This window comes from Vitreimonas sp., from assembly GCF_035627415.1.
Classification (GTDB): Bacteria; Pseudomonadota; Alphaproteobacteria; order Caulobacterales; family Aquidulcibacteraceae; genus Vitreimonas.
The window spans coordinates 1-56,123 of record NZ_DASPLU010000029.1; the positions used below are offsets into that span (position 1 = coordinate 1).

The window sequence follows — 56,123 nt, forward strand, 5'->3', positions numbered from 1 at the left end:
GATGGAACGGACAGCAAGCCCAGAAGTCGCCCGCGGACGGGCGGCTCTTCTGCTTGTGCCAGGACAAGCGCTTGCCGGCATAATCCGCAATCGAAACCCGATCGCGCACCTGTCGGAGCAAGGTGTCGGAAAAACGCATCAATACCTGAAGGAAGCCGCCTCTCGCTATTATACAGCGATTCGGCGAAACGATTCGGCCCCACGGCCGCTAATGCGCGCCCGGATGCACAGCGGGCGGATCGCTGGCGGGAAAAGATTCATCTGAGGCCTGATCGACTTCGTCCCACCTTTTGGGCGGGTTCTCCATCGCTTCGGGACCCGCGTCCCGAACATCGCGCATGGGCGCTAGGTGATCCGCCGGCTGCGTCATGCGACTCATCTGGCCCCGCCGGCGGACCCCTGCAAGGTCAGTAGGTCGAGGGCGCGTCGCTGGCCGGAAAGCTCTCGTCGGAGCGCTCATCGGTGCGCGACCAGCGCTTCGGCGCCGAAGACATGTTCTCCGCGCCGGCGTCGCGCACGTTCGGCATCGGGTGCGCCTGAAGCTGTTCGCCTTCGCTGTTCTGCTTGCGTTTCTTCATGGCCCGATAGGCCAGGACGCCTGCGCCCACCAGGGCGGCTGCGCCGACTACTCGTCCGATTTGCATGGGACACCTCTTCGTTGCTCGAGGGGAAACGCGGCGCCGGCGCATCAGTTCGGCCTCACGATCACGCGAACTGCGTGAAAACAGCGCCGCTTGCCGTAAAATCGCCGCGCCTATCCGGCGGTTCATGAGGAGAGGGCAACGGAGTGAATGACATGCGATTGATCAAGGCGGCGGCTGCGTTCGCCGTAATGGCGACGTTCGCGGCGCCGCAAATGGCGGCCGCGCAGCAAGTCGAGACGCAGACGCCCGCGGTGCAAGGCACGCTGCTCAGCGTGAGCGCCGAGGGCAAGTCCGAGGCGCGCCCGGACATGGCGACGATCAATCTCGGCGTCACCACCGAGGGGCAGACGGCGCAAGCGGCGCTCACGGAGAATGCGCGGCGCATGCAGGCGCTGACACAGGCGCTGCGGCGCGCGGGCATTGCCGAACGCGACATCCAGACCTCGAACGTCTCGGTGCATCCACAGCAGCAATACCGCGAGAACCAGCCGCCGCTGATCACCGGCTATCAGGCCAACAACACGGTGACGGCGAAGATCCGCAACGTGAACAACGTCGGCCGCGTGATCGACGCGGCAGTGGCCGCGGGCGGCAACACCATCCACGGCGTTTTCTTCTCGCACGCTGATCCGGACGCGCAGCTCGACATCGCCCGTCGCGACGCCATCGCCGAAGCGCGCCGGCGCGCGGAGCTCTACGCCAGTACGCTGGGCATGCGCGTTCACCGCATCGTCGCCGTGCAGGAAGGCGGCGGCTTTTCGCCGCCCGTGCCGATGCCGATGGCGGTGCGGATGGAAGCGGCGCAGGACGCCTCGACGCCGATCTCGCCCGGCGAGATCGAGACGCGCGTCAGCGTCAGCGTCACGTTCGAACTGCGCTAAACGTTATCGGAAAGGCGAAGGGCGGCGGAGCGATCCGCCGCCCTTTCTGTTTGCGCGTGAGCCGCAGTTTACGGCGTGGTCGGTTCCGGCGCGGTTTCGGCCGGCGCCGGCTCGGCGCTCGGCGGCACGGTTGGCGCGGGCGGCGGTTCCGGCAGATCGATGTCCGGAGGATTGATGTTGGTGTCCGGCAGATCCACTTCGAGTTCGGCGGTGCGCTGCTGCTGGAATCCGCCTGAATAGGCGACGATGCCGAACGCGATCACCGCCACGAGCACAATCCCCGCCAAGAACGCGAGCCACGGCGACGAGCCGCCGCCTTCTCTGTCTGCCATGTTCCAATCTCCATCCATGCCCCCGCACTTCAAGCCGATAGGCGCGGGGATGGTTCCGGCGCGCATCGCTGATCGGAACTCACGACCGCGCGGGCCGTTGGATTCGCATGGGTTACGAACTTTTATACGGTATCGGCGCGCTCTTGCTGGCCCTCGCGTTCGGCTACGGCATCTGGCGCAACATAACGCGCGACAAGAGCAAGGACGCGATCACCGAAGCGGCGACGAAGGAATCGTATGAGCACCCCGAGCGCTATCAGAAGCGTTCGCAAAAAATCTACGAGGACGCCGCCAAGGATTGAGCGACCGATTCTCGTTCTCGAAGGTGCGTTCGTTCGATGAACTCCGCCATCAGCGTGCCCCCGTTCGGCGTGCGTTTCGAGCAGGAAATGGCCGCCGTCGAGGATGTGCGCCTCCATGCGCGGGAGGTCCTGCATCCATGACAGCGTCTCGGCGATGTCGAAGAAGGCGTCGTGGCGACCCCAGAGCATCAGCGCCGGCGGTTGCCGCTGCTTGAGATAAGCGCCGATCTCGTCGAAGCGGGCGACGTATTTGCCGTAGTCGGCGAGCAGGATGCGCTGCATTTCCATGCGGCCGGGCAGGTGCAAGATGCGCCAATCTTCGACCCAGGGCTCGCCTTTGATCTTGGCGACGACGTCTTCTGGCACGCCGCGCGTGTACTGGCCGCGCGTGTCTTCGAAGGTGAGAAACGAGGTGGCTTTCGCCTTGTTTTCTTCGCTTGGCTCGTTCCAGTATTTGAACGTGTCTTCCCATTGCGGCGCAAACCCGGTGCGATGCGCGTTGGCGTTCTGAATGACGAGGCCCGCGACCTGCTCGGGCGCCTGCATGGCGATATTCAATCCGACCGGCGCGCCCCAATCGTGCAGGTAGATGAAGCGCCGCCCGACCTTGAGATGGCTGAGCAGCTCTGTGACGGCGTCGCTGAAGGCGGCGAACGAGGGTGTGGGAAGCGGGTCGGATTCGCCGTAGCCGGGCAGGTCGGGCGCGATCACGTAGGCGACGCGCGACAGCGCCGGGATCACATCGCGGAATGTGGCCGATGAGCTGGCGTAGCCGTGCAGCAGCAACAGCGCCGGCTTCGACGCATCGCCCGCTGCGGCGAACGCAAGTTGGGTCCCGCCGGATAAACGCAGCCGCTCGCGTGCGACGGAACTCATGGCGCGCTCCTTCCGCGCTCTGAGCTAGAGCGCGGAGGTTAGCTGGCCAGCGGCGTGAGCAGCGGTTCGCCGGCGTGGAAGCGGCGGAGGTTTTCCAGCACGTTCTGCGAGCCCTCCCACAGCGCTTCGCGCGTGCCGCCGCCGAGGTGCGGCGTGAGGGTGGTGTTCGGCACATCGGCCCAGCGCGAAACGGGCGTCGGCTCTTCGACGAACACGTCGAGCCCGGCGCCGCCGAGCGCGCCGGATTTGAGCGCGGCGATCAACGCGTCTTCGTCGATGACGCTGCCGCGGGAGATGTTGACGATGATGCCGTCCGAGCCGACGGCGTTGATGATTTCGGCATTGATGATGCCTTCGGTGCTCTTGTCACCGCGTGCGGCGATGGCGAGCACGTCGCACCAGTGCGCCAGTCGCAGCAGGTCGGGTTCGCAGGCGTAGGCGACATGCGGCTTGGCGCGCGGGCCATACCACTTGATCTCCAAGCCGAACGCCTTGGCGCGCTCGGCGACGGCTTGGCCGATCGCGCCCATGCCGACGATGCCAAGCTTGCGGCCGCGCAGGCGCTTCTGCGGCGGCACGGCGAGCGGCGGCGTCCATTTGCCCTCGCGCAGCACGCGCTCGCCTTCGGTGAAGAGCCGGAGGCGCGCGATCATGAGGCCGATGGCGACGTCGGCGACGTCTTCGTGGTTGATCTCGCGGCCGTGCGTGATCACGACGCCGCGCTGTCTGGCGTGGGCGAGGTCTAGCCCATCGACGCCGACGCCGAAGCAGACGATGCAGGCGAGCTCCGGCAGCGCGTCGATCATGGCGTTGGAGAGGCCGACATGGCCGATGGTGACCGCGGCTTTGATGTCTTTGCGATCGGCGGGCCAGTGGACGACGTCGTAGTCGGTGAGGCGCAGTTCGAACAAGCCGAGCGGCGGATGCACGAGGAGGGCGGGTTTGGAGTTCATGGCGCTGGCTTAGCGCGTTCCCCTCGCCCCGCGAAGCGGGGGAGGGGCTAGGGGAGGGGGAAACACACTGTCCCCCTCCCTGCGGCTTCGCCGCTGTCCCTCCCCCGCTTCGCGGGGCGAGGGACGATTATGCGGCGACGCGCTCTGGCTCGCTTTCGAACAGCGCGCACAATTCGTCGTGCACGCGCTGCGGGTCTTCGAGCATGCAGATCGCTTTACGCCGTTCGCGCGCGCTGGGGCCTAGGACGGCGTCGATGGTCCAGGCGATGTGCTTGCGCGCGATGCGGAGGCCGAGCGCTTGCGGGTAGAAAGCGAGCGAGTCTGCGTAGAGGGCGAGCAGCGAGGCGAGCAGGCGTTCGCGCGCGGGCGGGGCTGCCTCGCCGCCGTGGATGAGCGCGTGTTCGATGGCGCCGGGGAGCCAGGGTTTGCCTTGCGCGGCGCGGCCGATCATCACGCCGGCAGCGCCGGAGAGGTGGAGCGCGCGGCGTGCGTCGGCGGCGCTGGTGATGTCGCCGTTGGCGACGACGGGGACCTTCACCGCCTGCACAACGGGCGCGATCGCGGCCCAATCGGCTTGGCCGGTGTAGAATTGGTTTCGGGTGCGGCCGTGGATGGTGATCATGCGCACGCCGGCGGCTTCGGCGGCGCGGGCGATGTCGGGCGCGTTGAGGCTGGCGTGATCCCAGCCGAGGCGCATCTTCAGCGTGACGGGGAGTGTGGTGGCGGCGACGGTCGCTTCGATGAGACGCAGCGCCATGTCGGGATCGCGCATCAGCGCCGAGCCGCAGAGGCCGGAGGTGACGCTCTTTGACGGACAGCCCATGTTGATGTCGATGATATCGGCGCCGGCGTCCTCGGCGATGCGCGCGCCCTCGGCCATCCAATGCGCTTCGCGGCCTGCGAGCTGAATGACAAGCGGGGTTATGACGCCCGCGCCAGCGGCGCGGCGCACCATATCGATGCGCTCGCGCGCCAGCTGCTCGGACGCCACCATCTCCGACACGCAATAGCGCCCGCCGAAGGCTTTCACCTGGCGGCGGAACGGGATGTCGGTCACGCCGGCCATGGGGGCGAGGGAAACGAGGGGTGTGGTTAAGTGGCGCATTCTGCTTAGATCAGTCGACCCCACAGCAAGGGGCTGCGCAACTCAACTTCTTGTCCGCCAATTTCGACCTGCACGAGCAAGGGAGGGAGACCCTGGTGCAGATAGACCGGGAGGTCGAGGCAGACGTTCTGGTCCTCCCAATTGTTTTGCCCCTCCCAATACGGCGTGGAGTCGTGCCCGAAGAAATCGCAAATCACCACGTGGCGACCGTCGGCAGAGCGATAAGTGATGTGGCTCTGCCAATTGTTGTTGGTGACGCCCATCGAGAGCGGATGCAGTCTGACCTTTGGCGCGAGGTAGAAGCCGGTTGCCAATAGCGCGACGACGATGCCAATCGCCCTGATCACTTGCTCTTCTTCTTCATCAGCTTCGCAAAGCGCTCGAATAGATAATGACTATCCTGCGGCCCCGGTGACGCTTCCGGGTGGTACTGCACCGAGAACACCGGCTTGCCTTCGAGTTCGATGCCGCAATTGCTGCCGTCGAACAGCGAGACGTGGGTTTCTTTGACGCCTTTGGGCAGCGTCGCGGTGTCGATGGCGAAGCCGTGGTTCATGGAGACGATCTCGACCTTGCCGGTCGATTGATCCTTCACCGGGTGGTTCGCGCCGTGATGGCCTTGGCCCATTTTCATTGTTTTCGCGCCGAGCGCGAGGCCGAGCATCTGGTGACCGAGGCAGACGCCCATCACCGGCTTGCCGCTGTCGACCAGCTTCTTGATCTCAGGCGCAGCGTAGACGCCGGTCGCGGCCGGATCGCCGGGGCCGTTTGAAAGCAGGATGCCGTCCGGCTTGTGCGCGAGCGCTTCTTCGGCGGTCGCGGTGGCGGGCAGCACGATGGTGCGGGCGCCGATCTCGCCGAGCGCGCGCAGGATGTTGCGCTTTACGCCGTAGTCCATGACGACGACGGTGAACTTGGGCTCGTTCACTTCCGGCACGCCGAGCGGCCATTGCCAGAGACCTTCGTTGACGACGTAGCTCTGCGCCGTCGTCACTTCCTTCGCGAGGTCGAGCCCGTCGAGCCCGTGCCAGGCCTTCGCGCGCGCGTGCAACTTTTCCAGATCGAACTTGCCGTCGGGCGCATGGGCGATGACGGCGTTCGGCATGCCGTGTTCGCGGATGCGGCGCGTCAGCGCGCGCGTGTCGAGGCCGGCCAGGGCGATGACGTTGCGCTTCTTCAGCCAGCTGTCGAGATCGTCCTCGGCGCGCCAGTTGGAGGGCAGGGTCGGCCGTGCGCGGAAGACGGCGCCGCGCGCGGCTGCTGAAGCGGCTGGGGAGGAGCTTTCGATGTCCTCGTTATTGGCGCCGACATTGCCGATGTGGGGGAACGTGAAGGCGACAATCTGGGCGGCGTAGGAGGGGTCGGTGAGGATCTCCTGGTAGCCGGTCATCGAGGTGTTGAAGCACACTTCGCCGTCAGCTGCGCCGACCGCGCCGAGGCCTTCGCCCAGGAAGACGGTTCCATCGGCGAGTACGAGCGCGCCTGTTGGAACGCCATTTGAGGCGGCGGAGGATTGAGTCGATTTGGCCAAAGCGGCAGTGGGATAGAGTGAGCCGTGCGGGGTGTCAAAACGTCCCGGCTGGGGCGGAACAGCGCGCTCGCCAAACCCCTGCCGTAAAGGTGAACTCCATGTCAGCCATGCGCGTTGGCCGGTGGATGACGGACCTGTAAGGTTTTGGTGTGGGCACGAGGACGCCGACATATTGGGCCGGGGCGGTCGCCTTTTGGCTAGCGGCTGTAGTGGCCGGGTGCGGCCAGCAGGCCGTACGGCCGACTGCGCCCGCGGCCGACCAGCCCCAGCTGATCGCCCGCGCCGACCTGTTCGGTGACCCGGCGCGTCACGGCGGCCAGCTGTCGCCGCGCGGGGACCGCGTCGCGTTCCTTGCGCCGCGGGACGGGGTGCAAAACCTCTGGGTGCTGTCGGTCGAGGCGATGGAGGAGGCGCGGCCGGTGACGGACGATCGCGTCCGCGGCATCCGCCATTTTCAATGGGCGCAAGACAACGCGACGCTGCTTTATTTGCAGGACGAGCAGGGCGACGAGACCTGGCGGCTCTACGCCGTCGATGTCAGCCGCGGGCTGCCGCGAGCGCTGACGCCGGGCGGCGTGCGCGCCGAGGTGCTGGGCTCGAGCCCGAACGATCCGAACGGCGTGATCGTCAGCCTCTACCAGCGCGACCGCGAATGGCCGGACGTGTATCGCGTCGACATTCAAAGCGGCGAGCGCACGCTGCTGGTGCGCAATCCGCCGTCGCGCGGGTTTTCGCGCTTCATCGTCGATCGCGAGAACCGGGTGCGTCTTGGCGCGCGGCCTTTGCCGGACGGCGGCTACGAATTGGCTTCGCGCGATGCGCGCGGGCGCTGGCGGACGCTGCTCACGATCCCGTTCGAGGACGCGCAATCTTCCCGCGTCATCGCCTTCGAGACGGATGGGCGTTCGTTCCTGATGCTGGATTCCACCGGCCGGCAGAATTCCGCGCTCGTGCGGGTGGACGCCGAGACCGGCGCAAAGACACCGCTCGGAGAAAATGAACGCGCGGACGTCGTCGATGTCTGGCTCGATCCGGCGACCAATGCGCCGGAAGCGTTTGCGACCGAGTATCTGCGCCGCGAATGGCGCGCGCTCGATCCGGAGACGCAGGCCGATCTCGACTTTCTCGACAGCCGGCTGACCGGCGACTTCACCGTCGTCTCGCGCAGCGCCGATAATGCGCGCTGGATCGTCGTCGAGGAGGGGCCGGCGCTCGCGTCGCGCTCGCATCTTTACGATCGCGCCGACCGCGAAGGGCGGCGGCTCTCCTCTCTGTTCCGGCATCGGCCTGCGCTTGACGACGCGCCGCTGCAGCCGATGACGCCGGTGGAAATCGCCACGCGCGACGGCCTGACTTTGGTTTCCTATCTGACGCTGCCGATTGGCGCGGACGCCAATGGCGATGCGCGCCCGGAATCGCCCGTGCCGCTGGTGATCGTGCCGCACGATGGGCCGTGGGCGCGCGACAGCTACGGCTTCGATCCGTTGCATCAATGGCTCGCCAACCGCGGCTATGCGGTGCTGAGCGTGAATTTCCGCGGCTCCGCCGGGCTCGGCAAGACGTTCCTCAACGCCGGCAATCGCGAATGGGGCGGGCGCATGCGCGACGATCTCGTGGATGCGAAAAGATGGGCGGCCGCCAACGGTGTCGCGCCGCCGGACAGAGTCGCGATCATCGGCTCGGGCTTCGGCGGTTACGCGGCGCTTGCGGCGCTCGCCTTCTCGGCGGACGAGTATCGATGCGGCGCGAGCTACAATGCGCCGGGCAATCTGTTCGCGTGGCTCGACACTTCGCCCTTGAGCGCGCGCGCGGAGCTCTATCCGCGGATCGGCGATGCGCGCCTGCCGGGGGAGCGCGACATCCTCCGTCAGCATTCGCCGATGTTCTACGCCACACAGATCCGCGCGCCGCTGCTGCTTGGCGTTGGCGTACGGCAAGGGCGGGGATTGCGCGGCGAAGCGGATCAGATCGCGCAGGCGGTGCGCGCGCGGCGCGGCAATCTCACCTATTTGGTCTTTCCGGACGAAGGCCGCGAACTGGTGCGGCCGGCGAACCGGCTGTCCTATCTTGCCGTGCTCGAACATTTCCTCGGCGATTGCCTTGGCGGGCACGTCGAGCCGGTAGGCGCCTCGTTCGAAGGCGCGGCAATCCAAGTGTACGACGGAGCGATGAACGTGCCGGGCTTGAGCGCATTCGCGCGCCGGCCGGCGGCGATGCGGGTCGATCCGCCTCCGCCGCCCCCGCCGGCGGAGGGTGGCGAGGAAAGCGAGGACGAACTCGAAGAGATCGCGCCGGCGCCCGAGGACTTGGACGCCGCCGCACCCTAGGCCAGCGGGTAGATCGAGCGGACGCGGCTCTTGCGCTTGGTGAAGCTGTCCCAGACGAGCGTTTCAACGTGCGCTTGGCCCGCTTCGAAATGCACGCCCTGGAACATCGATCCGTGCGTCACGCCCGAGGCCGCGAACACGACGTCGCCCGGGACCATGTCGTCGAGCGTCAGCTTGGCGTGCACGTCGCAACCCATGCGGCGCGCGCGCTCTTCCTCTTGCTCGTTCTCCGGCAGCAGGCGCGCCTGCATCTGGCCGCCGGCGCAGCGGATCGCCGCCGCCGCGAGCACGCCCTCGGGCGCGCCGCCGGAGCCGAAATAGATGTCGATGCCCGATCGCGCGGTCTCAGTGGTCCAGAACACGCCGGCGACATCGCCGTCCGGAATGAGGCGAATGCCGGCGCCAATGCTGCGCAGTTCAGCGATGATCTTCTCGTGCCGCGGCCGGTCGAGCAGGCAGGCGCGGATTTCGCTCACCGGAACGCCCTTGGCTTCGGCGAGCCGCTTCACGTTTTCGCTGGGCGAGAGATCGAGGTCGATCAGGCCGGCCGGATAGCCGGGGCCGATCGCCAGCTTGTCCATGTACATATCCGGCGCGTGCAGGAGGCCGCCTTCAGGCGCAAGCGCGACGACCGTCATCGCGTTCGGCGCATCGGAGGCGCAGAGTTTGGTGCCTTCGAGCGGATCGACGGCGATGTCGGTGCGGACGCCGCCGGCGCCGAGCTCCTCGCCGATATAGAGCATCGGCGCTTCATCGATCTCGCCTTCGCCGATCACGACCTTGCCGGAGAAAGGCGCGGTCTGGAACGAGCGGCGCATGGCGTCGACGGCGGCCTGGTCAGCGTCGTTCTTGCGGCCGAAGCCGCGCAGCTTGGCGCTAGCGATCGCCGCGACTTCCGTCGCGTTCTGCGCGATTTGCGAAAGGATTAGTCCGGTGGTGACGTCCGACACGTGCGCCTCTTTGATTTGAAGGCGCTGTCATAGTGCGCGGTGCTGGCTGGGCCAAGCCGGATAGACCCGTTTTTGCTTGCCGGCGCGGACCAAGGCCTTGGCGCGCTTCTAATCTACCGTCAGCAGATCGGCGCAAATGGCTTCAAGGCCCGCCTGGTCGTCGGCGTCGAAAGCGTCGAACCGAGTGGAGTCGACGTCGAGCACGGCGGCCAGCGCGCCGGATCTGTCGAACACCGGCACGACGATCTCGGAATTGGAGCGGCTGTCGCAGGCGATGTGGCCGGGGAAGGCGTGCACGTCGGGCACGAGGAAGGTTCGGCGCTCCTGTGCGGCCGCGCCGCAAACGCCCTTGCCGAATGCGATGCGCAGGCAGCCGAGCGTGCCTTGGTAGGGCCCGACCACGAGTTCGTCGCGCTTGGCTTCGTCCACCAGGTAGAAGCCGGTCCAGAAGAAGCGGTCCGGAAACGCCTCCGCCAGCAGTGAGGCGGCGGTGGCGTAGCGCGCCGTGCGGTTCGGCTCGCCGGCGAGCACCGCGGCGACTTCGGCGCGCAGGGCCGCATACCGTTCGGCTTTGCCCTCGGGCAGCGGCGCGCGCGCAGCCTCGGCCATTAGCGGTTCGACTTCCGATGCTTCAGCGCGCCCGAGGCCTTGAGCGCCTGCATCTTCTCGGCGCGCGAACGCGGCTCGGCGCGCGGCGCCGACAAAGCCTTGCCCACCAGCACAGAGGCGCCGACCACCACTAGAACGGTGATCAGAATCCCGATCCAAAACCCCGCGTCCATCATTCGTCTCCTCGGGGCATAGATAGCGGCGCGTTGTGTCGTCGGCAATCTGCGACTATCCCAAACGGCATAGAGGCCTGCGCGCCGCGTACGAAAGCCACTGTCAAACGGCGACCTCGCATCTCACGCAAGGCCTAAGCCGCTCGGCCTAGAGCGAGAAGCCTATCGCTGAGTTCGGTTTCCTCAATGCCGCATTTACGCTCAGCGCGGATTTTGTCTCCCATTCGGGGGAGAACAGATGCTGGGTCGCACGCGCGTCGCGCACGCATGGTCGCTGCTCGCAGTCGGCGCTTGTCTCGCGCAAGCCGGAGAGGCGGCTGCGGGCCCGGTCGAGGCGACGCTTGAATACACCGCTGACTACATTGCGCCGATCTCGGGCGCGGATGATGCGGACGGCGTTTTTCTCGACAATCTCGACCTGGGCGTGACCTTTGACATGGGCCGCATCGCGGGTTGGCGCGACGTCAGCGTGTACGCACATGTGCTCAACAATTCCGGCGAGGCGCCGAACGACGACCTCGGCACACTGCAGGGCGTGGACAACATCGAAGTGGCCCGTCAGCGCGCGCGGCTCTACGAATTATGGATCGAAGCAGGCGTGGGCCGCGCCAACCTGCGCGCCGGCCTCTACGATCTCAACAGCGAGTTCTACGCCAACGACTCCGCCGGATTGTTGATCGCGCCGGCTTTCGGCATTGGATCGGAGCTGGCGGCGACCGGCCCCAACGGGCCCTCAATCTTTCCATCGACCGCGCTCGCGCTGCGGATCGCTCACCCGGTCACAGATGACTCGCTCATTCGCGTCGCCGCGCTGAACGCCACGGCGAGTGTGCTCGGCGATCCCGACGGCGTCGACACCTCGTTCGATGATGGCGCATTGCTGATCGGCGAGTGGAGCCGGGGAGGCGGCACCCGTCTCGCCCTCGGCGGCTGGGCGTACACGGACAAACACGACGACATCCGAGACGTCGATAGCGGCGGCGCGCCGCTACAGCGGCGTTCGGCGGGCGCTTATCTCACGATCGAGCGCGAGCTTCAGCCGGACCTCACCGGCTTCGCGCGTCTCGGCGTCTCCGATGGCGACACCACACCGTACGTCGGCGGCTGGCAGGCGGGTGTTCTGCTGGATGGCGTATTTGAGGCGCGCCCTGAAAGCCAATTGTCGTTCGGCGTTTATCAGGGACGGCTCTCGGCCAAGCATCGCGCGAATGAACGTGATGCTGGAGTCGACGTCGCCGCCGACGAGACCGGATTCGAACTCACCTATTCCGACCAGCTGACGCCGTGGCTGCGCGTGCAGCCGGACCTTCAGTTGGTGCTGAACCCCGGAGGCGATCGCGGGCGCGATCACTTGTGGGTTGCGGGACTGCGCTTTGCGGTGACGCCCTTCGGGGATGCCGGCGGTTGACCGTGTTTTTCTGGATACCCGCTGTGACAAGGAGCTGTGCGCGATGGCGTCGATAAATAGCGCGGCCACGGCCGCAAGCGTTGCTCTTTTCGGTTTGGTTGCGCTCTGCGGCGGGGCGGGATTGTGGGCTGAACTTCGTCTCGACTCGGCCCTCGAAGACTCGAACCGAAGCGCCAGCCTGCTGCGCAGCCACCTGACCGCCGACATGATGCACGACGCGGTGCGTTCAGACGTGCTCGCCGCTCTGATGTCACGCAACCCCGCGTCGGGGATCGAATTCGCGGCCGTCCGGGCCGACTTCGCCGAGCACATCCAGGAATTCCGCGCCATGATCCAGGCGGAAGGCGCTCTCGCACAAACCGAGGCGGAGCGCGAAGCCGTCGACAGCGTCGCCGCACCGCTCGAAGCTTACATCAGCAGCGCCGAGCAGGTGATCGCGCTGGCCGAGCGCGATCCCGACGCCGCCCTGGCCGCGTTGCCTGGCTTCTTCGAGCAATTCCGCACGCTCGAAGATTCGATGGAAGTGATCACCGGTGTCATCAGCGCAAGCGCGGCTGAGACAACCGCGAGCGCCGAGCGCGACACGCAGCTCTCCTTTTGGCTCGTGATCGCCGCGCTGGCCATATCCGCCGCCGCCGTAATTGCTCTTGCGCTGCTCACGCGACGCAAGCTTGTTGCGCCGTTGATGAATCTCACCGGCGCAATGACGCGGGTCGCCGGCGGCGACAACAGCGTCGATCCGCCGGAAGCGAAGCGGGAAGATGAAATCGGCGCCATGGGCAAGGCGCTCATCAGCTTCCGCGAGGCCGCGCTGAAGCGGCTCGAGGCGGAACGGCGCGAAGCGGAAGCGCGCAAGGAGGCGGCGGCCGCCCAGGAACGCGCGCGCGAGGAAGCCAAAGCGGCGGCCGAAGCGCTGGTGACGGATTCGTTCGGCGAGGGCATGGCCAAGCTCGCGACGGGCGATCTGACTTATCGTCTCGTCCGCGAGGTGCCGCCGGCGTACGAGCAGCTGCGCGCGAATTTCAATACGGCGGTGGAGCAGCTTCAGGACGCAATGCGCAGCGTGGTGACGAACGCCAACGGCATCCGCACGGGCGCCAACGAGATCAGCCAAGCCGCGGACGATCTGTCTCGCCGCACCGAGCAGCAGGCCGCGAGCCTGGAGGAAACGGCGGCGGCATTGGATGAAGTGACCGCGACCGTACGCAAGACCGCCGAGGGGACGACGCAAGCGAGTTCAGTCGTCAGCACCACGAGCGATGATGCGGCGGCAAGCGGCAAAATCGTGCGCGACACGGTGGCGGCGATGTCCGAGATCGAGCGGTCAGCCAACCAAATTTCGCAGATCATCGGTGTTATCGACGAGATCGCCTTCCAGACCAACTTGCTCGCGCTCAATGCCGGCGTCGAAGCGGCGCGCGCCGGTGAAGCGGGGCGGGGCTTCGCCGTCGTGGCTTCGGAGGTGCGGGCGCTGGCGCAGCGTTCGTCCGACGCGGCCAAGGAGATCAAGAGTCTCATCTCAGCGAGCTCGCGCCATGTCGGCGCCGGCGTCGAGTTGGTCGGCGAGGCCGGCAAGGCGCTGCAGCAAATCGCCGGGCGTGTGACCGAGATGAGCGCGCTCGTCAACGAGATCGCCGCCTCGGCGCAAGAGCAGTCGACGGCGCTGGCGCAGGTGAACACCGCCGTCAATCAGATGGATCAGGTGACACAACAGAACGCGGCGATGGTCGAGCAATCGACGGCGGCGAGCCATTCGCTGCGGCAGGAAGCCGACAACCTGATGATGCTGATCTCGCGCTTCAAAACCGGCGAACCGGTGGCGATGCCGGCGGCCAAGCCGCATCCGCCGAAGAAGTCCGCAAAGGCTCAGCCGCAAGTCAAGGCGCCGCCGAAGGCGGCGCAGCGTCAACGGGCGGCGTCGTTCTCGACGGCGGGTAGCGCCGCGCTCGCGAGGGCGGAGGACGATTGGGAGGAGTTTTGAGGCGGCGCGGGAGTCGCATACCGCAGCCGGGAGGTGCGCCGTGGCCGTAGCCGGAACGGCCTATCTCCTGCGGCGTAGCAGCGAATGCAGTTTGCTCAACGCGTCGTTTACTGCCGCGGCTGCTCTTAGTCCGTGCGCGCTGATGCAAGGTTTCGGGGGCGGTGATGACTTCTACTAGGCTGCGCGAGCGGCTGGACTTCGTGCAGATCGGGGACGCGGCGCGCAGCGCGATGCAGAAATCGCGTGCGGTGATCGACCGCGGCGTCGCCGAGGGGCTCGAGCAGCTCTACGCCCGCATCCGCGCGACTTCGGAAATCAGCCGGTTTTTTTCGGGCGAGAGCCAGATCAACGCCGCCAAAGACGGGCAAAAGCGCCATTGGGGACGCGTCGCCGCCGGCGATTTCAGCGACGATTATTGGGAAAGCGTCCGCCGCATCGGCGAGACGCATGCGCGCATCGGCCTCAAGCCGCAATGGCACATCGGCGGCTACGCCCTCATCCTCGACAAGCTGATCCGTGTCGTGGTCGCCGAGAAGACCAAGGCCAAGGGCGTGTTCGGCCGCGTCGACAGCGACGATCTTGCCGAGACGCTGGCGAGCCTCGTGAAGGCGGCCATGATCGATATGGATCTCGCCATATCGGTCTATTTGGAGGCGTCCGAACGCGCGCAGGCGGAGTTGGACGCGCAGGCGAAAGCGGCGGCGGCGGAGCAGCAGGCCGCGATGACGGCGCTGACCCAGGCGCTTTCCGCCTTGTCGGAGGGCAATCTCACCCACCGCATCGAGGAGCGCTTTCCGGCGGCGTATGAACAGCAGCGGGTGCTCTTCAACGCCACCATGGAAAGGCTTCAGGACGCGATGCGCGGCATCGCCGCCAATGTCGGCGGCGTGCGCACCGGCGCCGGCGAGATTGGCCAGGCGGCCGACGATCTGTCGCGCCGGACGGAGCAGCAGGCGGCGAGCCTCGAAGAGACCGCCGCGGCGCTCGACGAGGTGACCGCCACGGTTCGCAAGACAGCCGAGGGCGCGAACCTCACCAACAACGTGGTCGCTTCGACTCGCGCCGACGCCGAAGCGAGCGGCAAGGTCGTTGCTGACACCGTGGCGGCGATGTCGGAGATCGAACGCTCGGCGAAGCAGATTTCGCAGATCATCGGCGTCATCGACGAGATCGCGTTCCAGACCAACTTGCTGGCGCTGAACGCCGGAGTCGAGGCCGCGCGCGCGGGCGAGGCGGGCCGCGGCTTCGCCGTCGTCGCTTCGGAGGTTCGCGCACTGGCGCAGCGCTCTTCCGATGCGGCCAAGGAGATCAAAGCGCTGATCTCAGCCAGTTCGCAGCACGTCGAGACGGGCGTCGGCCTGGTCGGCGAGGCCGGCAAGGCGCTGCGTCTCATTGCCGATCGCGTCGGCGAGATCAGCGGCCTGGTCGGCGAGATCGCCGCTTCGGCTCAGGAGCAGGCGACGGCGCTGTCGCAAGTAAACACCGCGATCAACCAGATGGACCAGGTCACGCAGCAGAACGCCGCGATGGTGGAGCAGTCGACCGCTGCCAGCCATTCGCTGACGCAAGAGGCGAACGATCTGATGGCGCTCATCGCCCGCTTCAAGACGGGCGAGCCCATCGTCATGCCAGCGCCGGCAAGCCGGCCGGTCAGGCCGCAGCCCATCGCAGTGCAGCAGAAGCGGATCGCGACGTTCGCCTCGAGGCAAGCAGCAGCGCCCGCCACGCGTACGGATGAAGATTGGGAGGAGTTCTGAGCATGTCGGACACCGCATGCCTGCGCTTGACGAGCGTTCTCGATTTCCGCGCGGCGCAGCCGTTGAAAGCGAGCCTGCTCGAGCACCGAGGCAAGCCGCTCGAACTTGACGCATCCGATGTCGAACGCTTCGGCGGGCTTTGCCTGCAGGTGCTCGCCGCAGCGCGCGCGAGCTGGGCCGCCGAGGGCCACGCGTTCGCCATCGCTAATCCGTCAGAGGCTTTTTCGTCTGCGCTTACGCTCATGGGCGGCGCCGAGCACTTGGGAGTGAACCCGTGAGCAAGACCATTCTCACTGTCGACGACAGCCGTATGATGCGCGAGATGCTGCTCAAGGTGCTGCGCGACGCCGGATTCGACGTGGTGCAGGCCGAGGACGGCGTCGCCGGGCTGGAAGCGCTTTCGGCCTGCGAGCCCGACGTCATCATCACCGACATCAACATGCCGCGGATGGACGGCTACGGCTTCATCAACGGCGTGCGCAGTGAAGGCCGCCATCGGGCGACGCCGATTCTCGTGCTCTCGACCGAGAGTGCGCCCGAGAAGAAACAGCGCGCCAGGGAGGCGGGCGCGACGGGCTGGATCGTGAAGCCGTTCAAAGCCGAGAGCCTGATCGAAGCGATCCGGCGCGTGTCGGCCTGAGGAGCGGGACGATGGATGCGATGGACGCCATCAAGGTCACCTACTTCCAGGAATGCGACGAGCTGTTGCAGGATCTGGAGCAGGGCCTGCTTGCGCTGGAAGCCGGCGAGGGCGACGGCGAGACGATCAACGCCGTGTTCCGCGCCGTTCATTCGGTGAAAGGCGGCGCCGGCGCGTTCGGCTTCGAGGCGCTGGTGGCGTTTGCGCACGTTTTCGAAACGGCGCTGGACGCGATGCGCTCCGGCAAGCTCGAGCCCGATGCGGATGCGATCAAGCTGATGCTGCGCGCGTCCGACGTGCTGTCTGATCTGGTGCAGGCGGCGAAGAACGACACTTCCGTCGACGAAGCGCGCAGCGCGGCGATGGCTGCCGAACTCGAGGCGCTCACCAACGGCGAGGCAGAGACCGCGCCTGACCTTGCGCCCGTCGCGAACGCGGACGAGCCGGCCGCCGACGAATGGGGTTTCCGTCCGGTTCGCATGGAGGTCGATGCGCCCGCGTGCCCCGCGCCGCTCGCCGGTTGGCGGCTTGTCATGCGGCCAACGGCGGCGATGTACGCCAAGGGTCACGACGCGGCGGTGCTGTTGCGCGAACTGGCGCGGCTTGCGCCGCTCGAGACCAAGTGCGACGCGGCCGCGCTGCCCGGTTTCGACGAACTCGATCCCGAAGCGGCGTATCTCGTCTGGGACGTGCGGATTCCGGCCCACGTCGAGGAAGCCGCCATCCGCGACGTATTCGACTTCGTCGGCGACGATTGCCCGATCGAATTGTCGCGCGAAGAATGGACGATCGAGGCGCCGGCGCCGGCCGCAGGCGTCGAGCCGGAGATCGACATCGGCACGCTGTTGGCGCGCGTCATCGATCCGCCCGCGCCACCGAACGCCGCGAGCACGGTCGGCGACGATCAGCAGGCTGCCAACGCGAAAGCCGCCAAAGGCGACGCTGCGGCGACGATTCGCGTCAATCTCGAGCGCGTCGATCGCCTGATCGACCTGGTCGGCGAACTGGTGATCAATCAAGCCATGCTTTCGCAGCGCGTCGCCGAAAGCGGCCTTGCGCGCTCGTCGAACGTTGCCATCGGCCTTGACGAACTCGAGCAGCTCACCCGCGAGATCCAGGACAGCGTCATGGCGATCCGGGCGCAGCCGGTGAAGTCGGTGTTCCAGCGCATGCCGCGTCTCGTGCGTGAGATCGCCGGCTCGACTGGCAAGCAGGTGCGCTTGGTGACCGAAGGCGAGAACACCGAAGTCGACAAGACGGTGATCGAACGGCTCTCCGATCCGATCACGCACATGCTGCGCAACGCCATCGATCACGGCCTTGAGGCGCCGGAGGACCGCATCGCCGCCGGCAAGGGCGCCGAGGGGACGGTCCGCTTGGCGGCGCTGCACCGCTCCGGCCGCATCGTCATCGAAGTCTCGGACGACGGGCGCGGCATCAATCGTCCGCGCGTGCGGGAGATTGCCGTCAACAAGGGACTCATTCCCGCCGACGCACAGTTCACCGACGACGAGATTGACAACCTGATCTTCCTGCCGGGCTTCTCCACTGCCGCGACGGTCTCGAATATCTCCGGCCGTGGCGTCGGCATGGATGTGGTCAAGCGTTCGATCCAAGCGCTGGGCGGGCGCATCTCGATCAGCTCGCAGCCGGGCAGGGGCTCGACGTTCACGCTGTCGCTGCCGCTGACGCTCGCCGTGCTCGACGGCATGGTGGTGACAGTCGGCGAGCACACGTTCGTTGCCCCGCTGTCGGCGATCGTCGAGACGCTGCAGCCGAAGCGGGACGAGGTCCGCATGCTCGGTCCGCGCAGCGCCGTCTTGGCCGCGCGCGGCTCGCATCTGCCGCTGATCGATATCGGCGTCGCGCTGGGATGGCGCACGCAGCCGATCGATCCGGCCGATGGCGTGGCGCTGCTGGTTGAAGCTGAAGGCGGCGCGCGCGCGGCCGTCGTCGTCGACGCGATCCAGGGCCAACGCCAGGTCGTGATCAAGAGTCTGGAAGCGAACTATCAGCGCGTCGATGCGGTCGCCGCGGCCACCATTCTCGGCGACGGCCGCGTCGCGCTCATCCTCGATATCGACGCGCTGGTCGACAGCCGACGCGCCGATCGTTTCGAAACTCCTCTTGCACAAGCGAGCTGACCCATGGATGCCGAACGCCACAGTGAAAGCCTCGAGCTGATTTCGTTCCTGATCGACGATCAGGAATTTTGCCTCGACATCATGGCCGTGCGTGAAATCCGCGGCTGGACAGCGGCGACCCCGTTGCCGCATTCGCCGCCCTTTGTGCGCGGCGTGATCAACCTGCGCGGCGCGGTGCTGCCCATCCTCGACCTGAAGGCGCGACTTGGCCTGGGCGAAGCGCAGCCCAACGCGCGCAGCGCCATCATCGTTGTGCATATCGGCCGGCGCCTCGTCGGACTTCTGGTCGACGGCGTTTCCGAAATTCTCGCTGCCGACCCCGCCACCGTGCAGCCGACGCCCAACGTCGGGTGCGAGGTGGTCAGCCGGTTCGTACGCGGGATCATCGCGCTCGAAGGGCGGATGATCTCCTGGGTCGCGCTCGACGATATCCTGCCGCCGGAAGAGGCCGCCGAGGCCGCATGAGCGCAGCCGCCGCCCTCCGCAAGAGCGAAGAGCGGTTGGTCGAAGGCGAGTTCGCCTTCACCGCCGGGGACTTCCGCCGCATCGCATCCTTGATGCGAGAGCAGACCGGCATCTATCTGCCGGAGGCGAAGGCGACGCTCGTCTATTCGCGCTTGGCCAAACGGCTGCGGCAGCTGGGGCTCGCGACCTTCGACGCCTATTGTGCGCTGATCGCCTCGCCCGACGGCGCCGCCGAGCGCAATTCGATGGTTGCGGCGCTGACGACGAACGTCACGCGCTTCTTTCGCGAGCCGCACCATTTCGATCACCTGCGCGAGAAGGTCCTGCCGCCATTGCTGGAGAAAGCGCGAAACGGCGGGCGCGTGCGGCTATGGTCGTCCGCGTGCTCTACCGGCGAGGAGCCGTATTCGATCGCGCTCACCATTCTCTCGCTGATGCCGGAAGCGGCGCGGCACGACGTGCGCATTCTCGCGACGGATATCGATCCCAATGTCGTCGCCACGGGCAAAGCCGGCGTCTACAGCGCCCAGGCCGTCGAGCCTATCTCGTCTTCGCTGCGCGACCGCTGGATGACGCGCGAAAGCAGGGCCGACGGCGGCTGGCGCGCCGGCGACGAGATGCGCGCTCTGGTGCGATTCAATACGCTGAACTTGATCGGCGAGTGGCCGATGAGGGGCCGCTTCGACGCGATCTTCTGCAGGAACGTCGTGATCTATTTCGAGCAGGACACGCAGGACCTGATCTGGGGCCGCTTCCGCGACCTGCTGACGCCTCAGGGGCGGCTCTATGTTGGCCACTCCGAACGAGTCGAGGCCCCTGGCTACGCCAGCGACGGGCTCACCATCTATCGTTTGACGGGGTCTGCTCAATGAGCGTGCGCGTTCTCATTGTCGACGATTCGGCGACCATTCGCAGTCTGCTCAAGGCGGAGTTGTCGCGCGATCCAGAGATAGAGGTCGTCGGCGTGGCCGGCGATCCGTTCGAGGCGCGCGAGGCCATCAAGGCGCTTAGTCCCGACGTCATCACGCTCGATGTCGAGATGCCGAAGATGACCGGTCTCGAATTTCTCGAGAAGATCATGCGCCTACGGCCGATGCCGGTGGTGATGGTGTCGACGCTGACCCAGGCCGGCGCGGCCATCACGCTCGAAGCGCTCGAGATCGGCGCGGTGGATTGTGTCGGCAAGCCTGACTTCGACGGCCTGGCCGAAAAGGTGAAGATGGCGGCCCGCGCGCGCGTGCGCCCGCTGGTGCAACGAACGGCGCTGCGGGTGGATCATGCGCCGTACCGGCCGAGCGACAAGGTGCTGGCGATCGGCTCGTCGACCGGCGGCGTCGAGGCGTTGATCACGATGCTGTCGGTATTTCCCGAGAATTGCCCGCCAACCCTGGTCACGCAGCACATGCCGGCGACCTTCACGTCGAGCTTCGCGGCGCGTCTCGACCGCACCTGCAAACCACACGTCGAAGAAGCCCGCGACGGCGCGCCGTTGCGGACGGGCTGCATCTATATCGCGCCGGGCGGAGCAACGCATCTGCGTGTCGCCGGCGGAACGCAGCGCGTCTGCCGCCTCGATGAATCGGATCTGGTGAACGGACACCGTCCCTCGGTGGACGTACTGTTCACTTCCGTTGCGCAGGAGATCGGCGCCCGCGCCGTCGGCGTCATCCTGACGGGCATGGGCAAGGACGGCGCCCTTGGACTGAAAGCGATGCGCGAGGCAGGCGCACGCACGCTCGGCCAGGATGAATCGACCTGCGTGGTCTACGGCATGCCGCGGGCCGCCTTCGAGATCGGCGCGGTCGAACGCCAGGCGCCGCTCGGAAGTCTGGGCCGCGCCGCTCTGGATTTGTGTTCTGTTGAAATGCGAGGAGCCGCCTAATATGCCCGCCGCTTCCGCCATCAAAGTGCTCGTCGTCGACGATCAGCTGACGATGCGCGCTCTGATCCGCTCCGCGCTGCAGGAGATCGGCTTCAAGGATATCACCGACGCCGGCGACGGCGAGGAGGGCTTGAAGGCGCTCGTCGCCGCGCCTGCGCATCTCGTGATCTCCGATTTCAACATGCCGAAGCTGGACGGTTTGAGCTTCCTGCGCGCGATCCGTTCGCACGAGCCGATCCGCAAGACGGCGTTCATCATGCTGACCGGCCGCGCCGACAAGGAGCTGGTGCAGCGGGCGATGCAATATGGGGTCAACAACTACGTCACCAAGCCGTTCTCGCCGGCGGTCCTGCGCGGCAAGATCGAGGAAGTGTTCGGCCCGCTGACATGATCCGCGATACCGTCCCCGCCAGCAGCTCTCCGTCCGAGCGCATCGTCCACGTCGTTCAGGGCGAACAAGCGATCGTCGGCGAGGACGGCATCGTGCTGTCGACGATCCTGGGCTCGTGCGTGGCGACGTGCCTGCACGATCCGATCGCGCGTGTGGGCGGCATGAACCACTTTCTGCTTCCGGGCGACACCAGCGCGAACGCCGCGGACGACATGAAGTACGGCGTCAATGCGATGGAGCTGCTGATCAACGGACTGCTGCAACGTGGCGCCTCACGCGCGCGGCTGGAGGCGAAGCTGTTCGGCGGCGCGCATGTGGTCGGCGGGCTCTCCGATATCGGCGCGCAGAACGGCGCCTTCGCCCGCCGCTTCCTGCAGACCGAAGGAATTCAGATTGTCGGCGCGAGCCTCGGGGGCGATCGCGCCCGGCGTGTGCGGTACTGGCCTTGCTCCGGCCGCGCCTCGCAATTGCTGCTCGACAAAGCCGATGTCTTCACCGCCGAACGCAAGTCGCCGCCGAAGCCCGCCGCGCCGGAAGCCGGCGCCGTCGAACTCTTCTAAGGGCACAGCCATGTCGCGAGCACTCGAACACAGCGCCGATCGGCGCCAACCCACCGAAGCCGGCCGGATCATGTCGAGCGTCGCCGACGAGCTGGATCGTATGCGCTCTTTAGGACTGCAGATCGAAACCTCGCTGTGTGAGCTCGCCGGCGGCGTGGCTGAACAAGGCGTTTGGCTGGAGGACTTGCAGCAGTTCGATCTGATCTTGCAGCAGCTGGCGGCGCTGCGCGATTTCCTGACAACCGCGGCGGCGACGCAGGGCGCCGATGCGCCGATCGACATCGCCGACGCCGCCGACAAGCTGACATTGCATGACCTCCGCCTGCGCCTGCTCGGCCAGGATGCCGGCGAACGCCACCGCGATTGCCACTTCTTCGAGGAGGATAGTGGGTGAGGAGCGGCCGGATCAATCTCGCGCTGGCCAGCGTGCTCTTGCTCGACGCCAGCGATCACAATCTGGACATTCTCACGCAAGTTCTGAAGGGGCTTGGCGCGCAGGACGTGCACCGCTGCCTGACGATCGCGGAGGCCGAGCGTGTCATCAACCGCATCGCCGTCGATCTGATCATCGTCGATCCGAACCTGAAGAAGGAAGATGGACACAGCTTCGTCGAGTGGGTGCGCCGAAGCACGCCCGATCCGACCCGCGCCGTGCCGATCATCATGATCTCGGGATACTCGACGCTCACGACCGTGCACCGCGCGCGCGACGCCGGCGCCAATTTCTTCGTCGCCAAGCCGATCACGCCCAAGGTGCTGCTCGATCGCATTCTCTGGATCGGCCGCGACAACCGCAATTTCATCGAAGTGGCGAGCGGCTATTGCGGTCCTGAGCGGCGGTTCAAATTCGAAGGTCCGCCACCCGGTTGCGAGGGCAGGCGCCATGACGATCTCAAGGCGCCGATCGGCGATTCCATGACGCCGAACATGTCCCAAGACGAAGTCAACACCATGATCAAGCCGCAAAGGGTGCAGTTGTGACCTTGCTCCGCTCATATCGCCCCGAGGTCCGTCTGCAGCAAATGCTGGCGCGTCCCGGGGGCCTATCGATCGAACAAGCGCTGGCGAACGCTCAGCAAGGCGTCGAGACGCTGCGGTCGCAGTGCACGGCCGCCGTGGACGCGACGATCGCCAAAATTTGCGCGCTCACCACCGAGGGCGCGGAGAAGAACGCCAAGACGATCTATGCCCTTGCGGACGAGGTGTTCGCCCTCGCCGGCACGTTCGACATGACCGATGTGAGCAAGGCGGCCTACAGCCTCTGCGCTCTGCTCGCCTCTGAGGAAGGCGCCAAGAAAGGCGCAGCGATCCGCGTGCACGTGGAAGCGCTGAAGGCGCTGCGCAATCCGTTAGTGGCGGCCGACGCGAACGCCCGCACCAAGGTGCTCGAAGGCCTCGTCAACGTCTCCAAGCGCTACGGCAAGTTCGAGGACAAGCCGCTCGCCCGCTGAGGCGTCGCACTCTCGAGCGGAATAGACGTATCATCTGTACATCCAGTGGAACGAATGTATCATCGGCTCTGTGTCGTCATGGGCCGCTCTGAAATTCGCTCTCGGGCTCTGGGCCGCCACGGGCGTGGCGCTCGCACAGGAAGCTGGACGCCTTGTCTTCCAACCTGACTTCTTTGCGGCCTATGAACCGCAAAGCGCTCTGGACATGGTGCAGCGCGTTCCCGGATTCAGCATCGACGAGGGCGAAGATCGGCGCGGGTTTGCCGGCGCGCAGGGCAATGTGCTGATCGACGGCGAACCGCCCGCGACGAAAGCGCAGGAGATCGAAGACATACTCGCCCGTATCCCCGCTTCGGGCGTGCTCAGGATCGAATTGGTGCGCGCTGCAGGAGCGGGAACGCAGCAATCGCAGCTCGTCAACGTCATCCGGCGCGTGGGCGGTGGCGAAGGTGTGTGGACCGCGGAGCTCGCGCAGAGCCGCGACGGCCGTCTGTCGCCGAGCGCTGAGGGCGCCTACTCCGGCCGCTGGCGCGGCGTCGAGTACGGCGTCTCCGCTGCGCTCGATATGGAGCGCGCGGCGATCCGCGGAGAGCGCAGCGACTTCGACGCCGTCGGGATGCTGAATGAACGGCGGGTGGAGCGGCTGCCTACCGACGAGCGCGAGGCGCGCGCCGGCGGCGAGTTAAGTTTCGATGTTGCCGGTTGGCGCGCCGGGTTGAACGCACAACTCAGCCGCGCTGAACTGGACGAGCAGCTCTTCTCTACCGTGTTCGATGCAAGCGGAATCGCGGACGAATTCGTGATCGGCGACCTGGCCGAGCGCGAGACAATCGGCGAGCTGGCTCTCTCGTTGCGCCGCGAGCGCAACGGCTGGCGCTCCGAGCTGGCGGCAATCGTCACGCGCACCCGCTTCAGCGCCGACGAGAGCTCGAGCGACGTCGACGCAGGCGGCGCGCTCGACGAAGCGTCGCATCAGCGCCAGCGGGTCGACAGCGGCGAGACGATTCTGCGCGGCGCAGTGCGCCGGACGCTACCGGGCGCCTGGAGCGTCGAGCTTGGCGCAGAAGCGACGCTGAACACGCTGGAGCAGCGCCTTGAGCTCACCGAGGACGATGGGTCGGGGCCAGCGCCAGTTGTGCTGCCTTCCGCCAACGTGCGCGTAGAAGAGCAGCGTGGCGAAGCGAGGATCATGCTTTCAGGACCGCTTTCGCCGCGTTGGTCGATCGAGGCCGGCGGCGCGTTCGAAGCGTCTGTGCTGACGCAGAGCGGCGACGCCGACGCTGAAACGACGCTGAGCTACTTTAAGCCCACGCTGCAGTTGGTGCGCGCGCTGGGGGAGGGCGATCAGCTGCGCCTTCGGATTTACCGAGATGTCGGACAGCTCGACTTCGAGGATTTCGTCTCGGCGGCGGACCTCCAGAACACCGCCGTCGACGCCGGGAATCCCGATCTTGTCCCGGAGACCTCTTGGCGCGTCGAGGCGGGCGCCGATTGGCGCTTCGGCGAAGACGGCGTGTTGGGGCTCACGTTCTATCATTGGAGCGTGGAGGATGCGCTTGACGTCGTGCCCATCGGTGCGCCCGGCAATCGCTTCGATGCGCCTGGCAATATTGGCGATGCGACGCTCTGGGGCGCGCGCATTCAGCTCGCCTTGCCGCTGCCGTTCGACGCCGAGCTCAGGCTGGACGCCATGGCGCAGCGCTCGGAAGCAACCGATCCGCTCACGGGCGAGAGCCGCGAAATTTCCGCCATCGAGGAGAGCGCCTTCATCGCGAACCTGCGTCAGGATCTCGGCGCATTTGCATGGGGGGTCGATTACGAGCGCGAAGTCGAGACGCCGGAGTTTCGTCTCGATCGCATCGAAACCGAGCGCGAGCCCGAGGAGCTCACGCTTTGGATCGAAACCACGGCCTTCGGCGACTTGAAGCTGCGCGCCTGGGCCGAGAACGTGAACGACAGCGCCGAGTGGCGCCGCCGCAGCCTGTTTGATCCCGATCGGCTCGGCGGCCCCGACGGCGGCGACGTCCGAGCGCGCCGCCAGGGCGTCACGCTCGGCGTCTCCGCCAGCGGGCGGTTCTAGCGGCGCGTCTCCAGGTTCAGCGCGTTCGCGATCGCCGACCAAGGCACGAGCTTGAAGTTCTGGTGTTCGGGCGGTGAGATGTTGCGCCCGTCTTGGGCGATGAACGCCCCGCCGGCGAGAGCGCCGCCCAGATTGGCGCTGGTGACGTCGAGCCCGTCCGTCTCGGAAATGCCATCGATGCCGCGCGCGGCGTCAGCCAAAATCGAGAAGGAGCCGACATACTCGTTCGCTCCTTCGCGCCGGAATACGGCGTAGCTGTTGTTGCCCTGGCTCGAGAGCACGAGATAACCGCGTCCGCCGCCGAGGTCGTAAAGTCCAATGCCTTCGAGATCGTCCTTGAGCGCCTCGTTCGCGGCCACTGTTGCGACTGAAACCGGCGTCGCCGGCGCGTCGGGCTCGGCGCCGACGCGCCAGAGACCGATGTCTTCTTCCGCAACGTAGAGAACGCCTGTCGCATCATCGGCGACGCAGCCCTCGGTCTGCGTCGCGAACGGAATGTCGCGTACGCGGTGGGCGCGCACGCGCCCGTTGCCGGCATCGACCAGCTCCCATTGCCGCACAGGCCCTTCGCTATCGGTCACGAACACATAGGTGCGGCCTGATTGGGCGCTTTGGTACATGCAGAGGCCGTAAGGGTCGACCATGCCGGTCGGCTGGACGCCGTCGGCCACATTGACGAGCCGGCGCGCCGCGCCATCGACGCGATAGAGCGAGATGCCGTCATTGCTGCGGTTGCTGGCGGCGACGAGCGAAACGCTCTGGCTCCCGAGCCGGAAATTGTCGCGAATGTCGACATTGTTCATCCGCCCATCCGGCAGGAATTGCACCACGCGCCCGTTGAGGTCGTAGACATACAGCCCAGACTGCTTCTGCGTGCCGATGATGAGGCTCTGGGCCGGGTCGCTGCGATTGACCCAGACCGCCGGATCGTCCGCGGCATCGCCGTCGGTCTCGACCGGCGCTGTTTCCATGATCGGATGCACGACGACAACGTCGGATTCGGGCGGCGTACGCGGATCGCGTGGCGCGCCCGCGGCGAGGTCGAGCGCGCCGGCGATCGCGGCCCAGGAGACCAGCTTATAGTTTGTGCCGCCGTCGTTCTCGTCGTCCATGACGACCAGCGCGCCGAGCGGGTAATTCGGACCGAACACAAAACTCGAGGCGTTCAACCCGCCCGCAGCTTCGACGCCATCGACGGCGCCGGCCGCGCCGAGCGTGAAGCTGCCGGCGTAGGTGTGATCGGCGTTGCGGTCGTAAACATGGAAACGGTTGGCTGAAGCATCGGAGACGACCAGGTAGCTCGCTTCGCCCGCATTATAAACGGCGACACCGCCGGCCTCCTCGGTGATGCGCCCGAGCCGCGCGGCATCGATCAGCTGCGGCACGACCTCGGCTTCCGGATTGGCGTCGAACCGCCAGACGCCCACGCCTTGCTCGGCCACGTAGAGATCGCCCGTCGCGTCATCGGCCGCGCAATAGCTGGCTTCGGACGCGACGTGCAGCTGCCGAACGAGGTGCGCGTCGAGCGCGGCGCCGCGGCCGCCGATCATATATTGCGCGATTTCGCCGGCGCCGCCGAGCACGAAGGCGTAGAGCGTCGCGTCGCGAGCATCGCGATAGAGGCACATGCTTTCGCTGGCGAAGCCGACCGGTATCTCGCGCGCGGTCCGTTCGCGCGCGCCGCCGCTTTCGGCGTCGAACTCGAACAGCCTCAGCGCATTCGTCGCTCCGTCGACCGAAGCGAGCGTCCACACCGCGCGCCCGTCTTCGCCCGGTGCGCCATAGCGCGCGTCGAGGCCGACGGTTGCGCCGCCGGCGACCGCACTCTGCCGCGCGCCGTCAAGACTATAGACCACCAGTCCCTCACTCTCGCTGGAGCCGACGATCAGCCCGTCGGCTCCACCGCGCGGGATGATCACGGCCGTATTGGCGTCCGACTGGGTGGTGGGTGCGGTTTCCGCAGCCGGCGCCAGCGCTGCCGGCGAGTCACCTCTGCCCGTGACGCAGCCCGCCAGTGCTGCGGTTGCGAAAAGGCTGAGAGCCCAGCTCTTTCTCATGTTTGTCCCCTCTGTCGGCGCATCGCGAGCGCTTTACGCGCACTTTGCAACGTTTCGTCCTGCCTTGCTGCCACTCGCCCAAGGGCTCTGCAAGGGAAATTCCAAATATGTTGCCTTTTGGAATTTTCGTTCGTATCATCATCCGGTCAAGACAACCTCGCACGTGGCCGGCGTTCGCGTCGGCCCCGGAGTCGGGGGACCTCAAGGGGAGGGAAAAATGAGATCGATGCGGAAGGCGGCGTTGAAGACGCTGCTGATGACGTGCTGCTTCGCGATGCCAAGCCTGGCGCTGGCGCAGGACGCCGAAGAGGAGCAATCTCTCGAAGAGATCGTCATCACCGGCCAAATCCAATACCGCAACCGCACCGACACGGTCGCGCCGGAGCTGGTGTACGATCAGCAATTCTTCGAACAATTCGAGCCGCTTTCGGTTGGCGATCAGCTCTCTCGCGTGCCCGGAGTCGCATTCACCAGCGACATCGGAGAACGCGACGCGCCGCAGATGCGCGGCCTCGGCGAAGGCTTCACTCAGGTTCTGGTCAATGGCCGCCCGATCCCCGGCGCCGGCAATGATCGCACCGTGTTCGTCGACCGCATCCCCGCCGAGATCATCGATCGCATAGAAATCGTCCGCGCTCCGAGCGCCGATATCGACAGCCAAGGCATTGGCGGCACCATCAACATTATTCTGAAGGACGGCGCGAGCCTGCCGCCGGGCGTGATCGCCCGCGTCGGCGGCGTCTACGATGTCGACAACGAGGAGCTGGGCGGGCTCGGCGCGCTCTCGTTCTCCAACCGCACCGAAGATCGGCGGATCGCCTATTCCGCCACCTTCGACGTGCAGCAGCGCTACAACACGAAGGTGCTCGATCAGCAGCTGTTCGACGACACCTCGCCCGGCTTCGATCCGGACAACAATGGCCTGTCCATGTTCGACCCGGACGGTTTCGATCCGACGACCCCGTCGACCAATGCGATCGAACACGAAGATCAGCTAGATACCCGCGAGAGCCTCGATCTTTCGTTCAACGGCGACCTCACGGTCGAACTTACCCCTGACCATCGCGTGCGGCTGGACGGCTTTTATCTGAGCACCCAGCGGGACGAGACAGAGGAAGCGCAGCTCTATTTCCGCAACGACGATTCCGGTGACGATCCCGGCACCGGCAACGACAACGGCGATGTGTCGGACGATCCGTGGGAGCTGAGCGAGGTTGCGAGCCAAGCCCAAGAGATCGAGCAGGACAGCTTCGGCGTCTCCGTGCTCTACGAGGGGGATGTGACCACCGCATGGAGCATCGAGAGCCAAGCGCGCTACGCCCGATTCCTGGAAGCCAATACCGAAACCGACTTCGAGACCGCTGTTTTCGACGGCGACCCCACCGAAGGTGAGCGCACGATCATCGACAGCGACGATCAGGAAATCTCGCTGGACGGCTCGCTCACCTTCAACAGCAGCGCGTTCGCCGAACGCATCGGACTGGTCGGTTTCGAGTTTGAGGTCGGCGTCGCCGGCAAACTCAAGACCCGCGATTACAGCCAGCGCATCTTTGCGGACGACAACGATCTCGACTTCGCCGATCCGGGCGAGGAGGAGACCAATCCGCTCGGGAGCGGCAATTTCGACTACGAAGAGCGCCGGCTCGACGCTTTCATGCAGACAGAGCTCGAACTGTCGAGAGCGGTGACCTTCCAGGCCGGGGTTCGCGTCGAGACCACAGAAACCGAAACCTCGCTCGCCGGCGTTGGACCAACGGTCGAGAGCGAAACGGCGGAATTCTATCCCTCAGCGCACTTGCAATGGGATGTCGGGGAGAACGGTCAGATCCGCCTCTCCGCCGCGCGCACCGTGCGCCGGCCGTTGCTCGATCAACTGGTTCCGTTCGCCGATGAAGAAACCCCCGGCGACGAGGACGAAACCGTTGGCAATCCCAACCTGGGTCTGGAAACGGCGTGGGGCGTGGATGTCGGTTACGAACATCGTATCGGCCGCCGCGGCGTGATCGGGATCAACTTCTTCCACCGCGAAGTCAGTGACCTGATCAGTTTGATCAATACCGGCGTGCCGACCGGCGCCGGCGGCTTCGTCTACAGCTATGACAACGTAGGCGACGGCACGGTGTGGGGCTGGGAGCTCGACGTCTCGACGCCGCTCGACTTCATCGGTCTGCCGGAAACGGGGTTCTTCCTCAACTACACTGGTCTCGATTCCGAGCGCACCGATCCGTTCACCGGCATCGAGTCGACGTTCAACGCGCAGCCGGAATTCGTCTACAACTACGGCATCACCCACAACATTCCGTCCTGGGGCGCCAGCGTCGGCTTCAGCTACCGCGAACAGGGGATGTCTCGGTCGGTGTTCCTCGGCGAGATCGAGGATCAATGGTACGACGGCAATCTCGAGGTCTTTGTCGAGAAGCGGCTCTCCGACAATGTCGTGCTACGTGTGGTTGGGAACAATCTCCTCGACGCCGACAGCATTCAGTCAGAGAAAAATTTCGACGGCGACGACGCGGTCGAGCTGCGCGATGCGATGCTCGCCAACGACGTGGACGAGTTCGAGATCGAACGCGAGAACTCCTCGCCGACGATTCTGGTCACTCTCCGCGCCGTGTTCTGAAGCGGACGACCTCCCGAGCGTTTCCTCGAGCGGCCCCTCTTGGGGCCGCTTCTTTTTGCGCTCTAGAGAAATACGGGCGCGCCACGGCGCATGGATTCCTGCGCCGCTGTCGCCAGCGCCAACGCCGCAACGCCATCCTCATATCCGACCTCAGGCGCAGCGCCGCGCGTGAGCATGTCAGCGAAATGCGCCATCTCGGCGCGATAGGCGGCGGCGTAGCGGTCGAGGAAGAAGTTCTGGAATTGATCGGCCTGTGCGCCGGTTTCCGTCCAGGTCTCGACCGTCGTTTCGGTGACGTTGCCCGCCCGCAGCGCGCCCTTTGCGCAGAACGCCTCGATGCGCTGGTCATAGCCGTAGCCGCTGCGGCGACTGTTGGAGATGACGCACAGCTTGCCGGATGGCGTACGCAGGATCGTCTTGGCCGTATCGATGTCGCCAAGCCGACCGATTTCGGGATCGACCAGGCACGCGCCCGTCGCGAACACTTCGCTTGGCTCTTCGCCGAGCAGCCAGCGCGCCATGTCGAAGTCGTGGATCGCCATGTCCTTGAACAGCCCGCCGCTCACCGGGATGTAGCCTGCGGGCGGCGGCGCCGGGTCGTGGCTGGTGATGTGCAGCGTCTCCAGCGCGCCGACTGCGCCCGCGTGCAGCCTTTGCTTCAGCGCCCGAAAGCTCGGATCGAAGCGCCGGTTGAACGCGAGGAAGAGACGCGCGCCGAAGCTCTCGAACCGCGGCGCAGCGTCTTTGGCGCGCGCGAGGTCAAGGTCGATCGGCTTTTCGCAGAACACGGCCTTGCCCGCAGCCGCCGCGTGCAAGCTGAAGTCGAGATGTGTGTCTGTGGAAGAGGCGACGATGACGCCGACGATGCTCGCATCGCCCAGCGCGCCGTCGAGGTCGGCGACAGTTGCCCCGTGGCTCGACGCGATCGCTGCCGCCGCATCGGTGTTCGGATCGATCACATAGGCAAGCTCGAGGTCGGCATGCGCGGCGACGTTTGCGGCGTGGATGCGGCCGATCCTGCCTGCGCCAATGAGTGCGATTCTCTGCATCATGCCCCTCGGAGCTTTACGACGGTGTTGGTTCGCGCCGACTTGGCGCAGGCTTCCGCCCAGGCGAGCGCCGCCAGACCTTCCTCATAACCCACCTGCGGCCGCGCTCGCCCAGAAACGACTTCTGCGAAGTGATCCATTTCCGCAGCGTAGGACGCCGCGTAGCGATCGAGGAAATTCGGCCGGATCGGCGAGGCGCGCGCGCCGGCTTCGCTCCAGAACTCGACAGTGTCGACGCGCTCGTTCCTGGTGGCGGCCATCCCGCGCGAGCCATATGCTTCAATGCGCTGATCGTAGCCATAGCCGCTGCGGCGGGTGTTGGATATGACGCACAGCTTGCCCGAGCCGGTGCGGAGCAGGACTCGCGCCGTATCGACATCGCCGGCTTCGCCGATCGCCTTGTCGACGAGGCAGCTCGCAGCGGCGAAAATTTCCGCTGGCGGCTCGCCCATCAGGTAAGAGGCGAGATCGAGATCGTGGATGGTAAAGTCCTTGAAGAGGCCGCCGGAGCGCGGGATGAAGGCGGGCGGAGGCGGGGCGGGATCGTGATTGATCAGCGTCAGCGTCTCCAGCGCTCCGATCGCGCCGGACGCCAGCTTCTCCCGCAACGCGACCACATGCGGATCGAAACGCCGGTTGAAGCCGAGCACGAACCGCGCATCCTTGAACGCCGGCGCCGCCGCTTTTGCTTTCTCGAGGTCGAGATCGATCGGCTTCTCGCACAGCACGGCCTTGCCGGCGTCGATCATCGCGAGGCTGTGTTCGAGGTGCATGTCGGTCGAACTCGCGACGATCGCGCCGGCGATATCCGGATCGGCCAGCGCGTCGCCGAGCGCGGCGGCCTCGGCCCCAAGTTGCTGCGCCAACGCTTTGGCCGCACCAGATTGAGCATCGACGACATAACGTAGGCTCAGCGCCGGATGGCGCGCCGCATTAGGCCCGTGAATCTGTCCCATCCGCCCCGCGCCGATGAGCGCCACAGCGTGCTTTCCAACGGCCATGCGCAAAGTCCAGAACGAATGTTGCGGCGATGCTCGCTTATGGAACGAAAATTCTGAAATTGGCAAGCCCCTCAAGGCGCGTTCGTTGTGTTCCAACGGCGGAATGGATATTCTGCGCAGGTTCTTGTCTCGGAGCCGCCATGCCCAGCGCCAAAGGTCCGCCGCAGACCAGCGAGGAGCTCCGCGCCGCGATCCTCGCCCGCTACGAGGATTTGAGTAAGCGCCTGCAGCAAATCGCGCGCTATGTGCTGGATGAGCCGAACGCCGTGGCGCTCGAAACGCTCGCGGTGATCGGCGAGCGGGCCGGCGTTCAGCCGTCCGCCATTGTCCGCTTCGCCAAAGCGATCGGCTTCGACAGCGCAAGCCAAATGCAGAAGGTGATCCGCGACGGTCTGATCGCCGGCAGCAGCGTGCTCGGCTACAGCGAGCGCGTGCGCCAATTCAGCGAGGACGCAGAAGCGCGAAAGGGCGGCCGTCCGGCCGACGTGCTCGCCGAATTCGTCGAGGGGAACGTGCTGGCGCTCAATAATCTGCGCGAGCTTGTGCCCGGCGATGATCTGCGCACTGCCGTCGATCTGATGGCGGACGCCGAAACCATCTATGTCGTCGGCTTCCGGCGCTCCCTGCCGGTGTCGTCTTATCTCGCCTACTCGCTGCAGCAGCTCAACAAGCGCACCGTCTTCGTCGACGGAGTCGGCGGCCTGACGCGCCAGCAAATTCAGAGCATCGGCCCCGCCGACCTGCTGATCGACGTGAGCTTCCATCCTTATGCGGAGGAGACCATCCAAGCCGTGCAAATGGCGCTCACGCACAATGCCAAGGTGCTCTCCATCAGCGACTCGCTGGTGAGTCCCACCGCCAAACCGGCGACGCTGGCGCTGCAAGTGAAGGAAGCGGAGATCCGCAAATTCCGCTCGCTGGCGGCGACCATGTGCCTGGCGCAGGCTCTGGTGATCTCGTTCGCGTTCGAAATGTCGCAGACTGAGGCGAACGTCGCGCGCAAGCCGCAGGCGCGGCGACGCAGGGCCGGCTGAGCCACGTGTGAAATGAATGTTGCAGGTATTCTGAAACTAGAATAGACATTGCAAATCTGCCGCCCGCGTGCGGCCTGAGAGCGAGTTCGAACGCAATGGCGCAGCGCGAGCGCACGCTTGATCTGATTGCGATCGGCCGCTCCAGCGTCGATCTTTACGGCCAGCAGGTGGGCGGGCGTCTCGAAGACATGGGCTCGTTCGCCAAGTATGTCGGCGGCAGCCCGACCAACACGATGGTCGGCGCGTCACGACTCGGTCTGAAGGCCGGGCTGGTCACGCGCATCGGCGCCGATCACATGGGCCGGTTCATCCGCGAAGAGCTGGAGCGCGAGGGCGTCGACGTCCGCGGCGTCGGCAGCGATCCCGAGCGGCTGACGGCGCTCGTCATCCTGGGCATCCGGGACCGCGATACATTCCCGCTCCTCTTCTATCGCGAGAACTGCGCCGACATGGCGCTCGACGAGAGCGACATCGACCCCGATTATATCGCCTCCGCCGCATGCGTGCTGCTCAGCGGCACACATCTTTCGCGCGCTAATGTCTTCGCCGCAAGTTTCCGCGCAGCCGAGATGGCAAAGCAGAACGGCGCCAAAGTGGCGCTCGATATCGACTATCGGCCCGTGCTGTGGGGGCTGGAAGCGCGCGACAAGGGCGAGAACCGTTTCGTCGCCGACGAACGCGTCACCGGCCAGCTGCAGCGCGTGCTCCCGTTGTGCGATCTCGTGGTCGGCACCGAAGAGGAGATCCATATCCTCGGCGGCGCCACCGACACCATCGCAGCCTTGCGGGCGATCCGCACGAAAACGTCGGCCCTCGTCGTGCTGAAGCTCGGCGCGCAAGGCTGCGCCGCATTTCCGGGAACGATTCCCGACGCCCCAGAGGAGGGCGTCGTCGTCAACGGCTTCCCGGTCGAGGTCTACAACGTGCTCGGCGCGGGCGATGCGTTCATGGCGGGCTTTCTGCGCGGCTGGCTGCGCAACGAAAAGCTGGAACGTTGCTGCGAGTTGGCCAATGCGTCCGGCGCGATCGTCGTCTCGCGCCACGGCTGCGCGCCGGCGATGCCGACCTGGGCGGAGATGCAGCATTTCCTCGCCATGAAAGTTCGCCCGCACCGGCTGCGCGAAGCGGCTGATCTCGAGCACCTGCATTGGGTTGGCACGCGGCGCGGCGTCTATGACGAACTCACGGTGCTCGCCGTGGACCACCGCACGCAATTCGAGGACTTGGCACGCTCGAGCGGCGCCGGGCCGGAGCGCATCGCCGAGTTCAAACGCCTCGCCGTGCGGGCTGCGCACCAGCTCGCCAAAGGCGATCCGCGCTTCGGCGTGCTCATCGACGGCCGCCACGGCATGCGCGCGCTCGAGATGGCGGCCGATCTTCCATACTGGATCGGCCGGCCGATCGAGCTGCCGCAATCGTGCCCGATCGAGTTCGACACTGAGTTGCGCGACGTCGGCGCAGAGATTGCGCAATGGCCGCTCAACCACACGGTCAAATGCCTCTTCCACTACCATCCGGACGATGAGGAGGAGTTGCGCAAGCGTCAGGAGCGCCAAGCGCTTCGGCTGTTCGACGCCTGCCGCGCCACGCGCCACGAGCTGCTGGTCGAGATTATCGCCTCGAAGAACGCCGTCGTGAACGCGATGACGGCTGCGCGCGCGATCCAGCGCTTCTACGACATCGGCGTGCGTCCCGACTGGTGGAAGCTCGAGCCCGCGGCCGATGCCGAGACATGGGCCAACATCGAGCGGGCGATCCTCGCCAATGATCCCCATTGCCGCGGCGTCGTACTGCTGGGCCTCTCTGTGCCGCAGGACGAGCTTGTGAAATCGTTCGCGCCGGCCGCGCGCGCCGGCATCGTCAAGGGCTTCGCTGTGGGCCGCACGATTTTCAACGGCGCCGCCGAGCAATGGTTCAAGGGCGAGATCGACGATGCGGCGGCCATCGAGGCGCTTTCGTCCAACCTCTCGGTGCTGGTCGAAGCGTGGCGGCGCGCCAAGAAGGGGCGCACCAGCGGGCCATGAGCTCCATCCGCCTCACCGCGGCGCAGGCCGCCATTCGCTACCTTGCGAACCAGTTCGTGGAAACGGATGCGGGCGAAGTCCCTTACTTCGCGGGCGTATGGGCGATTTTCGGCCACGGCAATGTCGCTGGCCTCGGCGAAGCGCTCCACGCCGAGCGCGCGCGGCTTCCGACCTACCGCGCGCACAACGAACAGGCGATGGCGCACGCTGCCATAGCTTACGCCAAGCAGATGCGGCGCGAACGCGCGATGATATGCACCACCTCTATCGGCCCCGGCGCCACCAACATGGTGACCGCCGCCGCGCTCGCGCACGTGAACCGGCTGCCAGTGCTGCTGATGCCCGGCGATGTCTACGCTTCGCGCCGTCCCGATCCCGTGTTGCAGCAGATCGAGGACTTCGGCGACGCCACGATCTCCGCCAATGACTGCTTCCGTCCGGTTTCGCGTTACTTCGATCGCCTCACGCGGCCCGAGCAGCTGTTGGACGCGCTGCCGCGCGCGATGGCGATGCTGCTCGATCCCGCGTCGTGCGGCCCGGCGACGCTCGCGTTCTGCCAGGACGTGCAGACCGAGGCGTTCGACTATCCCGAGCGCTTCTTCACACGGCGCATCTGGAGCGTGCGCAAACCTGAGCCGCAAGGGCAGGATATTGAGGCGCTCGTTAGCTTGATCAAAGCCGCCAAGGCGCCGCTCATCATCGCCGGCGGCGGCGTCCTCTATGCGCGCGCGGAAAACGTGCTCTCGCAGTTTGCGGCGGAGCACGGCCTCTTCGTCGCCGAGACCCAAGCCGGCAAGGGCGCGCTGGCGTGGGATCATCCCCAGGCGCTGGGTTCGATCGGTGTCACTGGCTCGAGTGCTGCGAACGAGGCCGCCGCGAGCGCCGACCTCGTCATCGGCATCGGAACGCGCCTGCAGGACTTCACGAGCGGCTCGCGGACGCTGTTCGAGCGCCCGGGCTGCACGCTGGTCCAGATCAACGTCGCGCCGCACGACGCCCACAAGCACGGCGCTCTCGCGATCGTTGGCGACGCGACGGCCGCGTTGAAGGCCCTTAGTCGCAGCTTGAGCGGTTGGATGTCTTCGGCGGCGTGGTCCGAGAGCAACCGGCAGCGGATCCGCGCCTGGCACAAGGCGGTGGATGGTGCGACCGCGCCGCCGCAAAGCGCCGGCCTGCCGAGCGATGCGCAGGTGATCGGCGCGGTGCAACGTGCGGCGGATGAGAACGCCGTGATCGTCTGCGCCGCGGGCGGTTTGCCGGGCGAGCTGCACAAGCTCTGGCGCGCGTCCAAGCCCGGCGGCTACCACCTCGAATACGGCTATTCCTGCATGGGCTACGAGATCGCCGGCGGCCTTGGCGTGAAGCTCGCCGCGCCGGAGCGCGACGTCTTCGTGATGGTGGGCGATGGCTCATATCTGATGATGAATTCCGAGATCGCCACCTCAGTGATGCTCGGCAGGAAGCTCATCGTCGTTGTGCTCGACAATCGCGGCTTCGGCTGCATCAACCGCCTGCAACAAGGCACAGGTGGCCAGCCATTCAACAATCTCCTCGCCGACGCATGTCACGAGACGCTGCCAGAGATCGACTTCGCGGCGCACGCAGCGAGCCTGGGCGCTCTGGCGGAGAAGGCGGCGGACATCGCCGAACTGGAAGCGGCGCTCACGCGCGCCAAGCAAGCAGACCGCACCAGCGTCATCGTGATCGATACCGACCCCGTGCGCACTACCGAAGCGGGCGGCTGGTGGTGGGATGTGGCTGTGCCCGAAGTGTCGCCGCGCGCCGAAGTGCGCGCCGCGCGCGGGGCCTACGAGCAGAAGCTGAAAGAGACAAAGTCATGAGCGTCCGCTTCGGCGTCAGCCCGATCGCCTGGGCGAATGACGATATGCCGGAGCTCGGCGGCGACACCCCGCTCGAGACGATCCTGCGCGAGGCGCACGAGATCGGGTTCGAAGGTGTCGAACTCGGCGGCAAGTTTCCGCGCGAACCGGCGGCGCTCGAGAAAGCGCTGGCGCCGCACCAGCTGGATCTCGTCGGCGGCTGGTACAGCAGCAGTCTGCTTACGCAAGATGCGGACGCCGAGATCGCCGCCCTCCAGCCGCACCTCAACCTGCTGAAGGCGATGGGTTCGACCGTCTTCGTGTTCGCCGAAACCAGCAACGCAGTCCACGCCGACCGCGCCACGCCGCTCGAAGGCGCGCCGCGCCTTAAGAGCGGCGAGTGGAAACCATTTGGCGAGCGCATGAGTCAGGTCGCGGACTACATCGCCGGCGAGGGCTTGAAGTTCGCGTACCATCATCACCTCGGCACCGTCGTTGAAAATCAGGCCGACGTGGATGCGTTCATAGTAGCCACTTCCCCAAGCGTTGGATTCACGCTCGACACGGGCCATGCCGTGCTTGGCGGCGTGAAGACAATCGACGTCATCGAACGCCATCCGGAGCGCATCGCACACGTCCATTGCAAGGATGTGCGCGGCGCCGCCCACGCCGAAGCGCGGCGCACCGGCAAGAGCTTCCTCGATGGCGTGCTCGCCGGCATGTTCACGGCGCCAGGAGATGGAGACATCGATTTTGGCGCGGTGATGAAGGCGCTGAAGCGCATCGGCTACAGGGGCTGGATCATCGTCGAGGCCGAACAGGATCCCGCCGTCGCCAATCCGCGCGTCTACGGTGCGCTGGGGCTGGCGACGCTGAAGCGCGAAGCGGCGGCGGTGGGGCTGATCTAAGGAGCGCATGTCATGTCAGAGCTGCGTGTGAGGCCCAAGCCGCGTGACGACAGCGGCGCCGTGCTCGAAGTGACTCCGCAAAGCGCGGGCTGGACCTATGTCGGCTTCAAGGTGATCGCGCTGGAGCCAGGCGAAGCCGCCGGAGGCGGCGAACCCGATCGCGAAGCCTGCATCATCGTGCTGAGCGGACGTTGCGACGTCGACGTCGGTCAGCAGCGTTTCGAGAACATAGGCGAGCGTATGAGCGTGTTCGAAGACAAATCGCCCGCCGCCGTCTATGCGCCCGCCGGCGTGCTCTACGCCATTATTGCGCGCACTGCGGTCGAGATCGCCGTAGGTACTGCGCCTGGAAGCGGCGCGGGCGAAGCGCGCCTGATCTCGGCCGAGCACATCTCCAAGGAAACGCGCGGCGCCGGCACGAACATGCGCTACGTCCGCAACATCCTGCCCGAGACCGAACCGGCCGAGAGCCTGCTCATCGCCGAAGTCATAACGCCCGGCGGCAATTGGTCCTCCTATCCGCCGCACAAGCATGATCGCCTCGCGCCGCCGGAAGAATCCGCGCTCGAGGAGATCTATTACCATCGCCTCAATCCAAAGCAGGGCTTTGCCTTCCAGCGCGTCTACACGGACGACCGCTCAATCGACGAAACCGTCTGCGTCGAGGACGGTGACGTCGTCCTGGTGCCGCGCGGCTATCATCCGGTCGGCGCCCCGCACGGCTACGATCTCTACTATCTCAATATCATGGCAGGGCCGCAGCGGACCTGGATCTTCAACAACGATCCGGCCCACGCCTGGATCGCACAAAAGAAATAAGAACGAGAGCGGGGGAGACGAGTTGGCAGGATCGCAATTATTCAGGGCATTCGCCACCGCTGCAGACGCCCCGCCCATCGGCGATCAAGCCGAGATCGACGCGCTCTTCAAGCGCTATCGCTGGCGGGTCATGTTGGCGATCACGCTCGGTTACGGTCTTATCTACACGTGCCGTCTCGCCATCGGCATGGTGAAGCCTTCGATGATCGACCAGGGCATCTTCACGCCGGCGGAGTTCGGCGTCATCGGCTCGGCGCTGTTCTGGACTTACGCTCTCGGCAAGCTGACGAACGGCTTTTTGGCCGATCATGTCAACATCCGCTTCTTTCTGACGTTCGGCTTCTTGATGAGCGCGGTCTGCAATATCGGCATGGGCTTTGCCGATACGCTGCTGCTGGCGACCGTGCTCTGGGGTCTCAACGGGTGGTTTCAGGGGTTTGGCGCGCCCGGATCGGTGGTCGCGATGACCGCTTGGTTCTCCAACAAGGAGCGCGGCCGCGCCTATGGCTTGTGGAGCACCGCGCATTCGCTCGGTGAAGGGCTGACATTCTTCGTCATCGGCGCCGTCGTTGCGTACTTCGGCTGGCGCTGGGGGTACTTCGTGCCGGCGATGATCGGCTTCTTCGCCGCCGCGATGATGTGGTGGCTGGTGCGAGACCGGCCGAGCACGCTTGGCTTGCCGACGATCGCCGATTGGAAAAACGATCACCTCGCCGAAAGCGAAGCCTCCAAGTCCAAGTCGACGCTGCGGCTTCAATTCTCCATCCTGTCGATCCCGACGATCTGGATTCTCGCGCTGTCCAGCCTCGCCAACTACGTCACGCGTTACGCCATCAATTCCTGGGGTCCGCTCTATTTGCAGGAGGCGCGCGGCTTCGACGAGATCATGTCCGGCACGATGTTGATGATCTCGACCCTGGCTGGCATCGCCGGCTCTATCCTCTACGGCGTCATCAGCGACAAGCTGTTCAACGCGCGCCGCCCGCCGGCGAACCTGCTGTTCTCTGTCCTCGAGATCGTCGGCCTCGGCCTCATCTTCTTCGGCCCCACCGATGTGCCGACGCTCATCATCGGCATGGTGCTGTTCGGGCTGGGGCTGACTGGCCTCGTCGCCTCGCTCGGCGGACTCTTCGCGGTCGACATTTGTCCCAAGCGCGTCGCCGGCGCCGCCATGGGCGTGATCGGCGTGTTCTCCTATATCGGCGCGGCGATCCAGGAGAACATCAGCGGCGTCCTCATCGATGAGAATTCATACATGCAGGGCGCCGACCGCATCTACGATTTCGGCCCGGCGATCTGGTTCTGGATCGGCTCGTCCATCGTCTCCATGCTGTTGGCGGCCACCTTGTGGCGCGCGAAGCTGCGCGACTGATGAGCCCGCTTCTCTCCGCCATGACCGAGGCCGCCAGCATCGCCGGCGAAGGCTTGCTGCAGGATTTCGCCCGCGTGCGCGAGCTCGAGATCCGCAACAAGATCGGCCCTGACTTCGTCTCCGCCGCCGACCTCCGGGCCGAGGAAACGATCAAGACCATGCTCGCGCGCTTCGCCCCCGACTACGCCTTCCATGGCGAGGAGGGCGGCCTCACCGGCGGTGGCGACGCCGCGCTGACATGGCTCGTCGATCCGCTCGACGGCACCACCAATTTCCTCTGGGGCGCGCCGCTGTTCGGCACGTGTGTCGCCCTTGCGCGCGGCGACGACGTGCTCGCCGGCGTCATCAACCTGCCGGCGCTCGGTGAGATGCTCTGGGCCGAGCAGGGCGGCGGGGCGTTCCTGAACGGAAGACCGATTCGCGTCTCGCAGAAGACGGCCCTCGCAGACGCGGTGATCGCCTTCGGCATTCCGCACGCTGGAAAAGACGGACACGATCTTTTCCGGCAGGAGATCGGCCGTTTGACGCCGCGCACGACCGGTGTGCGCCGCACCGGCTCGGCCGCCGTCGACCTCGCTTACGTCGCCGCCGGCCGCTTCGACGCTTACGTCGAACGCGTGATGGCGCCGTGGGACATGGCCGCTGGCGTCGCCATTATCCGCGAAGCGGGCGGCGCCGCGACTGACGCCGACGGCAACCCGCTTCGTCTCCACGGCGGCAGCCTCTGCGCCGGGCCCCGCCCGCTGGTCGATCAAGTCACCGCCGAAGTGCGCGCCGCCGCCACCGAACTCGCCGCAGAGAAAGCACGCTCATGAGCACCCCCCATCGCCGCTCGCTGCTGAGAAGCGCCGCTCTCGCCGCCGCTTCGCTGCCGTTCGTGCCGCAAGCGTTGGCGCAGACGCTCGGCTACCCGCGCGCGCTGCAAGGTCCGATGGTTGGCGCTCCGACCTCGGACTCCATCGCCGTGTGGGTGCGCGTCAGCGGCGCCTTCGACGTGGTGCTCGAAGCTGCAACGCGCCGCGACTTCGCGGACGCGCGCCAATCCGCCCCCACGCGCGCCGATCAGAGCACCGATTTCTGCGCCCATATGCGCATCGGCGGTCTCGCGCCCGCCACGGCGTACTTCTATCGCCTGCGCATCGACGGCATGCTCGATCGTTATCAGCCGCTGCCGTATCGCACCCGCACAGCCCCGCGCGGGCGCAGCGCCTTCCGCGCCGCCTTCGGCTCCTGCGCCCGGCTGCAGATCGACACCGACCAGCGCATCTTCTCGGTCGTGCAGGCGCTCGAGCCGGATCTCATGTTCTTCCTCGGCGACAACATCTACGCCGATAGCACCGAGCCCGAGGCGCTCGCCGACCTCTATCGTCGTCAGCGCGAGATCGAGCGCCTCAAGCCGGTGATCCGCACGACGCCCAGCCTCGCCATTTGGGACGATCACGATTTCGCGCTCAACGACTCCGATCGCACAAATCCGATACGCGATCAGTCGCTGGCCCTATTCAAAAACTATTGGGCCAATCCGTCCTACGGCCAGCCGAACGCGCCCGGCGTCTTCTTCAAATACGCCTATGCCGGCGTCGATTTCTTCTTCCTCGACGGCCGCTATTATCGCGATCCTGCCGACGCCCCGGATGTCCCCGGCAAGACTATGCTGGGCGCGACGCAAAAGGCTTGGCTCAAGGACGAGCTGCGCGCCAGCCGGGCGCCGTTCAAGGTTCTCGTGTCCGGCGGCGGCTTCTCGATGGCCGAGCGCGGCGGCGACTCCTGGGCGGTGTTCACCCACGAGCGCAACGAGCTGTTCGATTTCATCCGCGATCACCGCATCGAAGGCGTATTTGGCATTTCCGGCGACAGCCATATGGGTGAGCTGAATTGTGTGCCGCGATCGGAGCAAGGCGGCTACGATTTTTACGATCTCTGCTCGTCCCCGCTCGCCAATCTGCCGGACAGCGACTTCGTCGAGCAGATGCCGGAGGTGCGGATTCGCGAAACCTATACCCGGAGCGTGAATGTCGGACTGATGGAGTTCAGCTTCGAGGACGGGCCGCGCATGAGCTACACGCTCCACAATGTCATCGGTGCGGCGGTATGGGACCCGTTGGTGCTGACCTCTGCCGACTTGCGCAACGGCGCTTCGACGTGGCGCGACAAGATCGACGCGTACGAATTGGAGCGACTCGAGCGCTACCGCGCCGGCGGCAGCTATTTCGCCGTCGAGTAACGGCAGGGCGCACCCACCGGCGCGCAGCAGGCCGAAGCCGCGTTCTCTACGGCGAAGGATGGAGTGGTGGGCGCGGCAGGACTCGAACCTGCAACCAGACCGTTATGAGCGGCCGGCTCTAACCATTGAGCTACGCGCCCGCGCGAGCGGGAGGACGCCCTAGCATTCAAATCGCGGCGCCGGAAGGGCGACTTCGGCGTTAGGCTGCGTCATGGCTGATCTCTACGATGTGGCGATTGTGGGCGCTGGCGCAGCCGGCATAGGCGCCGGACGGCGGCTGGCGCGCTCCGCGGCGACGTTCGTCTTGCTCGAAGCGCAGGAACGCGTTGGCGGGCGGACGCTGACGATCGCACGCAACGGCCATGCGCTCGATCTTGGCGCTGGCTGGCTGCACTCGGCGGACCGCAATGTCATGGTGGCGCTCGGCGAGGCCGCCGGTTTCGAAATCGACCACACCGAAGCGCCCTGGGAGAAACAAACCGCCGCGCACGGCATGTCGGCCGAGGAGCAAGCCGAGTTTCGCTCGGCGTTCCGCGCGTTCGAGGCGCACATCGCCGAACAGGCGGAGCAGGACGGAGCGCGCCCCGCGAGCTTCTATTTCGAGCCGGACTGCCGCTGGAATCCGCTGCTCGACGCCGTGTTCTCGTATATCAGCGGCGCGCATCTCTCGGACATCGATGCGCGCGATTATGCGCGCTACGAGGACACCGGGAAGAACTGGCGCGTCCGCGCCGGCTATGGCGCGCTGCTGACCGCCCTCGCCGCACCGTTGCCGGTGAAGCTGCAGACGCAGGTGCGCGGCATCGATCAAACTGGCGCGAATGTGCGCATCGCGACAGGGCGCGGAACAGTCGAGGCCAGAGCCGCGATCGTCACGCTCCCGCCGTGGGCGATTGCGCAACTCGCGATTTCGCCGGCGCTGCCGAAGAAGGCCGCGGCGGGGCAGAACCTGCCGCTCGGCGCAGCGGAAAAGCTCTTCTTCGAACTGTCTCGGCCGGAAGAGTTTCCCATCGACGGCCATCTGTTCGCGCGCACCGACAGCGCCGCCACCGGCTCCTATCATCTGCGTCCAATGGGGCGGCCGCTGATCGAGGTTTATTTCGGCGGTCCGCTCGCGCGCGGGCTCGCGCAGGCCGGCGTCGAGGCGATGGCCGACTTCGCCCGACAGGAACTCGCCGGTTTGCTCGGCTCGCGCTTCCCCTCGCGTCTGACCCTGCTCGCAGCCTCCTCGTGGTCGACCGCCGAGCATGCGCGGGGCGCCTATTCCTTCGCGCGTCCTGGCGGCGCCGAGGCGCGGGCGGTCATGGCGGCGCCCGCGGGGCGGCTCTATTTCGCCGGCGAGGCGTGTTCGCGCGAGCGCTACTCCACCGTTCATGGCGCCTATCAGACCGGCCATGAAGCCGCCGAGTCGGCGCTGGCGAGGCTTGCCGGCGAAGCCGCGGCCTGAGCCGTTTCCCTCCGCGACAGCCGTGCTAGAACGCGAGCAAGGAGATTGCCATGCGCTCTGTCGCCCTTGTTCTTGCGTTGGTCTCGCTCGCCGCGTGCCAGACGCCGTGCCCCGCCGCGCCGACGGCGCCCACAAATGCGCGCTTCACCTGCGACGACGGCTCGGCGCTGCAGGTGACGTTCACGAACGAGAGCGCCACAGTAGTTCAGGAAGGCTACATCACGTTGCAACTGCCGGCGCGGGTCAGCGGCTCGGGCTATCGCTATGCGGATAACGGCGCCGAGCTGCGCGGCCGCGGCGGCGAGGCGCGTTGGACGCGGCCGGGCGCTGCGGAGACCGTCTGCCAAGAGGTGCAATAAGCTTCACGCTGCGCCCGCGCATTTGCTAGAGGCGAAGCCGAGCCATGACGTCGCCGCCTTGCGAGGGCGGGCGGACATGAATGGAGAGTCAAGATGAAGGCCAGAACGGTTTGCGCCGCCCTCGCGGGCGCCATGCTGCTCGCCTCGTGCGAGACCACGGGCGGCTATGGCGGCGGCCCGCCGCGGACGCAGCTGTCGCAATGCATGCGTAACGCGCTGATCGGCGCCGGCATCGGCGCGATCGCCGGCGCCGCGGTCGGCGACGAGGACAACCGCGTCGAGAACGCCGCCATCGGCGCGGCGGTTGTTGGCGCAGGCACATATGGTGTCTGCCGCTATATGAGCGCGCGCGAACAACAGCGGGTCGAGAACGCATATTACCGCTCGTTGCAGACCGGGCAGCCGGTGAGCGACAGCTGGCAGTCGGATCAAGGCGCGCCGCGTTCGCTGCGCGTCAGCACGCCATCGTCGGCGCCGGGCCGTGGCGCGGAATGCCGGCGCGTCAGCGCCACCATCTCCGATCCGCAGTACGGCAACCAGCAGCTGCCGCCGGAAACGTTCTGCCGCGCGCCGGGCGGCCAGTGGGTCCCCGCCTGACGCGCGAGACAGCGCCGATAATGACGGAGGCCGGCGTGGAAGCGCCGGCCTCTTGCATTCAGTGGCGGCGGTCCCAGCGGTTCTCACGGCGGTCCCAGCGATTTTCGCGCCGATCCCAAACATCCTCGCGCAGGTCGCGCACGTCTTCGCGCGCATCCCAGACGTCCTCGCGCCGATCGCGCCAACCGCCGTCATGCATGGCGTCGCGCACGTCCTCGCGCACGTCGCGCCGATCCTCGCGGCGATCCCAGCGGTTTTCACGCCGATCCCAGCGGTTCTCGGCGCGGTCGAAGCGGTTCTCGATCCGGTCCCAGTTGCGCGCTTCGGCCGCCGCCGGCGCGAGGAACGCAGCGGCGATCGCAATGGCGCACAAGGTCAATGCGTATTTCATGTGAAGCTCCTCTGAACGCCCCTCGGAGCTTTGAACGGCGCTCACGCCGCTTTCAGTCGCCTCCGCTAGCTGCGGCGCGGGGCGAGCGCTGCATCCTCGACGCGGATGCGGTGGCGCAGCAGCAGCGCGTTGAGCGCCGACCAGATCAGCGCCGCGGCCCAGGCGCCGAACGCGAGCGGCAGCACGGCAATCTCGAGAGCGACAATCCAGTAATTCGGATGGCGCACCAAACGGTAAGGCCCGCGGCGGATCAGCGGCGCGTCATCGAGCGTGATGATGCGCGTCGTCCAGTAGCGGCCGAGCGTCGCAATCACCCACACACGCAGCAGCTGCAGAGCCGCGAAGAGGGCGAGCAGCGGCCAGTTGGGCTCGCGATCCCATGGCACGCTCAGCGCAATCGCCGCAAGCCACGAAGCGTGCAGCAGGATGAAGAGGGGATAATGCTCTGCGTCGATCTCACGTCCGCCGCGCGCAAGCAGACGTTTCGTATTGCGCCGCGCCAGCACGAGCTCGCCCAGCCGCTGCAACCCCACCAACCCAAGCACCAAAGCCAGCCAGCTCACTGCGCTTCAACCAGCATGAAGCCGGCGGTGAAGCCGGGCCCGAGCGTCGTCATCAAATGGCGACCCTCCAGCCCCTCATCCAACGCCGCCCGCAGGATAAACAGCACCGTCGCCGCCGACATGTTACCGTGCTCGCGCAGCGCCTCACGCGCGGTTGCGAGCTCACCGGGCGCGAGGTCGAACGCTTCCTCGAGCGCGTCGAGCACTTTGGCGCCGCCGGGATGGGTGATGTAGCCGTCGATCTGGTCGAGCCTGAGATTGTGCCGGCGCAGGAACGCGTCGACCACCGCGCGCAGATCACTGCGCACCAGGCTCGGGATATCGCGCGAGAACAGCACTTTGAGCCCATCGTCGGCGACGTCCCAGCCCATCACGTCGAGCGAGTCCGGCCAGGTGTGCTCGCCCCATGGTCCGAGCCGAGCGCCGTCCTCGCGGCAGGAGATCACCGCCGCGGCCGCGCCGTCGCCGAACAAGGCCGCGGCGACGAGATTGCTCTTGGAGATATCGTTGCGGCGGAAGGTCAGGCCGCACAGCTCGACGACAAGCAGCAGCACGCGCGCATCGGGATCGGCCTTTGCCGCCGCCGCCGCGCGGGCCAGACCCAACACGCCGCCGGCGCAGCCGAGCCCGAACATCGGCGTGCGCTGCACATCGGCGCGAAACGGCATGCGCTGCATCAAGCGCGCATCGAGCGCCGGCGTGGCGATGCCGGTGGAGGAGACGGTGACGATGGCGTCGATATCCTCCGCCTCGAGATCCGCTTCATCCAATGCTTCGCGCGCCGCTTGCTCCAGCAGCGCCAGTGCGTTCTCGATGTAGAGGTCGTTGCGCGCGCTGAACGCGTGCTCTTGTCCGTACCAGGCGATCGGCACGCACGAATGCCGCCGCTCTATCGCCGCGTTCTCGAACACTGGCGCGAAGCGCTCGAAGCCGTAGTCAATGTCGGCGAACAGTTCGCGCGCCAGCGCCGCGGCGTCCGCCTGCAGGATGTCGTATTGCGGAACGGCGGTGGCCAAAGCGGCAAGGCGGGGAACAGGCTCCGCGCGCATGCACGGCCAACGCCAAGGCGTAACCGTCGTTCCGTCTTAACTGCTGTGACGCTCAGGCGAGCGCGAGATCACGATCTCGGCGCCGCAATGAATACGCCGCCTAGTCTCTCGCGCCGGCGAAAGTGATGCGCACGACATCGATTTCGCCGGCGTGGACGAGGTCGTCCTCCTGGTATCTCGGCAGCATTTGCGACGGAGCATTCGGCGGGTCGCCCAAGCCCTGATCTAGATAGAACATGATTGTGACGACTGTGCCGTCATTCAACAGGGGCGCTAGTCCGTCGCGGTCAATAAGGCTCGTGACGCGCAGCGTTTGATATTCGCCCTGGTCGACAAACCGATGCGCCCCGATCCAGTTGTTGCCGTAGTTTATCTCGTCATAGATCGGCCGCTCGGCGGTAAACAGTTCGCCTGGCTCCTTCGGGTCCCACGCCATCGCGTAGTAGAAGCTTGGGCCGACCAAATCGGCATCGCTCGCGGCGACGCCAGTGCGCAGGTGGTTCAAGAAATCCGGTCTGATCGAGGCGGCGATGATCAACATAGAGCGGCCGTCGCGGCGGTTGGACCAGATCGACGACGGCAGCCGGATTTCGAACGCCTCCGGGCGAAGCGTTATTTCATAGATATCGCCGGCGCGCGCATCAGTGGCGCGGACAGGATGGATCACCGTGCCGCCTTGTGCGAACTCTAGGCCGAGGTGCGCCGTGGGTTCGGCGGCAGCGGGCGCGACGATCGCGGCAGCCAGAACCGTGGCGAGCGCGAAAAATCCTAACCGCATGCCGAACCCCTTGCGTCCGCAGCTGCAGTTTCCCATGCGGACCGACAGCGTCAAGCCGCTCGCCGGCATCTGCGACATTGCCGGCAAGGCGGCGCGTCGCTATATCGCGCGGCTCAGCTCCAAAGGACGACGCAGAATGGCGCAGCAGCCGGCGCAATACATTTTCACGATGCAGGGCCTCACCAAGGCCTATCCGGGCGGCAAGAAGGTGTTCGAGAACATCTGGCTGTCGTTCTTCCCGGACGCGAAGATCGGCGTCGTCGGCGTCAACGGCTCGGGCAAGTCGACGCTGCTGAAGATCATGGCGGGCCTCGACAAGGATTTCACCGGCGAAGCCTTCGCCATGGCCAACACCAAGATGGGTTATCTCGAGCAGGAGCCGCAGCTCGATCCGTCCATGACGGTGCGCGAGAATGTCGAGTCCTGGTGCGAGGAGAAGAAGCTTGTCACCCGCTTCAACGAAGTCAGCATGGAGGTCGGCGAGAATTACACTGACGAGCTGATGGAAGAGATGACCTCGCTACAGGAGCGGATCGACGCGTCCGATGCGTGGGACATCGACAGCCGCATCGACATGGCGATGGACGCGCTCCGGTGTCCGCCGGACGATTGGCCGGTCGACAAACTCTCCGGCGGCGAGCGCCGTCGTGTCGCGCTCTGCCGGCTGCTGCTCTCCAAGCCCGACATGCTGCTGCTGGACGAGCCGACCAACCACCTCGACGCCGAAAGCGTCGCCTGGCTGCAGCACCATCTCGAGGCGTTCCCGGGCTGCGTCATCCTCGTCACCCACGACCGCTACTTCCTTGACCAGGTGACGAAGTGGACGCTCGAACTCGATCGCGGCCGCGGCAATCCGTACGAGGGCAATTACTCAGCCTGGCTCGAAGCCAAGGCTAAGCGCTCCGAACAGGAAGCGACCGAAAGCGAGGGCCGCAAGAAGGCGCTCGCGCGCGAACTGGAATGGGTGCGCCAATCGCCGAAGGCGCGCCAAGCCAAATCGAAGGCGCGCCTCTCGCGCTACGAGGAAATGGCGGCCGAGGCCGAGCGCGAGAAGCAAACCTTCGCCACCATTCAGATTCCGCCAGGCCCGCGCCTGGGGCAGAACGTCATCCAATTCGACAATCTGAAGAAGGGCTTCGGCGACAAGCTCTTGATCGACGGGCTGACGTTCAAGCTGCCCCCGGGCGGCATCGTCGGCATCATCGGCCCGAACGGCGCCGGCAAGTCGACTTTGTTCCGGATGATCACCGGCCACGAGACGCCGGACGAGGGCAAGATCACCATCGGCGACAGCGTGAAGATGGGCTATGTCGACCAGTCGCGCGACACGCTCGATCCGAACAAGACGATCTGGGAAGAGATTTCCGGCGGCTTGGACATCCTCACCATCAACGGCCGCGACGTGCCCTCGCGCGCCTACGTGTCGAGCTTCAACTTCAAGGGCAGCGATCAGCAGAAGAAGGTGGGGCTGTTGTCCGGCGGCGAACGCAACCGCGTCCACCTCGCCAAGACGCTGCTCACTGGCGCCAACGTGCTGCTGCTCGACGAACCGACCAACGATCTCGACGTCGAAACGCTGCAATCACTGGAAGCGGCGCTCGAAGATTTCGCGGGCTGCGCCGTCGTCATCAGCCACGACCGCTGGTTCCTGAACCGCCTCGCGACGCACATCCTCGCCTTCGAAGGCGATAGTCACGTCGAATGGTTCGAAGGCGATTTCGATAGCTACGAAGCCGACAAGATGCGGCGGCTGGGGGTGAGCGAAATCATTCCGAGCCGGATCAAGTTCCAGAAGTTCGGGCGTTGAGCGAAGCTGATCTCGACTTCGGTGAGGACTTTGCGCTGACGGCCGCATGCGACGGCGCCCCGGTCTTGTTCGAGGGCTATCACTTCTCCGAAGGCCGCAAGCCATTCTTTGTATTTTTCCGCCATCGCGGGCGGGGTTGGCGCTTTCAGGTATTTGACGTTACGCCCGTCGGCATGCCGCCGCACGACGGCGCGGTGCTGTTCGAAGAGCGCGGTGTCACGGAGGGGGATGTCTACTTTGCCGAGGGCGCGGAGATGTTCCGCGAGTGCCTGAAGCGGTGGCGAGATGAGGAAGTCAAATGGCGGAAAGAGAGTTGCGAATGACCACCCGACCTGAAATACCGGCATTGAAAACGGCATCATTTGATGCTATCTTTCGTGCATGAGAACTACGCTCGCCTTGGACGACGATCTCCTCGCCGAAGCCGAAGCCCTAACCGGCGTCGCAGAAAAAACCGCGCTCGTCCGTGAAGCGCTGAAAGCACTGATCGAGCGCGAATCCGCGCGCCGGCTCGCGCGCTTGGGCGGCAGCGATCCGAAAGCGAAAGCGCCGCCGCGCCGCCGGCCGGGCTGAACGGATGATCCTGGTCGACACGTCGATCTGGATTGACCATTTGCGCGCGGCAGAGCCGCAACTTGTAGCGCTGCTCACGCGCAACGAAGTGCTCGCGCATCCCGCCGTTATCGGCGAAGTGGCGCTCGGCAGCATCTCCAAACGCGCCGAGGTGCTTCGCTATCTCAACAATCTGCCTGCGGTGACCTCCGCCACGCACGCCGAGGTGATGATCTTCATCGATCGACACAAACTCCAGACCACTGGCATAGGATATGTCGACGCCAACCTACTGGCCTCGACTGTGCTCACGCCCGGCGCAACACTGTGGTCGCGCAACAAGAACCTGCGCGCCGCCGCCGCGCGCTGCGGCGTCGGGCCGAAAACACCGCTGAATTAGAGTTCAACGGAGTCATTCCGCATCCCCTGTGCATATCGCGCAAATCAGTTCACACTGCGCCTCCGTCAGCATCGTTGCGGGTGCGATCCGCTTCAGGTGCCTGTGCGGGAGACGAAACGACATGCGCAAGTACGCAGCGCTCAATTCTCATCTCAACCGGCGCAATGGCCGCCCGGAAATGCTTACCTTCGAGGACATCGAGCAGATCATCGGCAAACCGCTGCCGCAGAGCGCGCTGAAGCACCGCGCCTTCTGGGCCAATGACAATCAGGATCACCACAGCCACGCCCGCGCCTGGATGCAGGCCGGCTATCGCGTCGCCTACGTCGACCGCGATGAAAAGGTGGTCCGGTTCGAGCGGACAAGGTGAGGCGTTAGGCAAGTCGGCAATAGGCAAGTAAGCAATCGATCGACTGCGCGCTGGCCTATTGCCGATTTGCCGATTGCCGACCTGCCTACTTGCCTTAGCCGAACCGCCTCACAACCGCCCTTCCTCGCGCGCTTGGCTCGGCGCTTTCTTGCCGCCGCGGAGAATGAGGCTGATCTCGTCGAGAACGCCCAGGCGCTGTTCTTCCAAGCGCGTCAGCTCGTCGTCGTCGGGCGCGCGGCTGCGTTGGATCTCCTGAATTTGCAGCCAGAGATCGCGATTGCGGCGGCGCAGCGCCTCGAAGCGCGCGTTCTCGCGTGTCAGCCGTTCGATCTCGTCCGCCTTGTCCGGGAATTCTTCCGCCAAATCGTTGGTCAGCTCTGTCATGGCGCTCTCCTGGCCGGTCAACGGAGGGGGTGAGAAGGGGTTCCGCCCGCCTGCATCCGCCGGCCGCTTTGCTTGCATCTGCTCAGTATGGACCCGAGTATGAGCTGAACGGGGAGGACTTGATGCGCGCACTGATCCTGACGGCGGCACTGGCGCTGGCGGCAGCCGGCTGTGACGATGCGGCCACCAGCACGAGCGGCGGCGATACGCAGGCCGCGGCCGAAGGCTACACGATGGAGATTCGCGCCTCGAGCGTCGAGCAGACCTACATCATCGTCGCGCCGGACGGCCGCACCGTCGGCGCGCGCGCCGCCGAGGGCGCGTCCGCGCTGATGGATGCTAACCGGGCGCAGGCCCTGTTCGCCGATCCGCCGCCCGAGGGCGAGGAGATGCCGGAAACGTTCTCCATGCGCCTGCCGGGCTTCTCGATGAGCGTGGCCGGAACGGATGAGGAGGGGCACGGCGAGAACGGGCGCGTCAACATCAATATCGGCGGCGATGGCCAGAACGTCGTCGTCCGCGCCGACGAGGGCGGCCCGGGCGAAGAAGACGACCGCGCCTATGTCCGCATCACCGGCGCCGACGACGAGGCGGTGCGCGATTTCATCGACGAACAGGAGGACCTCTCGGCCGAAGTGAAGGCCGAGATGCGGACGGCGCTGGGGCTCTGACCCCAGCGAACTGCCGCTCGGCGCTTGCCGGGCGGCTCCCGCTTCGGCAGTACCTGACGAGAGGACTCGTCAGGGGGCATCATGCGCCAGAAATTGCGCGCGGCCGCGGCCGCATTGGGAATGCTTGCGCTCGTCGCGACGCCGGCGTCGAGCGAAGAGGGCATGTGGACGTTCGACAATTTCCCGGCCGAGCGCATGCAGCGCGAGATGGGCTGGGCGCCGGATCAGGCTTGGCGCGACCGCGTCATGGCCGGCACGGCGCGGTTGCCGGGCTGCTCGGCCTCCAACGTCAGCGGTCAGGGCCTGGCGCTGACCAACCACCATTGCGTCATCTCATGCGTCACCGCGCTGTCGACGACGGAAGCTAACTATATCGAAAACGGCTTCATGGCGCGCACGCGCGAAGAAGAACGCCGCTGCCCGAACATGCGCATCGACGTGCTGCAGGGCATCGAGAACGTCACGCAAAGTATCGAAACGGCGACGGCGGGCGTTGCGGCCGAATCCTTCGCCCGCACCCGCGACGCTGAGATCGCCCGGCTCGAGCGCGAATGCTCCAATGATACGGTGCGATGCGAAGTGGTGACGCTCTATCAGGGCGGCCGCTACGCGCTGCATCGCTACCGTCGTTACGAGGACGTGCGCCTCGTCTTTGCCCCGGAGCACGGCATGGCGGCGTTTGGCGGCGATCCTGATAATTTCAACTTCCCGCGCTACGATGTCGATTTCTCATTCCTGCGCCTCTACGAAAACGATGCGCCAGCGGCGACGCCGAACCACCTCTCCATGCGCTTCACCCCGCTGGAAGAAAACGAGGTCGTGCTGATCGCCGGCAATCCCGGCCGCACCTCGCGCCTGCGCACCACCGCAGAGCTCGCGTTCGAGCGTGATCACAACTTGCCCTGGCAGATCGCATCGCTGTCGGAAATCCGCGGCCGCTTGATCGCGTACTCGCAACTTGGCCCGGACCAAGCGCGGATCGCCTCGAGCGCGCTGCAAGGCGTCGAGAATTCGTTCAAAGGCCTCTCCGGTCGCCGCCAAGCATTGGCTGACGCCGCCGGCTTCGCGCGCGTCGCCGAACGCCAAACCGATCTGCAGACCAGAGTCCGCCGCAACCGCGCCTCGCAGCGCGAAGTCGGCGATGCCTGGGGCGAGATCGAACGCGCGCAGAACGCCTATCGCGGCATGTTCTACCAGTACCAATATCTCGAAGCCCGCGCCGGCGAACGCTCGGTGCTGTTCAGCTGGGCGCGCGATCTCGTCCGCGCTGCCGCGGAACGTGCGAATCCGGATGCTGAGCGCCTGCCGCGCTACACCGACGCCCGCATCGCTTCGGTGGAAGCGAGTATCCGCGCGCAGCGCCCGGTGACGCCTGAGTTCGAGGAAATCCATCTGGCGTTCTGGCTCTCCAAGATGCGCGAGCATCTGACGGTCGACGATCCGATGGCGCGTCGTATTCTTCGCAATGAAAGCCCGGAAGCGCTCGCCGCCCGTCTTTCACGTTCGCGTCTGGCTGATCCGGCTTATCGTCTGCAGCTCTGGGAAGGCGGCGAGGCGGCGCTCGCCGCTTCGGACGATCCGCTGATTCAGTTCGTCCGCGCCTGGGACGCCGACGCGCGCGCGGTGCGCACGCGCTACGTCAACGAAGTCGAGGGTCCGGCGGCGCGCGCACACGAGCGCATCGCCCGCGCCCGTTTCCGCGCCTTCGGCGAAGGCCAGTACCCGGACGCCACCTTCAGCCCGCGCATCTCGTACGGCCGTGTCATCGGCTGGACCGAGCCGAGCGGCCGCGTCGTGGCGCCGTTCACCTACACCGCCGGTCTCTACGAGCGCGCGACCGGCCATGATCCGTTTGTGCTCAGCCAACGCTGGATCGACGCACGTCCGCGCCTCGATCCCAACGCGATCTTCAATGTGTCGTCGAGCAATGACGTGATCGGCGGCAATTCGGGCAGCCCGCTGCTCGACCGCGAAGGCCGCGTCGTCGGCGCAGTGTTCGACGGCAACATCCACTCGCTCGGCGGCGAATACTTCTATGACGGCGCGCTCAACCGCTCCGTCACAGTCGCCGCCACCGCGATCCGCACCTCGCTCGCGGATGTCTACGACATGCCGCAGCTGCTGGCGGAATTGGAGGGACGCTAGGCTCTCACCCATTTTTGGGGCGGCGCGAAGCGGCGAGCCCGGAACCCATAAACACTCACGGTTTCAGTGTAGAACTGCGATAGTCGTGTTTATGGCCCCGGAATGCTCGCTTCGCGAGCCATCCGGGATGGGTGGAGTGAGAAGAGTATCGCGTATTGGAAACGCCGGCGCCGACACTCGGAAAACGGCGCCGGCGTTTCCGCCTTTCACTCGGTGGAGGCGAGGGAAAGGCATAGCCTGGTGAGCGGGGGTATCAGGCGCGTCTCACCAGATTTCTACGCGTTCATTCTCCGGCAGATAGAGCGCCGCCGTTTGCGGGACGCTGAACGCGGCGTACCAGGCGTCCATGTTGCGCACAGTGCCGTTGCAGCGGAAGCGCGCCGGCGAGTGCGGATCGCTCAGCACTTGGTTGCGCAGCGCCTCGTCGCGGATGTCCTGCCGCCACGCCTGCGCCCACGATAGGAAGAAGCGCTGATCGCCGCTAAAGCCGTCGAGCACCGGCGCGTCCTGGCCGTTCAGCGAAAGCTTGTAGGCGTAGAGCGCAACCTGCAGGCCGCCATTGTCGCCGATGTTTTCGCCAAGCGTCAGCCGCCCGTTCACGTTGATGCCGGGCAGCGCTTCGAAGCCATCGTACTGCGCCGCCAAGCGGTCGGTGAGGCTGGTGAAAGCGGCGAAGTCCGCCGGCGTCCACCAATCGCGCAGCACGCCGTGCGCGTCCGACTTCGCTCCCTGGTCGTCGAAGCCGTGACCCATTTCATGGCCGATGACGCCGCCGATCGCGCCATAGTTCACCGCAGCGTCGGCGTTCGGATCGAAGAAGGGCGGCTGCAGGATCGCCGCCGGAAACACGATCTCGTTGAAGACCGTGTTGTAGTAGGCGTTGACCTCCTGCGGCGCCATGTAGAGCCATTCGCTCTTGTCGGTCGGACGCGACAGGCGCGCGAGGTCGTAGCGCCAGCCGTACACCGCCGCGCGCTTATTGTTGCCGAATGCATCGCCGGCGCGCACCTCGAAGCCCGAATAGTCGCGCCAATTGTCCGGATAGCCGATCTTCGGCAGGAATGTGCGCAGCTTCTCGTGCGCCGCAATCTTCGTTTCCGCCGTCATCCAGCTCAGCGCTTCGATGCGCTGGCCGTAGGCGCGGCGCAGATTTTCGACCAGCTCCAGCATTTGCGCTTTGGCTTCTGGCGGGAAGTGGCGCGCAACGTAGAGCTGGCCGACCGCCTCGCCCAACACGCCGTTGCAGGCGGCGACGGCGCGCTTCCAACGTTCGCGTTGCTGCGGCTGACCGTTGAGCGTGCGGTTGTAGAAAGCGAAGTTCTCGTCGTCGAACGGCTGCGGCAGCACCGCGCCGACATTGGTCAGGTAGTGATAGGTCAGGTATTCGCGCCAAGTGGACACCGGCGTCGCCAAGCTGAGCTCCGCGAGCGGCCCCATTGCCGTGACCTCGGCCACGATGACGTCCGGCACGGCGGCCATTTCGCCGCTCTCGAACATCGCGTCCCACGGGAAGTTCGGGGCCAGAGCGCGGACTTGCTCGCGCGTGCGCAGGTTATAGACGCGCTCGCTCTCGCGCCGCTCGGCGAGCGGCCAATGACGCCGCGCGATCTCGGTTTCCAACGCCAGAATGCGGCGCGCCTTCGCGTCGGCGTCGCTCTGGTTCGCCAGCGTCAGCATGCGTGCGACATGGGCGCGGAACTCGTTGCGGATGGTCGTGAACTGCTCGTCGTCGCGCAGGTAATAGTCCCGGTCCGGCAGCGAGAGTCCGGCGTGACTCATGCCGACAGCGTAGCGGTCAGGGTTCTTCTCATCGAGCGTGACGTAGATCCCGATCGGCGAGGCGACCGGCATGTCCGGCCGAGCGATCAGGCGGAACACATCCTCATGCGTGCGCAGCGCGGCGATGGCCGCAAGATCGGCCTGCGCCGGCGCAAGCCCAGCCGCATTGATCGCCTCGACATTGAGATAGGAATTGTAGAAGTCGGCGATCTTCTGCTGATTCGACCCCGGCGCGCCGCCGGCGAGCGCCACTTCTTCGATGATCGTGCGCACGTCGCGGTCCGACTTCTCGCGCAGCATGTCGAATGTGCCCCAGCGGGTGCGGTCGCCGGGAATCTCCGTGCGGTCGAGCCATCCGCCGTTGGCGTAGCGGAAGAAGTCGTCGCCCGGCGCCACCGAAGTGTCGCGCGCCGTCAGATCGATGCCCCAGGCGCCAATCGCGGCCGGCGCACGCGGCGCCG

The 56,123-nt window shown here is 66.0% G+C and carries 55 protein-coding genes and 1 tRNA gene (1 of these 56 running past the window's edge); 36 read left to right on the plus strand and 20 right to left on the minus strand.

Annotation, left to right across the window (positions count from 1 at the left end; genetic code table 11):
* Positions 1 to 407 precede the first annotated feature (407 nt).
* Positions 408 to 644: a hypothetical protein gene (locus VEA80_RS15005; RefSeq protein WP_325061575.1), complete on the minus strand. Its 237-nt coding sequence runs from the start codon at positions 642 to 644 to the stop codon at positions 408 to 410.
* A 152-nt stretch (positions 645 to 796) separates the two neighbouring features.
* On the opposite strand from VEA80_RS15005, the gene VEA80_RS15010 reads away from it, so the two are divergent.
* Positions 797 to 1,525 (plus strand): SIMPL domain-containing protein, encoded by a 729-nt coding sequence (locus tag VEA80_RS15010; RefSeq protein WP_325061576.1) that lies wholly within the window; start codon positions 797 to 799, stop codon positions 1,523 to 1,525.
* Positions 1,526 to 1,593: 68 nt separating this feature from the next.
* Here VEA80_RS15010 and VEA80_RS15015 read toward each other — a convergent pair whose 3' ends face one another.
* From VEA80_RS15015 to carA, 6 genes are all read right to left on the minus strand, one after another.
* Positions 1,594 to 1,857: a hypothetical protein gene (locus tag VEA80_RS15015; protein ID WP_325061577.1), complete on the minus strand. Its 264-nt coding sequence runs from the start codon at positions 1,855 to 1,857 to the stop codon at positions 1,594 to 1,596.
* A 122-nt stretch (positions 1,858 to 1,979) separates the two neighbouring features.
* The gene (locus VEA80_RS15020; RefSeq protein WP_325061578.1) at positions 1,980 to 3,035 is read right to left on the minus strand and encodes an alpha/beta hydrolase; all 1,056 of its coding nucleotides are present in this window, start codon (positions 3,033 to 3,035) and stop codon (positions 1,980 to 1,982) included.
* Between the two features lie 38 nt (positions 3,036 to 3,073).
* Positions 3,074 to 3,988 (minus strand): 2-hydroxyacid dehydrogenase, encoded by a 915-nt coding sequence (locus VEA80_RS15025; protein WP_325061579.1) that lies wholly within the window; start codon positions 3,986 to 3,988, stop codon positions 3,074 to 3,076.
* Positions 3,989 to 4,115: 127 nt separating this feature from the next.
* The gene (gene dusB, locus VEA80_RS15030; protein ID WP_414731516.1) at positions 4,116 to 5,054 is read right to left on the minus strand and encodes a tRNA dihydrouridine synthase DusB; all 939 of its coding nucleotides are present in this window, start codon (positions 5,052 to 5,054) and stop codon (positions 4,116 to 4,118) included.
* Between the two features lie 44 nt (positions 5,055 to 5,098).
* Positions 5,099 to 5,440, minus strand: coding sequence for a hypothetical protein (locus tag VEA80_RS15035; protein WP_325061581.1), 342 nt, complete (start codon positions 5,438 to 5,440; stop codon positions 5,099 to 5,101).
* Positions 5,437 to 6,624 carry a glutamine-hydrolyzing carbamoyl-phosphate synthase small subunit gene (carA, locus tag VEA80_RS15040; protein ID WP_325061582.1) on the minus strand — a complete coding sequence of 396 codons (1,188 nt, stop codon included), beginning with the start codon at positions 6,622 to 6,624 and terminating at the stop codon, positions 5,437 to 5,439. Before carA ends, VEA80_RS15035 begins: the two co-directional genes overlap by 4 nt.
* Before the next feature lie 209 nt (positions 6,625 to 6,833).
* Between carA and VEA80_RS15045 the strand changes: the two genes are divergently transcribed.
* Positions 6,834 to 8,951 (plus strand): S9 family peptidase, encoded by a 2,118-nt coding sequence (locus tag VEA80_RS15045; protein ID WP_325061583.1) that lies wholly within the window; start codon positions 6,834 to 6,836, stop codon positions 8,949 to 8,951.
* Here VEA80_RS15045 and glpX read toward each other — a convergent pair.
* The 3 genes from glpX to VEA80_RS15060 all read right to left on the minus strand — a co-directional run bounded on the left by glpX (position 8,948) and on the right by VEA80_RS15060 (position 10,683).
* Positions 8,948 to 9,901 carry a class II fructose-bisphosphatase gene (glpX, locus tag VEA80_RS15050; protein ID WP_325061584.1) on the minus strand — a complete coding sequence of 318 codons (954 nt, stop codon included), beginning with the start codon at positions 9,899 to 9,901 and terminating at the stop codon, positions 8,948 to 8,950. The two genes, VEA80_RS15045 and glpX, sit on opposite strands and share 4 nt — an antisense overlap.
* Before the next feature lie 108 nt (positions 9,902 to 10,009).
* Complete coding sequence (locus tag VEA80_RS15055; RefSeq protein WP_325061585.1) at positions 10,010 to 10,510, minus strand: GAF domain-containing protein; 501 nt, start codon at positions 10,508 to 10,510, stop codon at positions 10,010 to 10,012.
* A complete protein-coding gene (locus VEA80_RS15060; RefSeq protein ID WP_325061586.1) occupies positions 10,510 to 10,683 on the minus strand; it encodes a hypothetical protein in 174 nt (57 codons plus the stop codon). Before VEA80_RS15060 ends, VEA80_RS15055 begins: the two co-directional genes overlap by 1 nt.
* Positions 10,684 to 10,921: 238 nt before the next feature.
* Between VEA80_RS15060 and VEA80_RS15065 the strand changes: the two genes are divergently transcribed.
* The 15 genes from VEA80_RS15065 (at position 10,922) to VEA80_RS15135 (ending at position 25,442) form a co-directional block, all read left to right on the plus strand.
* Entirely contained in the window at positions 10,922 to 12,091 is a 1,170-nt protein-coding gene (locus VEA80_RS15065; protein ID WP_325061587.1) for a carbohydrate porin, read from the plus strand.
* Between the two features lie 43 nt (positions 12,092 to 12,134).
* Positions 12,135 to 14,072 carry a methyl-accepting chemotaxis protein gene (locus VEA80_RS15070; protein WP_325061588.1) on the plus strand — a complete coding sequence of 646 codons (1,938 nt, stop codon included), beginning with the start codon at positions 12,135 to 12,137 and terminating at the stop codon, positions 14,070 to 14,072.
* 164 nt (positions 14,073 to 14,236) lie between these two features.
* Entirely contained in the window at positions 14,237 to 15,829 is a 1,593-nt protein-coding gene (locus VEA80_RS15075) for a globin-coupled sensor protein (RefSeq protein WP_325061589.1), read from the plus strand.
* 2 nt (positions 15,830 to 15,831) lie between these two features.
* On the plus strand, positions 15,832 to 16,107 hold the full coding sequence (locus tag VEA80_RS15080) for an STAS domain-containing protein (RefSeq protein WP_325061590.1): 276 nt from the start codon (positions 15,832 to 15,834) through the stop codon (positions 16,105 to 16,107).
* Positions 16,104 to 16,469 (plus strand): response regulator, encoded by a 366-nt coding sequence (locus tag VEA80_RS15085; RefSeq protein ID WP_325061591.1) that lies wholly within the window; start codon positions 16,104 to 16,106, stop codon positions 16,467 to 16,469. The genes VEA80_RS15080 and VEA80_RS15085 overlap by 4 nt, the downstream gene beginning before the upstream one ends.
* Before the next feature lie 11 nt (positions 16,470 to 16,480).
* Positions 16,481 to 18,613, plus strand: a complete 2,133-nt coding sequence (locus VEA80_RS15090) for a chemotaxis protein CheA (protein ID WP_325061592.1) — start codon at positions 16,481 to 16,483, stop codon at positions 18,611 to 18,613.
* 3 nt (positions 18,614 to 18,616) lie between these two features.
* Positions 18,617 to 19,078, plus strand: coding sequence for a chemotaxis protein CheW (locus VEA80_RS15095; protein ID WP_325061593.1), 462 nt, complete (start codon positions 18,617 to 18,619; stop codon positions 19,076 to 19,078).
* A complete protein-coding gene (locus VEA80_RS15100) occupies positions 19,075 to 19,950 on the plus strand; it encodes a protein-glutamate O-methyltransferase (RefSeq protein ID WP_325061594.1) in 876 nt (291 codons plus the stop codon). Before VEA80_RS15095 ends, VEA80_RS15100 begins: the two co-directional genes overlap by 4 nt.
* A complete protein-coding gene (locus VEA80_RS15105; protein WP_325061595.1) occupies positions 19,947 to 20,960 on the plus strand; it encodes a chemotaxis response regulator protein-glutamate methylesterase in 1,014 nt (337 codons plus the stop codon). Before VEA80_RS15100 ends, VEA80_RS15105 begins: the two co-directional genes overlap by 4 nt.
* Before the next feature lies 1 nt (position 20,961).
* On the plus strand, positions 20,962 to 21,351 hold the full coding sequence (locus tag VEA80_RS15110; protein ID WP_325061596.1) for a response regulator: 390 nt from the start codon (positions 20,962 to 20,964) through the stop codon (positions 21,349 to 21,351).
* Positions 21,348 to 21,911: a chemotaxis protein CheD gene (locus VEA80_RS15115; protein WP_325061597.1), complete on the plus strand. Its 564-nt coding sequence runs from the start codon at positions 21,348 to 21,350 to the stop codon at positions 21,909 to 21,911. The genes VEA80_RS15110 and VEA80_RS15115 overlap by 4 nt, the downstream gene beginning before the upstream one ends.
* A 10-nt stretch (positions 21,912 to 21,921) precedes the next feature.
* Complete coding sequence (locus VEA80_RS15120; RefSeq protein ID WP_325061598.1) at positions 21,922 to 22,305, plus strand: hypothetical protein; 384 nt, start codon at positions 21,922 to 21,924, stop codon at positions 22,303 to 22,305.
* Positions 22,302 to 22,892, plus strand: coding sequence for a response regulator (locus VEA80_RS15125; RefSeq protein ID WP_325061599.1), 591 nt, complete (start codon positions 22,302 to 22,304; stop codon positions 22,890 to 22,892). Before VEA80_RS15120 ends, VEA80_RS15125 begins: the two co-directional genes overlap by 4 nt.
* Positions 22,889 to 23,362, plus strand: a complete 474-nt coding sequence (locus tag VEA80_RS15130) for a hypothetical protein (RefSeq protein WP_325061600.1) — start codon at positions 22,889 to 22,891, stop codon at positions 23,360 to 23,362. Before VEA80_RS15125 ends, VEA80_RS15130 begins: the two co-directional genes overlap by 4 nt.
* Before the next feature lie 205 nt (positions 23,363 to 23,567).
* Entirely contained in the window at positions 23,568 to 25,442 is a 1,875-nt protein-coding gene (locus tag VEA80_RS15135; protein WP_325061601.1) for a TonB-dependent receptor plug domain-containing protein, read from the plus strand.
* Here the strand turns inward: VEA80_RS15135 and VEA80_RS15140 are convergent.
* Positions 25,439 to 27,499, minus strand: coding sequence for a phytase (locus tag VEA80_RS15140; RefSeq protein ID WP_325061602.1), 2,061 nt, complete (start codon positions 27,497 to 27,499; stop codon positions 25,439 to 25,441). The genes VEA80_RS15135 and VEA80_RS15140 overlap by 4 nt on opposite strands.
* A 217-nt stretch (positions 27,500 to 27,716) precedes the next feature.
* On the opposite strand from VEA80_RS15140, the gene VEA80_RS15145 reads away from it, so the two are divergent.
* Entirely contained in the window at positions 27,717 to 30,119 is a 2,403-nt protein-coding gene (locus VEA80_RS15145) for a TonB-dependent receptor (RefSeq protein WP_325061603.1), read from the plus strand.
* A gap of 62 nt (positions 30,120 to 30,181) precedes the next feature.
* Here the strand turns inward: VEA80_RS15145 and iolG (VEA80_RS15150) are convergent, their stop codons facing one another.
* A complete protein-coding gene (gene iolG / locus VEA80_RS15150; protein WP_349257267.1) occupies positions 30,182 to 31,168 on the minus strand; it encodes an inositol 2-dehydrogenase in 987 nt (328 codons plus the stop codon).
* Entirely contained in the window at positions 31,168 to 32,169 is a 1,002-nt protein-coding gene (gene iolG, locus VEA80_RS15155) for an inositol 2-dehydrogenase (protein ID WP_325061605.1), read from the minus strand. The genes iolG (VEA80_RS15150) and iolG (VEA80_RS15155) overlap by 1 nt, the downstream gene beginning before the upstream one ends.
* A gap of 140 nt (positions 32,170 to 32,309) precedes the next feature.
* Here iolG (VEA80_RS15155) and VEA80_RS15160 point away from each other — a divergent pair, with 140 nt between their 5' ends.
* The 8 genes from VEA80_RS15160 to VEA80_RS15195 all read left to right on the plus strand — a co-directional run bounded on the left by VEA80_RS15160 (position 32,310) and on the right by VEA80_RS15195 (position 42,370).
* Entirely contained in the window at positions 32,310 to 33,203 is an 894-nt protein-coding gene (locus tag VEA80_RS15160; RefSeq protein ID WP_325061606.1) for a MurR/RpiR family transcriptional regulator, read from the plus strand.
* 95 nt (positions 33,204 to 33,298) lie between these two features.
* Positions 33,299 to 35,227 carry a bifunctional 5-dehydro-2-deoxygluconokinase/5-dehydro-2-deoxyphosphogluconate aldolase gene (locus VEA80_RS15165; protein WP_325061607.1) on the plus strand — a complete coding sequence of 643 codons (1,929 nt, stop codon included), beginning with the start codon at positions 33,299 to 33,301 and terminating at the stop codon, positions 35,225 to 35,227.
* The gene (iolD, locus tag VEA80_RS15170) at positions 35,224 to 37,068 is read left to right on the plus strand and encodes a 3D-(3,5/4)-trihydroxycyclohexane-1,2-dione acylhydrolase (decyclizing) (protein WP_325061608.1); all 1,845 of its coding nucleotides are present in this window, start codon (positions 35,224 to 35,226) and stop codon (positions 37,066 to 37,068) included. The genes VEA80_RS15165 and iolD overlap by 4 nt, the downstream gene beginning before the upstream one ends.
* Entirely contained in the window at positions 37,065 to 37,955 is an 891-nt protein-coding gene (iolE, locus tag VEA80_RS15175; RefSeq protein WP_325061609.1) for a myo-inosose-2 dehydratase, read from the plus strand. Before iolD ends, iolE begins: the two co-directional genes overlap by 4 nt.
* 12 nt (positions 37,956 to 37,967) lie before the next feature.
* Positions 37,968 to 38,774: a 5-deoxy-glucuronate isomerase gene (gene iolB, locus VEA80_RS15180; protein WP_325061610.1), complete on the plus strand. Its 807-nt coding sequence runs from the start codon at positions 37,968 to 37,970 to the stop codon at positions 38,772 to 38,774.
* Between the two features lie 22 nt (positions 38,775 to 38,796).
* Positions 38,797 to 40,146 carry an MFS transporter gene (locus VEA80_RS15185; protein ID WP_325061611.1) on the plus strand — a complete coding sequence of 450 codons (1,350 nt, stop codon included), beginning with the start codon at positions 38,797 to 38,799 and terminating at the stop codon, positions 40,144 to 40,146.
* Positions 40,146 to 40,961, plus strand: coding sequence for an inositol monophosphatase family protein (locus VEA80_RS15190; protein ID WP_325061612.1), 816 nt, complete (start codon positions 40,146 to 40,148; stop codon positions 40,959 to 40,961). Before VEA80_RS15185 ends, VEA80_RS15190 begins: the two co-directional genes overlap by 1 nt.
* Positions 40,958 to 42,370, plus strand: coding sequence for an alkaline phosphatase D family protein (locus VEA80_RS15195; protein WP_325061613.1), 1,413 nt, complete (start codon positions 40,958 to 40,960; stop codon positions 42,368 to 42,370). The genes VEA80_RS15190 and VEA80_RS15195 overlap by 4 nt, the downstream gene beginning before the upstream one ends.
* Positions 42,371 to 42,434: 64 nt before the next feature.
* On the opposite strand, the gene VEA80_RS15200 is transcribed toward VEA80_RS15195, so the two are convergent.
* Positions 42,435 to 42,510 (minus strand) — tRNA-Ile (locus VEA80_RS15200).
* A 71-nt stretch (positions 42,511 to 42,581) separates the two neighbouring features.
* On the opposite strand from VEA80_RS15200, the gene VEA80_RS15205 reads away from it, so the two are divergent.
* The 3 genes from VEA80_RS15205 to VEA80_RS15215 all read left to right on the plus strand — a co-directional run bounded on the left by VEA80_RS15205 (position 42,582) and on the right by VEA80_RS15215 (position 44,773).
* A complete protein-coding gene (locus VEA80_RS15205; protein WP_325061614.1) occupies positions 42,582 to 43,817 on the plus strand; it encodes an NAD(P)/FAD-dependent oxidoreductase in 1,236 nt (411 codons plus the stop codon).
* 50 nt (positions 43,818 to 43,867) lie between these two features.
* Positions 43,868 to 44,176: an MliC family protein gene (locus VEA80_RS15210; protein WP_325061615.1), complete on the plus strand. Its 309-nt coding sequence runs from the start codon at positions 43,868 to 43,870 to the stop codon at positions 44,174 to 44,176.
* A 93-nt stretch (positions 44,177 to 44,269) separates the two neighbouring features.
* Complete coding sequence (locus tag VEA80_RS15215; protein ID WP_325061616.1) at positions 44,270 to 44,773, plus strand: hypothetical protein; 504 nt, start codon at positions 44,270 to 44,272, stop codon at positions 44,771 to 44,773.
* Between the two features lie 58 nt (positions 44,774 to 44,831).
* Here VEA80_RS15215 and VEA80_RS15220 read toward each other — a convergent pair whose 3' ends face one another.
* The 4 genes from VEA80_RS15220 to VEA80_RS15235 all read right to left on the minus strand — a co-directional run bounded on the left by VEA80_RS15220 (position 44,832) and on the right by VEA80_RS15235 (position 47,554).
* Positions 44,832 to 45,164, minus strand: a complete 333-nt coding sequence (locus VEA80_RS15220) for a hypothetical protein (protein WP_325061617.1) — start codon at positions 45,162 to 45,164, stop codon at positions 44,832 to 44,834.
* Positions 45,165 to 45,229: 65 nt separating this feature from the next.
* Positions 45,230 to 45,727 (minus strand): isoprenylcysteine carboxyl methyltransferase family protein, encoded by a 498-nt coding sequence (locus VEA80_RS15225; protein WP_325061618.1) that lies wholly within the window; start codon positions 45,725 to 45,727, stop codon positions 45,230 to 45,232.
* The gene (locus VEA80_RS15230; protein WP_325061619.1) at positions 45,724 to 46,743 is read right to left on the minus strand and encodes a type III polyketide synthase; all 1,020 of its coding nucleotides are present in this window, start codon (positions 46,741 to 46,743) and stop codon (positions 45,724 to 45,726) included. Before VEA80_RS15230 ends, VEA80_RS15225 begins: the two co-directional genes overlap by 4 nt.
* Before the next feature lie 133 nt (positions 46,744 to 46,876).
* The gene (locus VEA80_RS15235) at positions 46,877 to 47,554 is read right to left on the minus strand and encodes a hypothetical protein (protein ID WP_325061620.1); all 678 of its coding nucleotides are present in this window, start codon (positions 47,552 to 47,554) and stop codon (positions 46,877 to 46,879) included.
* Between the two features lie 136 nt (positions 47,555 to 47,690).
* Here VEA80_RS15235 and ettA point away from each other — a divergent pair, with 136 nt between their 5' ends.
* From ettA to VEA80_RS15260, 5 genes are all read left to right on the plus strand, one after another.
* Positions 47,691 to 49,361: an energy-dependent translational throttle protein EttA gene (gene ettA / locus VEA80_RS15240; RefSeq protein WP_349257268.1), complete on the plus strand. Its 1,671-nt coding sequence runs from the start codon at positions 47,691 to 47,693 to the stop codon at positions 49,359 to 49,361.
* Positions 49,358 to 49,684: a hypothetical protein gene (locus tag VEA80_RS15245; RefSeq protein ID WP_325061622.1), complete on the plus strand. Its 327-nt coding sequence runs from the start codon at positions 49,358 to 49,360 to the stop codon at positions 49,682 to 49,684. Before ettA ends, VEA80_RS15245 begins: the two co-directional genes overlap by 4 nt.
* 58 nt (positions 49,685 to 49,742) lie before the next feature.
* Positions 49,743 to 49,934 carry a type II toxin-antitoxin system VapB family antitoxin gene (locus VEA80_RS15250; RefSeq protein WP_325061623.1) on the plus strand — a complete coding sequence of 64 codons (192 nt, stop codon included), beginning with the start codon at positions 49,743 to 49,745 and terminating at the stop codon, positions 49,932 to 49,934.
* A 4-nt stretch (positions 49,935 to 49,938) separates the two neighbouring features.
* Positions 49,939 to 50,313, plus strand: coding sequence for a type II toxin-antitoxin system VapC family toxin (locus tag VEA80_RS15255; protein WP_325061624.1), 375 nt, complete (start codon positions 49,939 to 49,941; stop codon positions 50,311 to 50,313).
* Positions 50,314 to 50,434: 121 nt separating this feature from the next.
* Positions 50,435 to 50,683: a DUF7662 domain-containing protein gene (locus tag VEA80_RS15260; protein WP_325061625.1), complete on the plus strand. Its 249-nt coding sequence runs from the start codon at positions 50,435 to 50,437 to the stop codon at positions 50,681 to 50,683.
* Between the two features lie 108 nt (positions 50,684 to 50,791).
* On the opposite strand, the gene VEA80_RS15265 is transcribed toward VEA80_RS15260, so the two are convergent.
* Entirely contained in the window at positions 50,792 to 51,067 is a 276-nt protein-coding gene (locus VEA80_RS15265; RefSeq protein ID WP_325061626.1) for a hypothetical protein, read from the minus strand.
* 122 nt (positions 51,068 to 51,189) lie between these two features.
* Between VEA80_RS15265 and VEA80_RS15270 the strand changes: the two genes are divergently transcribed.
* Together VEA80_RS15270 and VEA80_RS15275 are read left to right on the plus strand one after the other, a co-directional pair.
* Positions 51,190 to 51,738 (plus strand): hypothetical protein, encoded by a 549-nt coding sequence (locus VEA80_RS15270; protein ID WP_325061627.1) that lies wholly within the window; start codon positions 51,190 to 51,192, stop codon positions 51,736 to 51,738.
* An 81-nt stretch (positions 51,739 to 51,819) separates the two neighbouring features.
* A complete protein-coding gene (locus VEA80_RS15275) occupies positions 51,820 to 53,883 on the plus strand; it encodes a S46 family peptidase (protein ID WP_325061628.1) in 2,064 nt (687 codons plus the stop codon).
* A gap of 264 nt (positions 53,884 to 54,147) precedes the next feature.
* Here VEA80_RS15275 and VEA80_RS15280 read toward each other — a convergent pair whose 3' ends face one another.
* Positions 54,148 to 56,123 carry the 3' portion of a M13 family metallopeptidase gene (locus tag VEA80_RS15280; RefSeq protein ID WP_325061629.1) on the minus strand. Its footprint extends 100 nt past the window's final position, so only the last 1,976 of its 2,076 coding nucleotides appear in the window; its start codon lies off the right edge, out of view; its stop codon occupies positions 54,148 to 54,150.

Coding starts and splice junctions, on each gene's coding strand:
- VEA80_RS15005 (WP_325061575.1), bottom strand. CDS start 644: ATGCAAATCGGACGAGTAGTCGGCGCAGCCGCCCTGGTGGGCGCAGGC.
- VEA80_RS15010 (WP_325061576.1), top strand. CDS start 797: ATGCGATTGATCAAGGCGGCGGCTGCGTTCGCCGTAATGGCGACGTTC.
- VEA80_RS15015 (WP_325061577.1), bottom strand. CDS start 1,857: ATGGCAGACAGAGAAGGCGGCGGCTCGTCGCCGTGGCTCGCGTTCTTG.
- VEA80_RS15020 (WP_325061578.1), bottom strand. CDS start 3,035: ATGAGTTCCGTCGCACGCGAGCGGCTGCGTTTATCCGGCGGGACCCAA.
- VEA80_RS15025 (WP_325061579.1), bottom strand. CDS start 3,988: ATGAACTCCAAACCCGCCCTCCTCGTGCATCCGCCGCTCGGCTTGTTC.
- dusB (WP_414731516.1), bottom strand. CDS start 5,054: ATGGCCGGCGTGACCGACATCCCGTTCCGCCGCCAGGTGAAAGCCTTC.
- VEA80_RS15055 (WP_325061585.1), bottom strand. CDS start 10,510: ATGGCCGAGGCTGCGCGCGCGCCGCTGCCCGAGGGCAAAGCCGAACGG.
- VEA80_RS15060 (WP_325061586.1), bottom strand. CDS start 10,683: ATGGACGCGGGGTTTTGGATCGGGATTCTGATCACCGTTCTAGTGGTG.
- VEA80_RS15065 (WP_325061587.1), top strand. CDS start 10,922: ATGCTGGGTCGCACGCGCGTCGCGCACGCATGGTCGCTGCTCGCAGTC.
- VEA80_RS15070 (WP_325061588.1), top strand. CDS start 12,135: ATGGCGTCGATAAATAGCGCGGCCACGGCCGCAAGCGTTGCTCTTTTC.
- VEA80_RS15075 (WP_325061589.1), top strand. CDS start 14,237: ATGACTTCTACTAGGCTGCGCGAGCGGCTGGACTTCGTGCAGATCGGG.
- VEA80_RS15080 (WP_325061590.1), top strand. CDS start 15,832: ATGTCGGACACCGCATGCCTGCGCTTGACGAGCGTTCTCGATTTCCGC.
- VEA80_RS15090 (WP_325061592.1), top strand. CDS start 16,481: ATGGATGCGATGGACGCCATCAAGGTCACCTACTTCCAGGAATGCGAC.
- VEA80_RS15095 (WP_325061593.1), top strand. CDS start 18,617: ATGGATGCCGAACGCCACAGTGAAAGCCTCGAGCTGATTTCGTTCCTG.
- VEA80_RS15100 (WP_325061594.1), top strand. CDS start 19,075: ATGAGCGCAGCCGCCGCCCTCCGCAAGAGCGAAGAGCGGTTGGTCGAA.
- VEA80_RS15105 (WP_325061595.1), top strand. CDS start 19,947: ATGAGCGTGCGCGTTCTCATTGTCGACGATTCGGCGACCATTCGCAGT.
- VEA80_RS15110 (WP_325061596.1), top strand. CDS start 20,962: ATGCCCGCCGCTTCCGCCATCAAAGTGCTCGTCGTCGACGATCAGCTG.
- VEA80_RS15115 (WP_325061597.1), top strand. CDS start 21,348: ATGATCCGCGATACCGTCCCCGCCAGCAGCTCTCCGTCCGAGCGCATC.
- VEA80_RS15120 (WP_325061598.1), top strand. CDS start 21,922: ATGTCGCGAGCACTCGAACACAGCGCCGATCGGCGCCAACCCACCGAA.
- VEA80_RS15135 (WP_325061601.1), top strand. CDS start 23,568: ATGGTGCAGCGCGTTCCCGGATTCAGCATCGACGAGGGCGAAGATCGG.
- VEA80_RS15140 (WP_325061602.1), bottom strand. CDS start 27,499: ATGAGAAAGAGCTGGGCTCTCAGCCTTTTCGCAACCGCAGCACTGGCG.
- VEA80_RS15145 (WP_325061603.1), top strand. CDS start 27,717: ATGAGATCGATGCGGAAGGCGGCGTTGAAGACGCTGCTGATGACGTGC.
- iolG (WP_349257267.1), bottom strand. CDS start 31,168: ATGCAGAGAATCGCACTCATTGGCGCAGGCAGGATCGGCCGCATCCAC.
- iolG (WP_325061605.1), bottom strand. CDS start 32,169: ATGGCCGTTGGAAAGCACGCTGTGGCGCTCATCGGCGCGGGGCGGATG.
- VEA80_RS15160 (WP_325061606.1), top strand. CDS start 32,310: ATGCCCAGCGCCAAAGGTCCGCCGCAGACCAGCGAGGAGCTCCGCGCC.
- VEA80_RS15165 (WP_325061607.1), top strand. CDS start 33,299: ATGGCGCAGCGCGAGCGCACGCTTGATCTGATTGCGATCGGCCGCTCC.
- iolD (WP_325061608.1), top strand. CDS start 35,224: ATGAGCTCCATCCGCCTCACCGCGGCGCAGGCCGCCATTCGCTACCTT.
- iolE (WP_325061609.1), top strand. CDS start 37,065: ATGAGCGTCCGCTTCGGCGTCAGCCCGATCGCCTGGGCGAATGACGAT.
- iolB (WP_325061610.1), top strand. CDS start 37,968: ATGTCAGAGCTGCGTGTGAGGCCCAAGCCGCGTGACGACAGCGGCGCC.
- VEA80_RS15190 (WP_325061612.1), top strand. CDS start 40,146: ATGAGCCCGCTTCTCTCCGCCATGACCGAGGCCGCCAGCATCGCCGGC.
- VEA80_RS15195 (WP_325061613.1), top strand. CDS start 40,958: ATGAGCACCCCCCATCGCCGCTCGCTGCTGAGAAGCGCCGCTCTCGCC.
- VEA80_RS15205 (WP_325061614.1), top strand. CDS start 42,582: ATGGCTGATCTCTACGATGTGGCGATTGTGGGCGCTGGCGCAGCCGGC.
- VEA80_RS15210 (WP_325061615.1), top strand. CDS start 43,868: ATGCGCTCTGTCGCCCTTGTTCTTGCGTTGGTCTCGCTCGCCGCGTGC.
- VEA80_RS15215 (WP_325061616.1), top strand. CDS start 44,270: ATGAAGGCCAGAACGGTTTGCGCCGCCCTCGCGGGCGCCATGCTGCTC.
- VEA80_RS15220 (WP_325061617.1), bottom strand. CDS start 45,164: ATGAAATACGCATTGACCTTGTGCGCCATTGCGATCGCCGCTGCGTTC.
- VEA80_RS15235 (WP_325061620.1), bottom strand. CDS start 47,554: ATGCGGTTAGGATTTTTCGCGCTCGCCACGGTTCTGGCTGCCGCGATC.
- ettA (WP_349257268.1), top strand. CDS start 47,691: ATGGCGCAGCAGCCGGCGCAATACATTTTCACGATGCAGGGCCTCACC.
- VEA80_RS15250 (WP_325061623.1), top strand. CDS start 49,743: ATGAGAACTACGCTCGCCTTGGACGACGATCTCCTCGCCGAAGCCGAA.
- VEA80_RS15255 (WP_325061624.1), top strand. CDS start 49,939: ATGATCCTGGTCGACACGTCGATCTGGATTGACCATTTGCGCGCGGCA.
- VEA80_RS15260 (WP_325061625.1), top strand. CDS start 50,435: ATGCGCAAGTACGCAGCGCTCAATTCTCATCTCAACCGGCGCAATGGC.
- VEA80_RS15265 (WP_325061626.1), bottom strand. CDS start 51,067: ATGACAGAGCTGACCAACGATTTGGCGGAAGAATTCCCGGACAAGGCG.
- VEA80_RS15270 (WP_325061627.1), top strand. CDS start 51,190: ATGCGCGCACTGATCCTGACGGCGGCACTGGCGCTGGCGGCAGCCGGC.
- VEA80_RS15275 (WP_325061628.1), top strand. CDS start 51,820: ATGCGCCAGAAATTGCGCGCGGCCGCGGCCGCATTGGGAATGCTTGCG.